This is a genomic window from Candidatus Odyssella thessalonicensis L13 (assembly GCF_000190415.1).
Lineage (GTDB): Bacteria > Pseudomonadota > Alphaproteobacteria > Paracaedibacterales > Paracaedibacteraceae > Paracaedibacter > Paracaedibacter thessalonicensis.
Genome location: NZ_AEWF01000004.1, coordinates 1 through 57,671 on the forward strand (window position 1 = coordinate 1; position 57,671 = coordinate 57,671).

Sequence of the window (57,671 nt, forward strand, 5' to 3'; positions counted from 1 at the left end):
CACTTTTAGTGGCGCTGGAAAGTTCACCAAGAATGGGGGCGGCAAAGTGCGGATCACCAACCCTGCTCATCCCACATTCTCTGGACAGATGGAAATTAACGACGGTGAAGTCAACCTTAATGGTAATATGACCAATGCGCCTGTTGTTGTTAACAGTGGTGCAAAATTTACTGGAAATAGCACTGTTGCCCACCTGACCAACTCAGGAACCGTTAAACCTGGTAACTCGATTGGGGTGATCAATATTGCTGGCAATTTCAGTAATGCTGGCGGCGTTTATAACTGTGAAATTGATGCCACGCCAGCTTCTGATATCATCAATGTTGGGGGCACTGCGACCTTGGGCGGGACTTTAAATGTGTTGCCGCAGCCCGGTAATTATAGTACCCCCAAGACGTATACCATTTTGACGGCTGTTAATCCGATTGTGACCACCTTTGATAGCGTGACCTCGCCTTCTATTCTGCTGCAATATACACTTAACTATTTGCCGAATATGGTCCAGTTGACAGCTTCACAAGGCACCTCATTGAGTCGAATAATTACCGAAGGTAATCCAGGGATTGTCGCTCAGTATATTGATACCCTGTCCCCCACTTCGGGCTCAACCTTGGATAACTTTTTAAATGTTCTCCCCAGTCTTTCTATTGATGACATTTATAAGGCTTTAAACCAGCTCCATCCGGCGGCCAATGCTTTAATTAGTTCAGTGGTTGCCGCCAATGAGCTGAATCAAACTGACGGAATGTTCTCTTCCTTGCTGATTGAGCGGAGTCTTCGCAAAGTAAGAAAATACACCACGGTCGATGAAAAGCAGTCAGCGCAATTTGGTTTTGCAGTAGCGCAAGCCAACGCGCCGGTTGTCAACGAAGGGCTGGACAGCCTGTTCTTTACCAAGCCTCCTGCTTCTGTTGCTTCCTTATCCCCCTTACCTCAGCCCCAAGCGGCACCTCAGAACGTGCGAACTTCTTTTGGCAACGTAAATATCTGGTTCCAGCAAGCTGTCAGCAATATCAATCACCGATCCGTGAGTGACAGCAGTCCAACCATCGGGGTTCCGGGTGTTAAGGCCAACCTTAATAGCACGTCACTGGGGGCCGATACACAGATTACAGATCAGCTGCTTTTCGGGACCACGGTCGGCTATAGCAAGATCTCTTATAAGTTAAGGCAGAAGTATGGCAACGGTCATATTAGCAGTTATCGTTTCGCCTTATATGGAATGTGGACGCCTAAGAAAGAGTGGTATGTCAATGCGTCAGGATTTTATGGCCGCCATCATTTTAAAGGCAAGCGGAACTTAGTGCTCTCTTCCGGCACTTACCGTAATCGCCAGCGCCATCTCGGACATCATTATAGTGGGATTGTCGAGGTGGGCCGCGATATTGCTTTGCCTAACCAAACAACATTGACACCGTATGGAAGTGTGGGGGCGTTGGCGCTTAAAGAAGACGGTTATAAAGAAACTGAAGATGGTTTTAATCCGAGCCTGAAAGTTAAAGGACGGACCAGTGGCTTTATCCAAGCGAAAGCAGGGCTGCAGCTCTCAAGCTTATATAAGGTTAATGACATCCAGTTGTATGTCTATGCAAAGCTTGGCTATATTTACAAGAATCCGCTCAGAGAGCCTCAAAGAGTGACCGCTTCCTTTGTTGGCTATGATGGTAACTTTACGGTTTTCGCCAATACGAAGCAGCAGAACATGTTTAACCCAGGCCTAGGGGTAACGGCCCTACTCACTGACCAGCTCTCTGTTACTACCAGCTATACAGGGGAAATTTCTCCTGTGCAGCGCTTACACCAAGCTCTTATACGTCTGGATTATAAATTCTAAGAGTAAAGAAGGTTTAAGGATGTCTTAGGATCTGCTTCTCCGGTGGCAAAAGAAGTCTAAGAACTCCTCTGCATTACTCTTAAGATAGATTAGAAAATATGATCAGGATCTACGCCGGTCCCCAATAGCGGACAGGGCCTGTATCAACATGGACAAACTGAGGGTATCGCCCCACACCGCCGGCACTAAATGATTTAGCAATCTTCTGGATCTGTTTCATGCTCCGTCCGGGAATCATAATGTCAGCAGCTTTCCCAGTGAGATGGAGACTGTTTTTGGCGACACCACAGCTTTTCTGACGCAGCGTGGCATTGGATTTAGGGGAACGATAGCCGGAAATTAAATGAATCATTTCTGAAGATTCAGTGCGTTGCCAAATGTCATGAATTAAGTGCATCAGCTGCGGATCCATTTTAAATTCTTGGTTGGTGCGATGATCTCGAAATAGGCGATTGATGTCTTTTAAAGCGTCAGGGTTGAATTTGCCATTCGCCCAGAATATACATTTTTTTAAGCTTTCGCCGGTATGCGTGTTATAGACCGTAAGCGACTTCTCAGACAAAGCTGCGGTAGACCAGACGGGTAAACTTAACAGTGGCTGGGCGAGAGTCAAAAGGCCAAGCTTACTTAAATTTTGGATTAATTGGCGCCGATTTAATGGGGATTCCATCATGTTTGCTTCTGCATGCTCAATAAAACTTGTCACCAATCATTCCTAGGTTCTTCTCAACTGTATTGTTATTTATAAAGAAATGGTTAAGGATGTCAATATGCCAGCCTAATTTAATTTGCCAAATATAAACTTAATTAACTTTGACAGGTAATATTTATAAGTTTTAAACTTATATTAAGGTAATTTTATCATAAATTGGTAAAAAAAGATGTCACCTTTTGCTGCATTAATATGGTGCTTTACAGGGGCCTATGGACAAGAAGCAGAGATAAATTCCTCAAATCAAGCTCTGCCTTTAAAGCAGATGGAGGACTCCATCCCCGAGCATCCCCAGCAAATTGATCAGGATGATTTATTGGCCGCCAAGTTAATGCTGAGTGTTTTCCATTTTTACTATCAATGGAATCAAGGCGATAAGACACTCGATCTTACTAAATCGGTTACTTATGATTATATTGTATTAAGGCATACCCTTTCTTTTTACTTTGCGCCAGTAGACCTATTTGCTGGCTGGCAATTTTGGCCTATTGAGGGGCATCTAGGGTTTTATGCGGCCCTTAAATTTTTCGGGCGTCCGCACAAAGAGTTATTTGGTGTTGTGGGCTATCACCCTGCCAGTCATACAGTTGCCATCATCTTTCGGGGAAGTCTTAGTATTTCAGATTATTTTTTTAGCAACTTTAATATGGGGGTTAAATTTCCTCTGAACCAGAGAGTAGGAAATTCGGTACGCGATTGGGGAATATTTGAAGGATGGCACAATTTAAGTTTCGAAGGGCCTGTGCATGCGGGTTACTATAATCGAATATTAACTTGTCAAGACTCTCTATATTCAACGCTAGGAGCTATTGTGAACCAGAGGGATCCAGAAAGATCTGCTCCAAGATTGCTTATTACAGGGCACAGTATGGGCGGCGCTTCAGCGGCGCTTTTAGCAGGCGCTGTGGCCTCTGAAGAGCGGGATGTTCCAGACGCCCCCCTGATTACAGAAAACAAGCTGCGTCAGCTCAAATCTTGCTTTTCTGAAATCAAATTAGTATCTTTTGGGGCGCCAAGGGTCAGCGATGAAACTTATGGGCAGTGGTTGCAGCAGCTAGGCATTGCTATTCGCAGTTATGAGATGGAAGGAGACTTAATTACGACGCTGCCACCTTATCAATTACATGAAAAGTTGACTTTGTCTGCCTATGCTCCCCTGGTATCACCTATCAAGCTTGATTCTTTTGGAATTTCCCATCCTTTAGCTGTCCACGATCCCCGTCTGTACTGGCAGGCTCTGGCAAAAAGATTAAACATTAATCCACAACTATACCCGCTTTTTAAGCTTTCTATCAACTCAGCTGTCGCTTATTGTTGGTCGGGCCTTGAGGCAGTGGAGGCAGCTTTAAAAGTAGACACTGCACCTTAGCCGTGCTGAGCAAGACCGAACTCGGTTATCCTTTTCTCCAAGATAATCACATATTAATATTTAAAATCTTATCTGAAGCCGGTGGATAGAGATCAGAGGCGTCTATTTGCTTTTGAAGATAAGTATTAAATGCTTTAGCAAAGTTATTACTTGGATCCGGCTTAATTTTAACGGAGGCCGTGATACTGATCCCGGTATTAGTGATCTTGTCAACGCCGCCTATATGCATTGGCTCTAAAATCATTTTGCCAAAGGCGGGATCATTGTTGATATCTGTAAAGGTCCGCTCTAACACTGCATAGGCTTGCTGTAGGTCAGTTTTATGAGCAATTGATAAACTGACTGAAAAGCTAGCGTAATCCCGAGACTTGTTGATGATATTCGACACTTCAGAAAAAGGGATGGTCTGCAAGGCCCCATTACCATGACGTAACACAAGACTGCGCAATGATAAAGATTCAACGGTTCCGGTATTGGCTCCAATTGTGACCACTTCACCAACAGCGATGTTTCCCTCCATTAAAGTCAGAATACCATTAATGATGTCTTTGACAAGGCTTTGAGCACCCAATGAAATGGCGATACCGATGACTCCTAAACTGTAGAGCATCGGCCTGACATCTTGACCCAGCTCAATAAGGATTAAGATGATGGCCATAAAACCAAGGGCCCAATGGGCGACACTCTTAAGGATCGGGGTGACTGTTTTAACAAATTGAGACGATTCGACCAACTTCTTGCCGACCAGACGACCTTTTAAATGCGAACGAGCTATATGATCCGCCCATCCCCAAAGCGTTCGAGTAATAATCAAAATAATCAGTACCGAGATTATCTTTGATATAATCGGTTGCACTTCAGGGGAAGCGGCCATTTCTAACGGGCTGGCTCCCCATACTTCGCTTACTCCGAGAATGAGCAGTAAATGCCACACTGACTGCACAATATTCATCGTGGAGCCTTCTAAGTAATTGAGCCCCATGACGGTAGAGGGTCCCTTTTCTGATTTCAGCTTGTCTTTTGTTTTAGAAATATACTGTGTTAACCAATTGCGGCCTAGAATAAAGATAGTTGAGATAGCGCCAGTAAAAACTAATGCTTTGGCAATGAAAAAGGCTACCAGATTCAGTTTTAGAGTCCAAAAGATTAAGGCGGCAATACATAAAGAGCTAACTATTATATGCGCTTTACGGAAAATAAATTCGACAATCTTGGCAATAAATAAAGCAATGCCACTGAGATTTTCTTCGTCGGCATGAAATGCCATTTGAATAGCAGCTTTATTCTTAATCATGGCGACGACCAAGAGACTGGTAACCCCAAATCCAATAATTTTAAACCATATGGTAACTGCAAGATCGCCCATACCCAACAGTGAGCCGGCTTGGGCAAAAATAACACCGATGATGATCGTCTGGATGCCAGCAACAATAAATTGCAAACTCATGTTTTGAGCGGGTACGGGTGAGTTCTTATCGTTGCTAGAAGGGGTGCTGAATAAGACTTTGAGCAATAACCACATGGAGCGGATCATAATGACGAGATTCATCACTATAAAACCGTGATAAGTTATGGAATTCCATTCAGGCTGCGAAAGATAAATAATAAGGTAACCAACCAGCCCATAGAGGATAATCGGCGTAATATTCGTGATAATGTGACTGTGAATACGGTTAAGTTCTGGCGTTATAGCTGCAGGCTTTTCAATAATTTGAAGATGAACTTTTTGAGGTGTCCGTTGATCAGTTCTGTTGCCGCGTAACCACTGCATGGACTTGCGGACTAAAAACTCAACAATGCCTGCTCCTATCAAGGCCGTTAATAATGTCATTAATAAAGTATACGTATTATGGCGATAGCCTTCATCAACCTTAAGCTGAGAGAGTTGCTCCTTTAACACCTTTGGAATATGCTGTAGCAACTTTAAACTATTAATCAGGGCTTCAGAAGTTATCTCTATGGTTTCAGTAATCTTTGAAGATATGCTTTCAATAATTCCTTGCTCTTCCAGCGCTTGCTGGTTAAGCAAGGCCAAGGCGGAAAGGGCCTTTATTACCTTTTTGCGGTCTTCTTTATCTTCAAGGATTTTGACAGCTTCTTGTAGGTCCTCGATTTTAACTTTTATTGATGTCTTTTTTTCTTCATTTTTATCGTTTTTACCCACCAGTGTGGATAGCGTTTCAAAAATTTCATCTTTTTGCAGGGATAATTCAGTTACTTTAACATCATTATCAGTATCATGGGCATAAACAGGGGGAACACATAATAACAGAAGGCTAAGAACGAGATGAATTAACTGCATGTCTATCTCCCATTGTTTGCGATATATGACTAATTTAGTATCTGTCTACGCATCAGAATACAAGGTGAAAATAAAAAGGGGGGATACCCCCCCTTATAATAGCTAATTCAAGCTTAACTTTTAAGATCATCCTCAATGCGGGTAGTAATGTACACCATATCTCCACCACGGCTAATTAAGAAGGTGATATGCTTGCGTTTTAGACGCTTGGCTTCTTCCACCGCTTTTACCAGCTCTTCAGGGGATTTGATATCAGATTGGTTAACTTCTGTAATCACATCACCCGGCCTTAAAGCAGAAGCTGCAGGACTATCACCATTGACGCCGACTACAACAGCACCGGTCATATCCTCTTTAATCTTATATTGCTGTGAAAGTGAGCCTGTGATCTTAGAAACTTTTAGGCCTAACACTTCGGTAATATCGATATTAGAGGAGGTATCTTTCTTATCTTTAGATTCAATTACAACGCCATCACTGGAAGTTTCAAACTCACCCAACGCTACCTCAACGATGACTTCTTTGCCTTTACGCCATAATTTGACTTTAACTTTTTTACCGACCTCAGTTTCGCCCACCACGCGTGATAGGCGTGTTTTCTCATTTATTTCTTTGCCATCGAATTCTAGGATAATGTCACCCGCTTCAATACCTGCAACAGCGGCCGGACCTTTAGGCGTTACAGCCCCGACAATGGCACCGCGGGCCTTACCAAAACCTAAACTTTCAGCCATCTCATCCGTTACGCTCTGGATGCGGACACCGAGCCAACCACGCCGCGTACGACCAAACTCAATAAGTTGGTCAACAGTCTCTTTGACAAGATTGGAAGGAATAGCAAAGCCAATGCCTACATTGCCGCCACTAGGGGAAAAGATAGCGGTGTTGACGCCAATAATCTTTCCTTCTAAATCAAACAGAGGACCACCAGAGTTGCCCATGTTAATGGAGGCATCGTGTTGCATAAAATCATCAACATATTCACTTAATCGGCTTTTTGCATTGCCTCTGACGCCGATATTCCGGGATCGATTCGAGATTATCCCCGAAGTTACCGTGCTGCCTAACCCAAAAGGATTGCCAATAGCCACACACCAGTCACCGACATTAACTCTATTGGAATCTCCCCATTCTACGGGCTTAAGATTGCGCTTCTCAGGAGCCAGGGTGCCTAATTTAACCTTAAGCATAGCTAGATCAGTGCGCTCGTCGACGGCTTGAACAACCGCTTCAAGTTCACTGCCTTCATGGAGTACAATTGTAATCTTTTTAGCCTCAGAAACTACGTGGAAATTAGTTACCACATAGGCATAGGGGTCATCACCTTTTGAGTGAACTTTAACAATAAAACCTGAACCTAGGGACTGAACACGCTTTGGCTTATCCATTTGTTCAAAGAAATCTCTAAACAGATCCTCAAAAGGGGATCCGGGGGGAAGTTGGGGAAGATTTCTTTCTCGTCCTTCAATAATTTGGGTGGTTGAAACGTTCACAACTGACGGAATCGTTTTTTCAGCAACACCCGAAAATCCTTTGGTAACGTCATAACGAGCATTACAAGGGGGTTCTTGCTTGTGGTCAGTGGCTTTGACCTCTTCTTTGACTTTTAACGTTTCAGAGGCAGATTTTTCATTAGATTTTTTATTAGATGACGTGGATGAGCTTATTCCTGTTTCTGATTTCTGCTCGACTTTTGCGGATAAAGCATAAGTCCACGAAGTCAAAACCATAGATGAAGCAAGAAAAGATGTTATTAACAATAATCTTATTTTAGACATATTTTCCCTATTCCTTTAATGTGAGTTACGTAATGCGCGCTCAGGATGGCTAAAGTATTTAAATAGATCACTATCAGAAGACAGGATTAGCGTCGTATCTTCCCCGATAATGGTATCATATACTTCCATTGACTTATAAAAGCCATAAAATTCTGGATCCTTACCCATGGCTTCAGTAATAGTAGCAATGGCTTTAGCATCCCCTTCACCACGAAGTATTTGCGCGTCTCTGCTTGCTTCGGCTAGTAAAGTTGTGCGTTCCTTTTCTGCGGTTGACCGGATTTCTTGAGCCTTTTCATCACCATTAGCCCGGTTTTGTTTCGCATAACGCTGGAGATCTGCATTCATTCTATTAAAAACCGCTGGCCTATTTTCAGGCGGCAATTCGGTTCTTACAATTCTCAGATCAATGATATCCAGGCCTAAACCTTTGGTTAAAGCTTTAACCTCTGAATTGATTTGATGCATAATCTTTGACCTGTTCTCGGACAATAATTCCCGAAGGTCCGCTTTGCCGAGTACGTTTCTTACGGTGGATCCGACCAAAGCTTCCAATCGCCGTGCTGTTCCAAATTCATTGGCAGGTTTGACCGATTTAAAGAATTGAACAGGATCACTAATCCGGTAGCGAGTATAGGTATCGACGCGCACCCGCTTTTGATCTCCTAAGGTAATATCAGTTGCAGGCAAGTCAAAATCTAAAACACGTTTTTCATATACATTGACTTCCTGAATGAAAGGGATCTTGAATTTTAATCCAGGGTCCTGGATAACACGGCGTAATTCTCCAAACTGCAAAACAATCGCTTGTTGTGTCTGGCCGACAATAAATACTGAACTGCTTAAACCTACTAAGCTCAGAAATAAGACAGCAAAAAATCCAATGGCGCGATTTGGCATTATTTATTTCCCTCCGGCTTTTTGGATTTAGCAATTTCATTGACAGGAAGATACGGCAGCACCCCTTGGGCAGCTTTCGGATCAAAAATATAGGTTTTTGCTTTACCTAAATTACGCTGCATATTTTCTAAGAAGAAACGTTTTATGGCTACCACTTTATTTTTATCATAAGAGACTAAAACTTGCTTAAAACGTGAAGCTTCACCATCGGCTTCGGCAATTTTGGCGTTCCGATAGGCTTCGGCATCTTGCAGAATCTGAGTCGCTTGGCCGCGGGCGCGCGGGAGAATATCATTACGATAGCCTTGAGCTTCTGCTTGGGCTCGTTCCGCATCGGTCATGGAAGCTTGCAGATCGCTAAAAGAAGCAATGACTTCATTCGGGGGAGCGACCCGTTGCAGCTGAACGTTAATAATGTTAACCCCAAGTTTGTACTGGTCCATGAGCTTTTGGACCAACTCTTTTGTTTGAGCACCAATTTCTTCACGTTTTTTCGTTAATGCATCCCTGGCATTTAGCTGGCCAATAATCTCACGCAGCACACTTTCTGTCGCAATTTTAATAGTATTATCAGGGGTGCGGGCGGTGAAAAGATATTCAGGAAGATCTTTAATATTCCAAAAAACCGTGAAATTGGTATGGACCACATTTTCATCACCTGTCAGGATTAAGGATTCTTCTGAATCGCTACTGCTGCGGCCATGAATGGAGCCATCAATTGTATTTTGAGCACTAACACTTTTAACAATATGTTGCTCAATGGGGGTAGGAAGATGAAAGTTAAGGCCTGGCTGTCCCATCCGGACCATTTGGCCAAATCTTAATACCACCGCTTCATCGCCTTCTTGCACGAAATAAAAGCCAGTAGATAACCATAAACCTGCGAGTATAAGCGCGGCTCCTACAATAAATTTTTTGGGACTGCCGTTGGGCGGGGTAAAGCCGCCACCATTGCCGCCAAAAGAATCTTTTAAACGTTGGCGAATTTGATCAATTGTTTCATCAATATCAATTGCCCCCTCACGGGATCTATCTTTTCTATCAGAAGATGACTGTTGACCTTGGGGGGGTTCCCAAGGATTACGGGGACGTTCACTAAATAACCAGGCCATGATTTTATCTTGAATATAATCCTCTGTATTGACTATATAACAATCATAGCTCCATAACAATGGCACCGGCGATGACGTTAAAGACAGATGACTGGCGTGACTTTTTGACAACACTTGTTCACCCCGCAACCGGACAAAAAATTGTAGATCATATCACCTCTATCAAATTAGAGAAGGATACGTTACACGTTATTTTTGAAGCGGCTCCGGATCAGCTGCAGAAGGTAGAGCTCTTACGCTCTTACGCTGAGGAACAATTGCGTCAGCGATTTCCAGATCAAAGAATTTTATGTGCCCTCGTGGCCCCTAAAACAGTTAACAAGATAGTTAAGGTACCGCCTCAGGTTCAGCATATTATTGCGATCGCCTCAGGTAAGGGAGGGGTGGGCAAGTCCACAACGACTGTTAACCTTGCCCTTGCTTTAAAACAGCTGGGCTACAAAGTCGGAATTTTGGATGCTGATATTTATGGACCATCACTGCCAACCTTAATAGGATTAAAAGATAAGCCAGAAGTTTCATCTGATAAGAAGCTGCTTCCTCTTCAGGCTTTTGGCATTGCTTGTATGTCCATCGGCTTTCTAATTCCCTCCGATACGCCTATGATTTGGCGCGGTCCCATGGTCCAAGGCGCGCTTATGCAACTTTTAAAAGATGTCAACTGGGGGAGTCTAGATTTTCTTTTCATTGATATGCCTCCCGGAACGGGAGATGTGCAACTCTCCTTAGCCCAGCAAGCGAGTTTATCAGGGACAGTCATCGTCTCCACCCCCCAAGATATTGCTTTAATCGATGCTCGAAAAGCGATCGCCATGTTTCAAAAGGTCGCTGTGCCAGTGCTAGGGATTATTGAAAATATGAGCGTATTCAATTGTCCAAACTGCGGGCATGAAAGCCATATTTTTAGCCATGGTGGAGCGAGAACGACTGCAGCCACGCTAAATGTGCCTTTCTTAGGAGAAGTGCCTTTGGAATTGAGCATTCGGCACGGAGCAGATGCCGGCTTACCTGACGCTGTTACTGTTCCGGAAGGACGGGTCTCTGGTATATATCAAGCAATCGCCCTTAATATGCTTGAGACGCTGGCTGTTGATCACCTGAATCTACCCAATATTAGCGCTGTAGATTAATTTTTTATTGTTTATCGATAAAAAATTGTTGTTAAGTATTCTTCTGGGGTATATGTTTACCTAAACACAACTTAACAGGAGAACCTTATTGTGGACCGTATAGGAAAATTAAGCCGCCATATTTTACTGATAACCAGGATGGCCTTTTACGGTATCCCGAGTGTCTTGCTAGGCATTTGGTGTCTTATGGATACCAACCTTATCAGAGAGCTAATAGGGCAAGGGGTATTATTTGATCCTGTTTCAACGCCGGAAGGGATGGTTAATCTGGCAAATGTAAAATGGACACTTACTGCCAAACTGACAGCAATTGCCGGGGAGATCATCGGTTTTATGCCGCTCTATTTAAGTTTATTTCTTCTTAAAAAGATCTTTTTAAACTACTCTAAAGGTCAGATCTTTCTTAAGGAGAACGCCACTTTCTACAAACGCTTAGGATTGCTATGCATTGTCGATGCTATGCTAGCAAAGCCATTGAATAGTATGCTGATGATCTTAGCTGTGACACTTTCCAATGCGCCTGGTCATCGCTATCTTTCTATAAGCTTTGGCACCCTTAATCTCGGAAAGCTGTATGGGGGACTAATTATCATGGTTATCTCTTGGGTAATGTATCAAGCCTGCCAAATTGAAGAAGACCAACGACATACCATTTAAGGGCAAATAATGGCTATTATTATTAACTTAGACGTCATGCTGGCGAAAAGAAAAAAGAAGCTACAAGACTTAGCAGCGGTAGTCGGCATTACAGTTCAGAATCTATCAATTTTAAAGACAGGACGTGCTAAGGCTATCCGTTTCTCAACCTTAGAGAGCATTTGTCACTATTTGCAGTGCCAACCTGGCGATCTCTTAGAGTGGCAGCCCGAGGAGGACGGGGCTAAAAGTGATGAGGAGCTGCAAGGATCAGCCGATAATAATATAAATATGGGAGCTTAAAATAGGTGGAACGACAATAGGCAGTGCCGTGCAGGCTCGCTAACAGTTATTAAATGTTTTCAACAAAACAGCAATAAATTTTCCTTCAAATCAAATAAAAATATTTGCAAAAATTAATGTTGACGCAGAAGATTGCAGCTATTATTCCTCAAGAATGATCATCATAAAACAAATAAAACATAGGATTAAAATAAGAATGAAATTAGTGAAGAAATTATTGCTAACTTTATCAATATCCTGCTTTATGCCCACTTATTTATTAAGTATGGAAGCAGCAAGCGCTGGCACCCAGACTGAAGCAGCAGGCAGCCTTATTCAGCAGCAAGATAGGGACCTTGCTCAAGCTTTATTTACGGATGCGGTCATCAATAAACCTGAGTTTAAAAAACTATATAATAAGTATCAGCTTCACCTTTCTGAATTGTCGGGGTTAAAGTCCTATGAGCAAAAGCATTCCCATAATCCAGACTTGCACAAAAGAATTCAGAAGAAAACGGAGGCATTGATTGGATTATTAAGAGGACTGAAAGCGATTTATGCTGATTATGAGAAAGAGTGTTCTAGCAGATCCATTGCCCCTTCCCAGCTACCGGAAGACTATAAATTTCTGATAATGTCTGATCAGTTCTTTAATACGAAGTTAGATCTGACGATTGAGCCGGTTTTACCTACTCTGGCGCCGCATGAGTTTTCCTTAGATGTGGCTTACCGGAATATCACAAATTCTTATTTAGCACTGCCTGTACATCCCATCGAATTATTGCATGCCAATAATATTCTACTGGCAAAATATTTTGGTTATACTCGGGAGGGATTCTTTGAGGAAAATACTTCGGAAAAAATAGATCCTTTATTGCTTGCCTTCCTGCAAAAAAATAAACATATTCTACCCTTGCTCGGTGATCCAGACATAATGCAGGCATTTTTAGGTTTATTTAGGCCGTTTAGTATAGAGCTTCGAGAAATGCCTCATTTTGATCCATGGATGTTGGGTCCGCTCTGCATGTATACCAATCAGAAACTGCTAAGAGGAGTAGGGAGTTTTAAAAGAGATGAATTTACTTTTAATTTCATTGAACTATTGAATAGTATAATCTCTTTACCCACATCAAGCTATATGCCAGCACCTACTGAACAGTCTCAAAAACTAGTCGATAGAATTCTGACTCAACTAAATCAACTCTTCCTTATAAATGGTAAGCAGTTGTATAGAGTTGAGCACGATGTCAAAGCGATGGGGGAGCACTTTTCAAGCTGGCTCAATATAGCCCATCGGCTTTACCAAACTGAGCTTGCCCACTGGGAAATAAGAGGGTCTCAAATTGAAAACCTAATGAAAGACTATGACAAAGTAATGTCCATGCTGGCGATAAAGGATGGAAAACTCTATTCAGGCGTTGCATTAACCAATTCCACCATCTCCTTAATAGAGACCCGTAAGCCAGATAAAGCTGAATCTGCTAATGATCTAAGAGAGATGATTGATGACCATATGCAAGACAATCACCAGGAGATTGAGGACTATAGCAAAGTTAGAGGGATTCTTCCGACCCTACGTAAAACTTTAGCTTGGTTCAAAGAACTCGGTCACTTCTTACGAAAAGACGGGCAATTTAGCTAATCATTAAAGCAAATCAATATTAGTAAAATGGGGGAGCATTATTCGCTCTTCCGTTTTTCGTGAGCTCCGTTAAAATATGTTTGTCAATTAAAGCACGGGGATGAAGTTTTGTGCGTTACCTAAGCTCTTTCTTTTCATTAGAAGTCTTCTTTACGCTGTGGCTTTTTTCCTACCAATATAAAAAGGCTGCCAATCTCTTTCTCAATTATGATATTACGCTTTTATTAACAGCCCTACTTATTCCGTGGGGGCTGATTTTGTATTTTAAAGGTAAAGGAATAAGGAAGGGACGATTTCTAGATTATCCTGTTGCGGCTTTCTTGGTCATGAGTGGCTGGTTCTTGACGACAACTCTATGGTCTCTTTCCTATGAGTATAAGATGCAAAAGGCTTTATGTTACGCAGTTTACACCCTTCCAGGCTTTTTGATTGGCTGTTTGGTTATCTGTACGGAACAAAGACGCGTACGGCGGCTATTGATGACATTCTTTATATTTTCATTTCTGCTGTTATTGGAATGTTTAAGAACATTCTGGGGCAAAGGTTTAAGCCGTATTACTGATGTCCTAGGAAGTAATTATTTAGTAACCGGCCAAACCTTGGTCACTGGCTTATCCGTCCTTATGGCTTGGTCTTTTACGAGATTTACCATTAAGGATGATCGGCAACCGCTGAGAGCCCCTTTAAAATCTTTACAATTTAGTCAGCTCCCCGGGCTCTTAGGTCTCTTTCTAAGCGGGCTGTATGTTTATGTGCTCCTTAATTTGGGAGGAAGAGGGCCGCTCATTGCTTTCGGCTTAGCTTTAAGCTGTTTTTATCTAATTCACTGGTGGCGTTATTCTGGCATTAAACCAGCCACACACTTAGGCCTCTTTCTGGCGTTCAGTATGCTTGCTTGGTTTTCCTTAAATAAGGTTTTCGACCATACAAGTTCGCATTTTATTCATCGCTTATCGCCCCTATTAATAGGCCAGGTTGATGAATCTGTTGCGGAAAGAGTAAGTTATTATCAGTCTGCCCTTGCCGCGATCTCGCAGCATCCTATCACAGGAGTCGGGCTGGGTGGATGGCCTATGGTTCAAGGAAGCGGCGATATTGCTCTCCATCCCCATAATATTTTCTTGGAGATTCTGGCGGAAACGGGGATCATAGGATCCATTTTATTTGTTGCGTTTTCTCTATTAAGCGTTCACAACGTCCTTAGAGCTTTTAGCTTCTCATCTAGCGCCCATATTGCAATTATCCTAATCACCTTAACCAGCTTTTGTAATGCACTTAAAAGTGGCGATCTGCATGATAATATTGTCTTGTTTGTTAGTTTATCTTTGTGTGCCGGCTTAAAAAAACAGGAAACCAATGATCTCAGCTGGAGCGAAACTCAAGTTGATAACCATTAAACTCTAAAAGGGTACTAATTCTGTATTCATTCTTCCCCGGACATTCTTCTTATCTCTTTCACAATTTCCTTGCACAGAAGTTTAAGCTGAAGTTTACAGGTTTCTTTTTGTTCTTTATCTGTTGCTTGTTCCATCGCTTTAAGAACATCGCTTAATTCTTGTGAAAAGCTGACCTGTTTAGACAAGGGTAATTCGCCAATTAAGCTGTTAACAGTAGTTGCTACCTCCAGTTCGTCCGCTTCACAAGCATTTTCAAAAAAAACTAACGCCTCACTATAAGCATTGGTAGACTTTGCTAACGCATGTAATTGGGCTAAAGAAGTCTCAATTAACTCTTCTGCTTTGGCTCCTCTAACAGCTAATGATTGCTCCAGATTTGAAAGAAGGCTTTCCGGATTGCGTACCGCGGACAGCCAATTAAAAGAGCCAATCACTATTAAATCTTTATCTTTAATTAGGGTGTGGGTTTGAACCTTATCTAAAATCCGTACATGGGTATAAGCAGGGTTGAGAAGTTTTCCGACCTCAGTAGCGTTGGCTTTTAGAACGGCCCAATAATGATCCAGTTTCCGATCAGTATAAATTGTAACTTTAATACCAGCCTGTTGTTTTGCTTCGATCAACTCTAAGATCTTATCTTCATTTATCGCCCAACTTGAAAGATAGGGAGAAGCAATAACAAGTCGGTCTCGCGCCTCTTTAATAGAGGTTTCAAGAAGGTGGCGGTGGGCTTCTGGCGTGGTTAAAACTTCACTATCGCTGGCTAAGAGGGTGTTGGGAGCGCTTAAGATTAAAAAGGCTGCAGCATAAAATGATAGGTTTCTTAATTTTAGTTTGAAGTGAGTCACAAAGAAATACATGGCGCCCTTCCTTATCCTAGTGTTGTTAAAGGAGATCTTAGGTGGTCATCCTTCTTAGCAAGGCTAGCCTTAATATTAAGTTGGATATTTAGCTCTGCCTCTCTTATATGACTTGACCTTAACAGGGTAACAAGCCTTCCTAAAATAACTTTATAGAAGCTACTCGCCGCCAATGCGTTGGGCTAAGGCTGCTTCTAGGTAGTCATCAAGATCGCCATCAAGGACCCCTTGAGCATTACCTTTCTCTACCCCTGTGCGCAAGTCTTTGACCATCTGATAGGGCTGCAATACATAAGAACGAATTTGATGGCCCCAGCCAATCTCCGTCTTGGACGCAGAAGCGGAAAGGGCCGCTTCTTCACGCTTGCGCAACTCAAGTTCATAAAGCCGTGCTTTTAACATCGACATGGCTTGAGCGCGGTTGCGATGTTGTGAGCGATCATTTTGGCATTGCACCGCGATATTGGTGGGTAAGTGAGTAATACGAATGGCGCTTTCCGTTTTATTAACATGTTGTCCGCCCGCCCCCGAAGCCCGATAAGTGTCAATGCGCAGATCTTTTTCTTCGACCACAATATCAATGGAGTCATCAATTTCAGGATAAACCCAGACGGAGGCAAAACTGGTATGACGGCGCGCATTGGAATCGAAGGGAGAAATGCGGACGAGACGATGCACGCCACTTTCAGTTTTTAACCAGCCGTAGGCTTGAAAGCCGGAAAATTTCATGGTAATCGATTTTAAGCCTGCTTCATCTCCAGGATTCTCATCAATTAGCTCAATTTTATATTTCTTCGACTCGGCCCAGCGGCTGTACATGCGGGCTAGCATTTGTGTCCAATCTTGGGCTTCGGTCCCTCCCGCACCAGCATTGATTTCAATAAAACAGTTATTGGCGTCAGCTTCCCCGGATAATAATGTTTCCAGCTGCAATCGGCCACATTCTTTTTGTAAATCAAATATGGCTTGTTCGGCCTCGAGGACAATACTATCATCGCCTTCAAGTTCGCCCAGCTCGATGAGACCGATATTGTCAACCAAGCGTTGCTGCAAAGCGCGAATTTTACTCACCGCATTGGTTAACGCTTCACGTTCTTTAAGAAGCTTTTGAGCCGCCGCCGGATCATCCCACAAAGTTGGCGATTCTGCTTGTTGATTTAGGGAAGCAAGTTTTTGGACAGCATTATCCCAATCCAAATGGCGTTTAATGAGGCTAAGATTTTGTTCCACCAATTTGGCGGCGCTATCAATTTCGGCGCGCATGGATGACTATCCTTCTATAATATCAATAATTTCACTGTCTGTTTTTTCTTCTTGTTTTATCTCATTTTTGATAGGTTCTGCAACCACCTCAAAATCTTGGGGATTACATTCCTCAAAAATATATGGCTCTTCTTCTGTGAGAAGGGCCGGTTCTCTTTTAATCGTGGTGATCTCAAAATGAGGTTTAGGGCGATGCGTATAGATGTGCTCGATAAAGTCTTTGAAAATCGGGACAGCAAGTCTTCCCCCTGTCTCCCCATTGCCGAGGGTTTTTGGCTGAGGAAAGCCGATAAAGACGCCGACCACTAGATCCTTGGTAAAGCCAACAAACCATGCATCATTATAATTATTGGTGGTACCGGTTTTTCCCGCGACCTCAAATCCAAGCGAGGTCAGCGACCGGGCTGTGCCATTTTGCGTCACTCCCACCAGCATCGAGGTAAGGTTAATAATACTTTCAACCGAAGCTATTCTTTCCTGGGGCTGTAAGCCATCGACAATAGTGAATAAGGTTTCTCCGTAACGGTCTTGCACCCAATCAATGGTATGGGGCGTTACTTTATAGCCGCCATTGGCGATGGCTGCATAGGCTGCAACCAAACGTACGACCGTTGTTTCGCCGGCGCCTAAGACCATAGCTAACTGTTTGGGCATATGATCGTTAATGCCGAATCTTTTTGCACAATCAATAATAGAGTTCATGCCGACTTTTTGGGCCAGACGTATGGTCATGACATTGCGCGATTGCTCGAGGCCAATTCTAAGGGGACAGAGTCCTAAATAACGGCGACTATAATTTTGGGGCGTATAAAATCCTCGCTTGCCGCCGAGGCTGATGCTGATGGGGGCATCGAGAACTTGGCTTTCAGGACTCATACCCTGCTCAAGCGCTACTAGATAAACAAAGGGTTTAAAGCAGGATCCGGGTTGTCTAAAGGCTTGGATGGCACAATTGAATTGAGTGCTTTCGAAATCATATCCGCCGGCTAAGGCTAATATTCTGCCCGTTTTGGGATCCATGGCAACCAGCGCCCCGGTCACATTGGGAACTTGTTCTAATTTAAAGTGATCATCTTCGCTTTTGCTGACCAGAATCACATCCCCTTGACGAACGATTTCTTTCATGTGCCGTGGTGGTAGTCCGACCTTTTGGCCGACAAGACAAGGGGCGGCCCAGTGGCAATCTGCTAAAGTTATCACTCCCTCAGAGCCGCTGGCAAATCCGATGCGCGCCTGATTAGGCTCTACTTTAATAACAACCGCTTGTTCCCACGGCGCAATCCCTAATGGCTTTTTCAGCTTCTTTAATTCGGCGAGCCAGGGTTGAGAGGTATCTGATTTTTCCCAATTGATCTGGGTCACTGGCCCTCGCCATCCATGCCGGCGGTCATAATCCGTAAGGCCTTGTCGCAAAGAGCGCTCAGCAGCTTTCTGAAGCTCGATGTTCATGGTGGTCCGAACTGTCATGCCGCCCTGATGCACTTGAGTATTGCCAAAGCGCTGCGTTAATTCACGGCGAACTGTATCGGTAAAATAATCAGCCTTAATAGGCAGCTCGCGATGGCGACGAAAGGATAATGGTTGAGCTTTTGCCTTTTCTGCTTCTGAGATCGTGATCATATACTCTTGCGCCATGCGCTCGATAACCCAATTGCGGCGAGCTTGGGCGCGAGAGATGTCTTCGTTCTTAGTTAGGGTGGTCGGCGCCTTAGGTAGTGCCGCTAAAAAGGCGGCCTCATCAATGGTTAACTCTTCTAACTCTTTATCAAAATAAGTCAGCGCTGCCGAAGCAATACCGTAAGTGCCGGCACCTAGGTAGATCTGATTGAGATAAAGCTCAAAAATGCGATCTTTAGGCAGCGTAAATTCCAATCGCATTGCAATAATGGCTTCCTTAATTTTGCGCCCAAAGGTTTTCTCATTACCTACCAAGAAGTTTTTTGCGACCTGCTGCGTAATGGTCGAGGCCCCCGTGGGATGATCTTTCCAAGAATTGGTGAAAGTGTTAATCAGCGCGGCGCGAAGGGTTCCTAGAAAATCAATGCCAAAATGATAATAAAAATTTCGATCTTCGGCGGCCATAAACGCATTTCTAACACGGTTCGGAATCTGATGAAAGGGCACAAACAGGCGCCGTTCAACCGCATATTCTTGGAGGAGCTGCGCATCACTGGTGTACAGGCGGCTCATCATCGGCGGCTCGTAATCTTTTAAGAAATCGTACTCTGGTAACCCCTGACCATATTTAATGAAAATAAATAAGCCTGCCGCAACAAAAGTGGCAAGGACAATGCTGATACTAGAAAGAACGCGAATAAAAGCCTTTAACAGCGGGCGATGGGACATGGTTTACTAATAATCAGAGAGATCTTTTCAAAGTATGCCAAGTTTTTGCTTTAATGGAAAGAGGTTGACATGAAAAGCAAGGTATTACCAGCTTTGTCGACCGCTGAGAAGTTTAAAGGGAGGGAAACAAGCAGTATCTCCTAAAGCAGGAAAGAAGGGATATGCCCTTTAAACTGGCGCAGAGTTTTAACCGCTGTAAGGACGATTTAAACGACAAGGAAAGCTCATAATGTTTAAGTTTTCCTTCTCGCCTCTGCTGAAAATTTCAGCCTTATTTCCCGTTCGGGGTATAAAAAGAGCATTCAAATTTCATTATGACATCAGTAGGGGCACCGTTAATTTTCGAACTCCTCTATTCAGCCTTCAATCTTCTCGCTGAGCTCCAGCCATTTTAGTTCCATCTCATCCAGTTCCGTCTTTGCTTGCTCTAAGCGGGCAGATAAGGTTGTGAACTCTTGCGGGTGTTGCTGATAGAATAAAGGGTTGTCAAGCTTGGACTCAATAATTTCGATTTCTTGCTCCAACGCCTTAATCTTTGTTGGTAACAGCTCAAATTCGCGCTTTTCATGATAGCTAAATTTTCTCTCGGAGCGCGGTTTCGAAGCGGTCGGTTCAGCTTTTTCTTTAGGAGAGTTCAATTCTAGTTTTGGTTTGCGCTTTGCCAGATAATCAGAATAACCCCCCGCATATTCGATTACTTCACCATCGCCTTCCACAGCAATAATTGAGGTCGCTAAACGATCAAGAAAGTCGCGATCATGGCTGACAATAATAAGCGTTCCCTCAAATTCACAAAGAAGTTCTTCCAGCAAATCGAGCGTATCCATGTCCAAGTCGTTGGTAGGCTCATCGAGAACCAATAAATTTCCTGGCTGAGTGAAGGCTTTGGCGAGGGCTAGGCGATTTTTCTCGCCACCAGATAAAATGGAGACAGGACTGCGGGCTTGTTTGCTATCAAACAAGAATTCTTTTAAGTAACCCATGACATGACGAGGTTTACCCTGGATCATTACATGATCGCCCCCGCCAGGGCAGAGGCTTTCCCATAAGGTCTCCTGGGGATTTAAAGTATCGCGCATCTGATCTAAATAGATGAGATCGACACTGGCGCCCATATGGCAGCGTCCTTCATCCACGGGAATCTCTTTAAGCAGCAGCTTTAATAAGGTGGTCTTGCCCGCCCCATTAGCCCCGACAATGCCAATCCGATCGCCCCGTTGGATAATGGTGGTGAAGCCTTTAACAATACATTTGTCGCCAAAGTACTTGGTTAAATTATGGCATTCGATGACTAGCTTGCTGGAGATTTCACCGGATACATTCCCCAAACTGGCCCCTTTAGGACGATTTTGCAAGCGGCTGCGCTTTTCCTCGCGCATGGCCATCACTTGACGCAGGCGGCCTTGGTTACGTTTACGCCTCGCGGTAACCCCACGGTGCACCCAATCTTCCTCTAAGCGTAACTTGGCATTCAGTTTCGCCAGTTTGCGTTCCTCGTCTAAAAGCACCGCCTCCGTCCAACGATCAAAGTCTTCATAGCCTTTATCATTGCTTAGCAATATGCCGCGATCAATCCACCAGGTGGCATTAGAAACCCGTTTTAAGAAACTGCGATCATGGCTAATTACCACAAAAGCACCGCGAAAAGATTTCAATGTGCTTTCTAACCATTCAATGGCAGGAATATCCAGATGGTTGGTGGGCTCATCCAACAACAGAATGTCTGGATTCATCACCAAGGCCCGAGCAATCAGGATGCGACGCTTTTCACCGCCGGAAATATTGGCCATTGACTGGTGAGGATTAAGGCCAACCTCACTTAGAACTGCCTCTACTTCAAAGTGCGGTTTGCCAGTGTGGACCATAATATGCTCTATAACTGTCATGTGGGCCGGTAGCGGCTCATCTTGAGGCAGGTAGGCTATAACTGTGCCCGGTTGCGTGAAATACTCCCCGGCATCGGTTTCAATGAGGCCGGCAATAACCTTGAGCAGAGTCGACTTACCGCAGCCATTACGTCCCACCAGACAAATGCGATCCCGTGGATTAATCTGTAAGGATAGTCCTGTAAATAAGGGTTTGCCTCCAAAGGAGAGAGTCATATCGCGCACTGAGTAAAGAGGGGGCTGTGTCATGGTGTTTCTTGCGGGAGCGGCCGGTTTTGAGCCGCCTCTTTCATGTTAGAGATAAATTCAATAAAATCGGAGACGTTGTTAAATTCATGATAGATACTTGCAAACCTAACGTAAGCAACGGCATCGAGATTCACCAGGGCTTCCATAACAATGGAGCCAATGGCCGCCGTGGGAATCTCAGCATCTCCACTGGTTTCTAAACGGCGCACAATACTGGAAATGACCCGCTCGATGCGCTCAGCCGGTACCGCCCGCTTATGCAGAGCCATAACAATTGATTTAGCGAGTTTATCGCGGTCAAAAGGAACGCGGTTGCCATCTTTTTTAATGACCACCAGGTCGCGAAGTTGAATGCGTTCAAAGGTGGTAAAACGGCTGCCGCATTCTTGACAAAACCGCCGCCGCCGGATGGCTGATTGATCATCTGTATTGCGAGAGTCTTTGACAGCTGTATCTGTATGACCGCAGAATGGACAACGCATTAAGTATACCTTACATCAGAATAAATAGGATAGGCAGCACACATCTCAATAACCGCCTGCTTAATGCGGGGGTTCGGCTGCTTGCCAGCCGCAAGATCTTCAAGGACCTCAGCAATCCAATGGCCGATCTGAATAAACTCTGGCTCCTTAAATCCGCGCGTGGTCGCTGCAGGAGAACCAAGGCGGATACCGGACGTGACCATGGGAGAAAGCGGATCATTAGGAACGCCATTTTTGTTACAGGTAATATTGACGTCTTCCAAAGCCTGGCAACTATCCTTACCTGTGACTTGCTTTTGACGCAAATCGACGAGCATTAAATGGGAGTCAGTGCCGCCTGAGACAAGGTTAAAGCCATGGCTTAGCAAGGTGGTGGCTAAAGCTTGAGCATTGGCGATAATTTGCTGAGCATAAACTTTAAACTCTGGCTGCAGCGCTTCTTTAAAAGCAATGGCTTTAGCGGCAATAACATGCATTAATGGGCCGCCTTGTAGGCCGGGGAAAACTGCAGAATTAATCTTCTTGGCAATATCTTCATGATTGGTAAGAATAATACCACCGCGCGGACCCCGCAGTGTTTTATGGGTCGTCGACGTTACTATATGCGCATGAGGCAAGGGGCTAGGATAGACGCCGCCGGCCACCAGGCCTGAAAAATGTGCCATATCGACCATTAAATAGGCCCCGACCTCATCAGCGATCGCTCTAAAGCGGGCAAAATCAATGGTCCGGGGATAAGCCGATCCGCCGGTAATAATTAGCTTAGGTTTATGCTCCTGGGCCAAACGTTCTACGTGATCGTAATCAATTAAATGGGTTTCAGCGTCCAGCCCATAACTAATAGGTTTAAACCATTTTCCCGATTGATTGACGGAGGCTCCATGGGTTAAATGGCCACCGGCATCCATGGACAATCCTAAGAAAGCATCACCAGGCTGAAGCAGGGCCATAAAAACTGCTTGATTAGCTTGCGCCCCTGAATGCGGTTGAACATTGGCAAAGCCACAGCCAAAAAGTTCCTTCACCCGCTCTATGGCTAGGTTTTCAGCAATGTCGACATATTCACAGCCGCCATAATAACGGCGCCCCGGATACCCTTCAGCATACTTATTGGTCATAATGCTGCCTTGTGCTTCTAAGACCGCTTTTGACACAATGTTTTCTGAGGCGATCAACTCAATCTGATGTTGTTGACGCTCAAGTTCTTGTTGAATTGCAGCGGCGATCTCAGGGTCTTTTTGAAAAATTTCACGTATCATTGTTAATCTTTGTCCTCATTATTTGCTCTGAGTATAACTTTTGAGGTTAAATATGTACACCGCTTTTGGTAAAAGCAAAGCGATCTGATATAATAAACTTAGATAGTTCTATTTTGAGACAAAAAATGGCAAAATTTTTAAAATATTGTTTTTACGGCATCACACTTATAGCCATTTCGCTGACCTGTCAGTATGCTTATCAAGGTTTTGTTGGTGATCTATCTATTCAACCGATCAATCGTTATAGTGCCCCGGATCTCGAAGCGCCTGAGCCGACCGGCCGACCGCCGGTGTTCTTGGTTACTTATGCCGCGGGTGGAGAGCAATATTTTCGCAATCAAAATGCAGTGGCTCAATATGCCCTGAATAAGGGAATTGATTTCATTTTAAATTACCGCAAGTCGCATCTGGATAAGGATTTCTTTGAAAAAAACCGCAGCATTTTCAATGAAAAAATTGGAGCAGGCATGTGGCTGTGGAAACCTTATATTATTTTAAGGACTCTGGAGAGTGCCCCAGATGGCTCAATCATTCTTTATCTGGATTCGGCCTTTAAGGTCCGCCAACCTATTCCCCGCTTTGTTGAAAACCTCGGCAATAATGATATAATGCTGTTGCAAGAACAAGATTATAAAGCCGGGGCCTTTGTCAAGGGCGACAGCTTCCAGCTTTTAGATTGCAAAGAGGAGGGCTGTCGTCAAGCGCCGCTAGTGCGCAGCGCCATTATCGTGATTAGGAATTCCTCGCGCAGCCGCGACTTTATCAAGAAGTGGTTGCAGGCGTGTGAGCAAGAAAAAGCCCTGAATGCAACATCTTATAATCTTATGCCCAACTACCCTGAGTTTAAATGGCATCGTTTCGATCAGTCTATTTTGAGCCTAATTGCCTATAAAAATCCTGAGGGCATCAAGATCGTCAAGGATGAAAACATTGATAATTATTTCCTCTTGTTTCAGCGTAAAGACGAAAAAAGCTCCTCAGCCAGGAATTGGTACTCAATTTATGGTGTTGAGCCTCTGGCTAACCGGGATAACGCTGCCAAGAAAACCTCATCCCTGAGCCTGATGAATCTGACACCGGTGGTGTGGTTGCGCCGGCAAATCGCCAAACGCTGGGATGTCGGGGGCTAAATAAAGGAGGCGTCATCGCTCTCTTTATCACGGCGCCTGGCCAAGCTTTCTAGAGTTATCAAGAATCTGCTTCTAACTCTCGCAATTGTTTGATTGTTTGCCAACGATTAGCCCGTGCTGCCACTAGAAGTTTAAAAGTCGCTTTGGAGCTATTTTTAGGGTCAAGAAAAGTTGATGATAAACCTATAGCTCTGATACCATCCTGAGCTGGATTAAAAAGATCTCCCGCCTCATCTAATGAGCAGAGCAAAGTTTGATATTTATGATTAAGTGGATTTATATAACACATATAATACTCATAATCGAAAGTCTCCCGTCCACGCATCGCAATAGTAGCCCGAGCCGCGAGACGCATCATTTTATCAATAAGATCTTTTTGATAAAGGATCACTTGTAAACGTGAAGTCAAAGTAGCTATTTTCAGCCGCTCCAAGGCACGTAACTCCCTACATTTTCCGTCAATAAATATTTGCTTTATAGTCAACTTTGCAGCCTGGCTAAGTTTTAAAAATATCTCTGCGTGTTTAAAATCTAAGAGATCGCTTGCAATTAGCCCCAAAGCATAAAGACTAAGATCACCGTCGTAAGCGTATTGAGTCGGAACCTGCTCAAATAATTCCTTCAATTTATTAAAATTGTAATCCAGTATAACTCGGTCATTCAATTGCATCGTCTCATCTTTAGCTTCGAATGCTAAAGCTTCCATATGCTCTAGGCAGCGGATTTTATAGTTTTTAGCATCCTTTAAGCAACGAATTAAAGGTAAGCTTAAATTAGTAAAAAATTGATTGGTACGGATTCTGTTTTCGATCAATCTTTTAAGGATATTTTTACCTTTTTCAAGGGCGATTATTGCATTTTCTAGAGCTTGTGAAGAAGATAGATGGGCCTTGTCCAGTTCTAAATATTGTACAAGATTTAATGGACCAGGGTAGTAGCGTGAGGTAATATGGTCTAACTTACTTATATTGGTTTTATAATAATTATTAAAATGAATTCTATAATCCGGCGTATCAGTCATTAGAGGATGGTAACTATTATTAGTTTTTATTTGCTGCATGATGGCTACTGAGGCCAACTCTACAAAATTTCCAAATTCAAAGGATAACTGTTCTAAGGGTAAGTCGAGCGCTTGTAAGTGGTGCTCGAAGTCTAAATACCTTGCTTCCTCGTAAGTAGCAGCTTCTCTTTCTCGCTCTTGTAAGGCAGAGATTGGTGGCTCCATAGTATAGGCTGCTTGGTTGGCTGAAGCCCATAGTAGGCTTAGCGTTAATTTTATTTTAATAGTATCATGAGGTCCTCCTTGAGATTTAATCATTAGTGAAAAAGGACACGGTGGAAAGACCTTAAAGTTAATATCGTTGAGCCGTAAATGCTGATGAGGGAAGCGAAGCCGCATGGTTTTAGCTGCCTCTCTTCATAACTTTTTAATACCTATGAGGGTACTCTAGGGGCAGGCTTAATTGCATGGATGTTAGTGACAATGACCGAGGGATTACCGCTGCTGCAAAGGCGTTGGGCAATGCTCAGTATCATTATGGCTGTCTGTTTATCGGTTCTCGATAGTACCATTGTCAATGTAGTTTTGCCGACCATTGCTCAAGATTTGCAGGCCAGTGCTAAGGCCTCCATATGGGTTATTAATGCTTACCAGCTAACGTTAAGCATTTGCTTGTTACCGTTGTCCTCTCTCGGGAATAAGGTTGGCTATCGTAAAATTTATTGTCTAGGGTTGGTTATTTTCTCGGTTGCCTCGCTGGCGTGCTCATTATCGACGAGTCTTATTATGCTCACCTTATCGCGGGTTCTGCAAGGGATCGGAGCGGCCGGTGTTCTAAGTATGAATGCCGCTATTGTTTATCTTATTTATACTAAGAAGGATCTGGGGCGCGGCTTAGGGTTAATAGCTTTTAGTGTGTCCGTGTCGGCCGCTTTGGGGCCCACCATTGCTTCCCTGGTGCTGTCGCTTGGCCCGTGGCAATGGTTATTTGCCCTCAATGTGCCTTTCGGTTTAGCGGCCTTATGGATGGCCAGCCAACACATTCCCGATTCCGCCACGCGCACTGATTTTGATGGCGCCAATTCTCTTTTATATGCTGTTACGATTGCTATTCTTATCATTAGCATTGACGGGATGGGCTATGAGCTCAATTTGCTGTCAATGCTGGCAGGACTATTGTGTGCCGGTGGCCTAGGGTACATTCTAGTGCGACGAGAGCTCAAGGTCAGCTCGCCGCTTTTTCCGGTGGACCTGTTTAGGATACCGATTTTTGCGGCCTCCATTGCTGCTTCTATTTGTTCCTTTATCGGGCAGATGGCGGCCTATACCAGCTTGCCGTTTTTTATCCAAACTGTCTTAAATCGCAGCGCAATTGAGACGGGGCTGTTGATTACCCCCTGGCCGATTGCAGCAGCTTTGACAGCACCAGTAGCAGGCCTGCTTTCCGATCGTTTTCCAGTGGGAATTTTAGGGGCCATCGGTCTAACCCTTTTTTCGGCAGGATTGTTTCTTCTTTCTGCCCTTACCGCCGAGGCTACAAGTTTCGAAATTATGTGGCGTATGGCCATATGTGGTGGCGGATTCGGAATTTTCCAAGCGCCCAACAATCGTGCTATTTTGAGTTCTGCTCCTCTGCATCGTAGCAGCGCGGCAGGCGGGATGCAGAGTACAGCCCGATTAATCGGCCAAACCATGGGCGCAACCATGGTCTCGTTCACTTTTAGTTTAATGTTGCCCCATCCCACACAAAAGGTTTTATATGCGGCCGGATTATTGTCGCTTATGGCAGCGGGCGTGAGTATGATTCGACTCAACCCCAGAATTAGCTCATCCGTTCAGCTTCCAAGATGACAGAAGGACCCGCTAGTGTGTTGAATGGGAATATCGAAGATGAGCTTCGCCTCAGGAAAAAAGGCAGTATCGCGAAATAGCTTTTATAAGGAGACTCCCTTCAGCCTCCTTATATCAAACGGGCTAGTAGCCACGGTTAAATAAGTTATCTCTGGGAAGAACAGCTCGCCAAATGAAAGTTTCAGCATTAGGATCGCTGTCATCAAATATGGCGTCTCCCACCACAGTTGTACCCAGCGGTGTGATGGCCCCTGCCCAAATCAATTTACAGTTGGGCGGTAAAAGATCTTGGTCACTGAGTAATTCCTGAATAGATTCCATACCTTTTCCCGGCGTCCAGCGAAAGGCTTGAGATTGATTTAAATTTGGTCCCTTTCCTGCTTCTCCCACTATTACTGAGCCATCAACGTTTGTTGCGATAGCTTGGCTTTTAGGCATTCCATTTAAGGTACCGAGTGAGACCATGCCCTCTTTGGCTGTCCAGCGAATAGCTCTTAACTCATTCTGTTGTTTTCCATCACTGGCACAGCCAATAACGATAGACCCATCATAATTTGTCGTATGAGCATAGCTAAAATTTCCGCCATTTAAGGTTCCAAGGGAGACCATGCCGTCTTGCTCCGTCCAGCGGAAGGCTCTTTTCTGTCTGTTCTCTACGGCTTCACCTACAATAATAGACCCATCATAATTTGTTGCCTGAGCATTGCTATAATTACCGCCATTTAATGTACCTAAGAAAAGTATGCCTTCTTGAGCGGTCCAACGGAAAGCAGTGCCTTCTGCTTCACCGACAATGACAGAGCCATCGAAATTTGTGCCCTTAGCAAAGGTGTAGCTAGGTAGGGTGCCCTTTGCGGTTCTTAAGGTAACCATACCCTCGTTCGCTGCCCAGCGGAAAGAACTTTTAACCAATCGGCTAGCCTCATTAACTATGTTGCTGCCGATGATAACGGTTCCATCAAAATTGGTGGCACAAGCCTGATTAGAGCTTTCCCCTAGAAATGTTATGCCTTCCTGAGCTGTCCACCGGAAGGCTTTTGTATTTTTCGATTTATCTTTATCACATGCTGTCCCGACAATGACCGATCCATCAAAGTTTGTTGCAAATACTCCAGCATCATTTCCTTTATTTAAAGAGCCCAATATGGCAAAGGCAGGAATACAATTTGCTCTCACTAATTCCTTATAATTTTTGTCGCCAGCAAGTCCTGGCAGTATTAAAAGTTGAGCTCTTCGGGCATACTCTCTCCACAGATTATTATCCTGCATTAATTGTTTCCATTTATGACAGGTGAGAGTCGGTGAAAAAATGTCCTTTAGATTAAGAAAAGAAAATATATGCATCACGATTTCGTCGGGCAAAATATCAATCTCACAAGGGCTTTCTTGCAAGGTTTGCTGAATTACTCGTTGCTCCCCGAAGCTTGCTTCGGAGGGCGCCCCTTCCATGGCAGAGAGATTTATTGTTGGCCAAGTTGCAAAGAAAGTTAAGGTAATAAGAGTTACAAGATAAGGCATTGCATTCTCCTGATCTATAATAGAACTACTGGCTAGTCTTGTTTAATAATAGAATTAATGGAAATAATTTAGTAAAATTTTACAAAAGTTAAGACTGTATATCTCTTTAACAGTCTTGAGGAATATGGTTTCTTGAAGGTAAACGGGCAGCTAATGTCTCGGTCTTAAAGCCTGCTTTAGCCTATTATTTTAAGCCTCAATCGGCTTAGTGGGGACACAATATATCTGTGCTGCCTTTTCTGAAATGAGCTCTTTTTCGGGATAACGCAGCGCCGTAAGTTTGCCGCCAAATACACAACCGGTATCAATATTAATGGTATTATTTATCCATTGCGGGTCAGGAATGGGTGTATGACCATAAACGATCAAGGTGTTGCCTTGATAATCCTGGGCCCACGGATAACGCACCGGCAGACCGTAATGATCGATCTCTCCTGTGGTCGGACCATACATACAAAACGCCCGGATAGAGGCGGACTCGCGGCCCATATAAGCTTCTTTCAAAGCGGCATGAACGATGGCAAGCTTGCCGCCATCCACAACACAATGACTGGGGAGGTGGGCCAGGAAGTTAAGCACTCTCTCTTTAAAAGCAGCCGATTCGCACGATAATTGTGTGATCGATTCCTCCAAGCCATGGGCTACTTTAACATTGTGACCCTGGAGATAGCGTTTAAGCTTGTCATCATGATTGCCGTTGACGCATATAGCGATGCCTGTTTCGACCATATCCATAACCAGACGCAGAACTTCTGGGGTTTTGGGGCCGCGATCCACTAAGTCTCCGACAAAGATAACTTTGCGCTGCTGAGGATGGGTTACCAGATAGTGGTTGCCATCGTTATGGAGACCATAGCCTAACTTGCTAAGAAGTTGATATAATTCATCAAAGCATCCATGGATATCTCCAATTATATCAAAGAGGCCTTTTTCTTGGGTCAGATTAGTCGTCATCGCGGTCCGTTCCATGCTAATACAGTCAAATGCTAGGGCGCTCAGCAGATAGACACGGCTAAACCCTTCCCTATAATAGCTACTTAATTGATCCTCTTTTAAAAGGGGATGAGGTCATGGTAATAATCTGGCGGGCCCTTGGCCCAACTGTAGTCGTCTTGAGGTTATCTGTAAATATTCTTAATTGGTCGGCGGTCTCTTAATTATGGTTGCGTGGCTTCCTTAACATTATTTTCTGGGAACAGAAGATAAAAAGTCGACCCTTCGCCGGGCTTGGAATGAAACCATATCTTGCCCCCGTACAAGGACATGATCTTCTGGCAGGCCGATAAGCCAATTCCTGACCCAGTTTTTTCCGGCTTTGTCCTTAAGCGTTTCCCGAGTTTAAAGATGTAATCTTCAGCTTCCTGAGGAATGCCAATACCGTTATCAGAGACTGCATAAACTGTGGCACCACTGAATCGTTTTGAGCGAATTCTAATGTGGGGAAATTTTTCAGTATACTTGACACTATTGGTGATAAGATTTTCAAGAATTACGGCCATATGCTGTTCTCTGATTCTGATGGGATGCAGTTTCCCTTTCTCAATTTGGCAGGTGGGATTAATAGGCGACGAATAAAGGGGGACCAGAGTCTTCTCTATAAGATTAGTAATATTTAGGCTTTGAGACGGAGCCTTTAAGGGCTTGGTTCCCATCTGCGCAAGCGTACCAATGCCTTTGATTAAATCTTCCATGCGTTCCATGGCCGCTTTAATGGAAGAAAGCATCAAATTACCTTCTTCATCAATATCCTGCAGATAATTATTTTCTAGAATCTCTGTGTAAATTTTGAAAGCCCTAAGGGGTTGAGCAAGATCATGGCAGGCAAATGTGGTAAACTCTTCCAGCATTTCATTCGTCTTCTTTAGCTCTTGGTTAACTTTAAGGAGCTCATCTTGCTGAAGTCGGGCTTGTTCTTGGGCCTCATAAAGGGGACTACTATCCACAGCTATGCCGGCAAATTTCACAATGTCGCCTTTGCCATTATAGATGGGGAAGCGATAAAAGCTGGTGTGGCGCCATGAGCCATTCTCGAGTTTGTAACGGAAATAACCCTGCCTTACCGAAGGACTTGCCTCCGGATCATAACATTTCATTAAATTTTCGAGATCATCGGGATGAATCCTATTGAGAAATAAAGAGGGATCTTTTACATAATCTTCAGGGGTAATGCCGTAATACTCTTTAAAACTGGGGCTGACATAATACAGTTCACCAGCTGTAATAGGGCTAAGCCACACGACAGCACTCATGTGTTGAATTATTTGCTCAATGATCTCTTGTCGAGGGAAACTAATTTGAGTAGCGTAAGTCTTTTGAACAAAGCCTTCTATAATTCCATTGTGATCTACAGGAGGATATAATTCAATATACAGGTTAGCCTTATGCGAATCGGTCGCCCATACACAGCCGAATTCTAAGCGTTTCAACTTGCCTTCGATAAGGGAATTAATCCGAGTCATAAAGGTCATCTCAAATTTATTTTTACCGATAAAGTCTGCAATGTTCTTGCCAATAAGGTCGGCTCTGTACTGCCCGACTAACTCTAGAAATTCGTCACTAATTGCGTTGATGAATCCATGGGCATCCACATTAATAATCCCCCCATTAAACCTTTTGGAAAGATGGCGAAGAATTGATTCTCTATAAATAGTGTCTTCTTGAGCCGACTTTGGCTTAGAGGTAGTCAGAGGGATAATATTTGAAAAAGAAGCCATTCTAAAACTCCTGTCTGTTAAACAATTACATTTGTTGCATAAAAAACCCCACAGAAAATTGTCGGGCTGGTGGGCCGAAAACATAAATCGTATAGGCGTTTATGCATTTGCAATTGCTTTCCTCTTGCTGCAGTTGAATTAGAGCAGAGAGAGTGCTTCACAGTCGGCCTTAAAAATTCTGAATATCTAAATAGATCACGCCAGATAGGATAACTTGTCATAAAGTTTGGAAAAATAGCAGAGCTACACTTGCGGTTGGGTCGTAGGGTGGGCCACTTTGAGCGTTGGTGGCCGCTAAGGCTCATCTTAAAATCTCTGTCATTTTTTCTGGCTTTCCATAACGCGCTACTTTTTTGAGCATTGATTATGACTTGCTTCGCTTGGGTGTCAGCACTCATGTTAAGCTCAAAGATAGGCATTACATTTTCCTAAAACTTCTATGATTCCTTCAGTCGTTAGATATAATAAATAATGATAGAAAAAATTTAGCAAGTTTTTTTTATTGCATCAATGGTTATCAACCTACCATTTAATCCTCTGAAAAGAAAGACTCATTGCAATATAAATTTAGGGTAACTAAAATCTAACGCCGAGTAAGATGGGATAGAAAGTGACGCGTATGAAGAGGGAGCAGTTTTATGATTAAGCTTTAAATGAAGTAAATCTTTACTTTCCAGGAAGCCTAAGGTTAGACGCTTAGGGTAGTTTAAACCGGGTTAAAATTGTCGGCAAAGAGCATTCAGGTGAAAGTGATCGTAGATGTTAATTGATAAATGAGAATTAAGTAAGGGGGCTAGCTTTTTATCTAGCCGATTATAGATAATCAGCTAGCCATCACAAACGTGTTTAAGAGAGCTTCTTCTCAAAGTGGAATTTAATCCGGTCCCACCTTACATGCTTGCTGAAGACGCGTTTCTTTCCGTCAAGGTCAATCATAACATACCGCTGTCTCGCTTTAAGCTGCTGTGAGGACTCTTCTCCATTGTTGAATAAAGTGAGTAGTTCGGTCTCTAAGGCCTCGTAATTCTGCTTCAAGGAGCCTCCAAAATCCTTGTGGTCATAGTCGGCAATAATTTCTTCTGGGTTTGGAACGTTGCATTGGGCGGCCTCAAATCCCAGGCCGGTCAAAATTTTCCAAGAGGCAACATTGGATGGGCTTGCAGTTGCATCAAGCTGCTCCAGCTCTTTGCCGCCAAAACACTGAAACGCCTGACGGATATTAGCATCTGCATCTCCATTTAACTCTTGGCCCAGCCCAAGGCGTCTAACTTCAGGGGCCCACTCATTAATAATGGCTGTGACCAAGGATTTTCCTAATGCCTGTCCCCAGAACTCAGGTAGGCTTGCATAAGCAATCTCTGATGTCCCGGGACGGTCGCCCCCACCAGCAACCATATGCATAGCGCGCTGTTCACCATTGACAAGGACCATCATTAAGCCATGGGGATGGCCTTTGCCAAAACGATTATTAATTGAATCCTCACATCTGGATTTAGTAAGATTTACATCACGTCTTTGTCCATCCGCAAATCCTTTCATAACTGTTTCATTGTCGAATAATTCTTGGTGGAAAGGGATATCTTCACTGTTAATCTCTCTTACTATCCAGCTACCACTGTTGAATGAACCCGACAACTTAACATGCAAGCCTGTGGCCTCAGCTTGGTTGTCAAAACTAAAAATTGCAGAAGCAAATTGTGATGCTTGAACGTCCTGAGGTGTTAGGGGGAGGCCGAGGAGGGTAGCCAATAAACTGGCGGGAAAAAAACTTCTTTTTATGTTTCTCATTGCTTGTGAATCTTTCTTGATAGTAAAAACAGAAACATTATTAATCGCGATCTTTAATTAAACGCTAAGTAAAAAATATTATATATTTTACGACTGTAATCTCTTTGCTTGATAATCATGTAATTTTTTCGTTTTATTCTATTAATTCTTATGAACCAGCTTCTCAAGGACTTACTACATTAAGTGACGGTGTAACCATTTAGGATAAATAATGTTAATGAAGCTATTAGTGGGTTTTTTAGGTTAAATTTTATAAAAAATTAACTTTGAAAAAAACACAAAAAATCCAAATACTTAGTAAGTAAAATGATGCGGTTTTCCTTGGGAATACCTCTGTTGAACAGCCCAGTTGTCTTGACTTTTCCCTCAGATAACAGTTAATAACATAAGATATTAATGAGGGGAAACCTTAAAAGTTAACACATAGTTGTCAGTAAAATAGGAATAAGCATATGAATCAGGTACAATTAGAAAATTGTATGTCTCAGCCTTGCCTTACGATCTTCATTATGAAGAAAACGAAGTAGGATATAAGGGTAAAGCCTAACCTATGCGCTTTACCCTTTATAACCTCTCTTTACCGCGTCCTTCTTGATCTTCCATACTTTTATCCTTAGAATGATCTTCCCTCCATAGAAGCAGGGTCGAAGGTAAAGTAAGGTAGCTTTCTTAGACGCCAGGGGGTGCCATCCTATAATCTATTTCTGATATTTAAGAAAGACAGTGGTAATTGCTGAATCATATAACGCCTGAAGGTCGGCAATATTATTAAGAGAGATGTCTAAATCACGAACAATACCATCATGCAATTTATAGATCCATCCGTGAATGGTTAAGTCTTGCTTCCTATTCCAGGCATCCTGGACGACCGTGGTATGGGCCACATTAGCGACCTGTTCAAGTACATTTAACTCGCATAAAATATCCCAACGCTGTTCAGCAGTAAATGTCTCAAAGGCATCTTTAAATTTCTGACGAATGTCTTGAACATGGCGTAGCCAATTATCAATTAGCCCCATTTTTTGGTTGGTAAGGGCTCCTAAGATGCCACCACAGCCGTAATGGCCACACACAATAATATGCTTAACCTTCAAGACATCAACTGCATATTGGATAACCGATAAGCAATTTAAATCGGAATGGACAATAACATTGGCGACATTACGATGGACGAAGACATCGCCAGGGGGCAGGTCAACAATTTGATTGGCGGGTACTCGACTATCTGAGCAACCAATCCACAGGTATTCTGGGGTTTGACGGTGAGATAGTTCCTCAAAAAAGGTGGGATTATCTCGGGTCATTTTCTCTGCCCAGCGTTTATTGTTTTCAAGTAAATTTGTTAAATTTTTCATTTTAAAATGATCACTGTCTTAACGGACGCTAATTCCATACTATATAGGCTAATCCCTGAAGATAGCAATAATAAGTATAAGCTAATCTAAGCTAAGCCTTATATAATTAAGGAAGAAGACTCGGATTAAATCTAGCCTTAAACTTCTCAAGAGCTTGAGGGCTAATTTGGAGCTTGAGGTGAATTGAGGCCTCACTATCTTCGCGTCCAATTATAGCGCCCTGTCGGTAGAGCCAGGCGAGGGCTTCGCCCGCCTGCAACGGTAGCTCAAACTCAAGGAGCTGGGTATGACGATTTAGTTGTCGGTCAATCACTTTTAAAAGTGTATCGAGACCTGCGCCAGTAGCAGCGGAGACTAAGAGTTCAGTCTTCTTGCTTCGCTCTTGCAGCAGGTTTAGGTGGGAAGGCGCCAATAAGTCAATTTTATTGAGGACATTCACCACCGTCCCATCCTCTAATTCCTTTTCCAATCCGAGTTCTGTGAGGACTTTATTGACTTCTTGGGCTTGGTAAGTGCTATCCGGATGCGAACAGTCCTGAACATGTAAGATTAAATCAGCAGCACAGACTTCCTCAAGGGTGGCGCGGAAAGCAGCAATCAGTTGGGTAGGAAGATGAGAAATGAATCCTACGGTGTCAGACAAAATAATGGTGCGGCCGCTGGGGAGCTTGATTTGTCGCATCGTCGGATCTAGGGTGGCAAAGAGCATGTCTTTGGCAAGTACTTGGGCGTGGGTCAGCTTGTTGAACAGCGTTGATTTACCGGCATTGGTGTAACCGACTAAGGCAACCACGGGATAAGGAATATCAGCACGGGCTGAGCGATGTAAACTGCGCGTGCGTTTAGTTTTTTCCAGCTCAGTTTTGATGCGAATAATGCGCTCATCAATCATGCGGCGGTCTAATTCAAGCTGCGTCTCTCCGGGGCCCCCAGTAAAGCCAAAGCCTCCGCGTTGGCGCTCTAAGTGAGTCCAGCTACGGACAAGGCGGCTGCGTTGATAAGTTAGGGCGGCTAATTCCACTTGGAGACGCCCTTCAGCCGTGCGCGCCCGTTCACCAAAGATTTCGAGAATAAGGCTGGTGCGATCAATTACCTTACAATTCCAAGCTTTTTCTAGGTTCCGTTGTTGGACGGGGGTAAGCGGACCATCAAAAACCACTAATTCTATTTGATGCTCAGAAATAACTTCCTTTAAAGCTTCGACGTTGCCTTGGCCAATCATTGTGGCAGGAGTAACTTTCTTGAGCTGAATCAGTTGAGTATACACAATATCCAGATCAATAGCTGCCGCCAAGCCCACAGCTTCTTCAAAGGCTGCTGTCAGATCATACTCATTCGTCTTTTGATGGGAAATGTGGAGTACACAGGCAATTGTTCTTGGTTCTTTCATTGGCGCTCTTCTTTTTAGGGGATTAACTTTTACCTTTGACTAAGTATAACTTAATCAGATTTTCTAACAGAACTAAAATAAAATGTATCCTCGAAAAGGAGCTACACAAAAATTAATATTTTTTTACGCTTTTTAACCCCGTTCTCATCGCAGAGAAATTAAATCTTGATTTTCCTGGAAAGATACCAATTTATATCTTAAGGATTATGAAAGGCTGATAATTATGCTTAAACTTAACTCTTTAGGGGCCTTAAGTCTTAATAGCATGACTTTGATGACAGCTAAGGTTTTAGTGTAATATCCGCTCTTTTCTAAAGTAGAGGCCGCTCACTAATTAACTCTACTGTGAAAACAGCAAGAATTAATCCCAACCTATCATGCATAAGTGGATGTAAACAATGCGACAAAAATTGAGAACATTAAGCCTTTATTTTATGGGAGCTCTAGCAGGTTCCTGCCAACAAATAGATGAGGCCCAGATCGGCGACCTTTATAACAGATTCTCACCTGGCTCTCAGCATCTTTCCCCGGTCAATGGCTTGTTAGCGCTGCGTTCCACCCTGATTGATAATATTCGCTTCCAGGGAAAATATGGGCCTTATAATCAGAGCTATTTATGCCATTATCAGATCACAAATCCGCCTGCTGGCATTGAACCGTCGACTGATCGGGACTGTCCTCAAGACGCCACCACTGCAGTTATCCAACAATTGTTCCCAAGTGCCGCAGGCGGCCGTTTAGTGTTGCCCACCCGTAAGCATGACTTCTTTAATGCTCTTCCTTTGACTAAAATAGGGGAGCTGTTAGAATTGTATACTCAGCTCAAGCAAGATAAAACAAGTCAGGACGAGGCTTACAACAGTTTGAAAAGGCTCTTTAGAGCCTGGATACTTTCGTCACAGAGTAAAAACTCATCACAAAGTTTTCTCAACTCCCATAAACGCAATGAACTAAAGAAGTTATGGGCCAGTCAATTTGATAATTTAGAGGCTTTGGCGGATTCCTATGCAGCAATTTTTGCGGGCTCGCTGCAAGAAGCGCAGGACTATCCTCACCATATTATTGAATCTGCCTTACTCGCCTTTGTCTGCAAGAAGTCTGCAACCGCAGCAGATTTAGAGCCGCTGTTACAAGCTTTGGGCCGGCATTTAGTGCCGTCTCCTTTCAAAACAGAGGAATACTCTCAAGCATGGTATACGCAATGGAAACACTCTGCTGTCCACAATAATACTGTTCAGCTAGAAGGTTTTCTCGCTCTTGCGCACAATCCGGAAAACCTTATCTTTACGACGCTTGCTTACGATAAATACGAGAATCCTTATCCTAAAATGTTGGGCACGGGGCAGGCCAACCATACATACCTGGATCCTGTAACCGGGACAGTTGTGAAAGCAACTTTTTCAGATTGTGGTGAAGCAGCGCTCAGGAATTTTCTGAATATTATGCTCGCCGATCCAAAGACGCAGAGTTTTAGAATTGATCATTTAAAGGCCGTATTTCCGCATGCCTCTTCAAAGCTTGTTCAATTTTATGAAGGCAATCCGCACGCGTTTCACGCTTATAGCCAGCTCCATTATACGGATATTATTGGTCATGCAATTGATCGCTCAGCCTGGGCGGATGTGGTCTCAAGCTTAAATGAGGCGGAAGATACTTTAAAAGTCCGGTATGCTGACGCAGGTGGGCGTTGTAATCTTAGGCCCGGCATCGATAATATCTTTGTGGTGCTTGCAAAGCTTCTTAATGATGATCAGTTAACAGCTATGATCGCTCACCCGCCCAAAGAAGCCAGAAAAAACCGCGCTGATATGATGAGCTATATACTGAATAAATTGTCGCGGCGAGACGAGGTTTACTTTTCATGGCATGTTAAGTATCAACGCGAATCTATTGAAAATATTGCTGATTTAACCCTTCAGATTAACCATAGGGATCAGTATATCTGGCAGTTTCTACCCCAGCATTTCGAATTTAATAGCATCGAAAAGTCTTCTCTTAATAAGGATTGGCGCCGTAATTCCTTAGAACCGCTCCAGCAGCTTATAACGCAGTATAAAGAAACAAACCCATCTCTTCTTGGTCAATTATTAAATTTTTACCTAAATCGGCCACAGGTAAAAAAGATACTCAAAGATCTAGCTCTAAAAACTGAGATGCAACCTTTTCTGTTGGAGATTTTCTACACTTCCTCTTTGCAAGGTTTGGATCAAAAATTGAAGGCACTGGATCTCGGATTTACTCTTAGTCCTGCGCATCCACTTTTTCAGCAGGTCGCTCGTAAATGGCTGAATGAGGTCCCGGATGACGCGGCTAACAATCAAGCGCTTGTCGTTTTTATTGATCGCCACAAAGCCTCTTTTGGTGACGATGTGTTTACGCATGAAAGCTATCCGCGCCTTAAAGACCTGTATGAGAAAACTCTGCAAGAATTAAATGCTAATCCCAATAACCTCTTCAATTATATGAACTATTTCTCTCAAGACTTAATCCTCTCAAGCTTAGAAAATAAGACCGCTGAGGAAATTGCCAGCATTAAAAATAGGCGGGGTGAAACACTTTTAACTGTGGCTTGTACTAAGGGATTAGCTAAGCTTGTAAAAGGGTTGCTTCACCGCGCAGGAGAGGCGTTATTAGTGCACGTCAACCCTTCCGAAGGAAGAGACAATCCACTCCATATGAGTTCTGTCTTAAAGAACCCTAAGCTCCTGACGGCTTTTTTGAAGCATAGAGCAGCAAGGGAAATTCTCTTCAATCAGCAAAATCTTAAAGAGTATGGGAAAACATCTCTCCATATAGCCGCAGAAGTTGGAGCAGATGAAGCTATAAAATTATTGCTTAACATCGAAGAGGTTAGAAAAATTCTCCTTAGTCCAGAGAACATTAAAACAGATATGGCAAAAACGCCTCTGCATTGGGCAGCGGAGAAAGGACATGCAGCTATAGTAAAGCTACTGCTTGAAGATGTTGAAGTTTGCCGTCTCTTCTTAGATCCCGAAAACATTCGGGAATGGCAAAGCAGGACACCTTTAGAAAGTGCTATCCAAGCAGGCCATGCTCAGGTTGTCCAAGCCTTGCTCCAACATCCCCAAGCGCGAACAATTTTCCTAAGTGAGGAGAATATTAAAGATAAATACGGAGCCTCTTTGCTCCATCATGCTGCCCATTATGGAAATACAGAAGTAATACAGGTTCTTTTAGCTGATGACGAAGTTAAAGAGCTTCTTTTTAATGACAAGAATTTTAAGGATGCTGACGGGGATACGCCCATCGACTATGCCACCCGCGCCCGCAATCCTCAGGTGATTGAATTACTTAGAGAAGCTCATCAAAGCTTAGAGAAACAGTAGCTAGATGCTTAACCTAGCATCACTGTGGTATTAGCTTTCATAGAGCCGATACTTGGCAACGTTTCTTCTAGCTTTGCGGTTGTCCAGTTTTCAAGGATCTGTGACGTTTAAACAGTTGTATTTATCGGACGTATGATAGATAAATTGAGTATGAATAATCCACGCTTTGCTCAAGTGCGGCTGCTGTTGAGTGCCGGCATCGCTGTGATCCTGGGGCTTGCTGCAGCAACCTATTTCCGTCCTGTGCCGTTAAGCACTGAGGATCAGTATCTTAATGTCTACAATTGGTATGGAATGATTCCCAAAGGCGTGATTGATGAGTTTGAGGCTGAGACCGGGATATCAGTGCGCTATGACCTGTATGATAATAATGAGATTTTAGAAGCAAAACTGTTTTCCGGTAACTCAGGCTATGATGTGATCTTTCCGTCGGCTTCTCCTTATGCTGTTCGCCAGATAGAAGCAGATGTTTATCAAAAAATTGACAAAACTCTGATCCCTAACTTAAAGAATGTAGATCCAGCTATCTATGAGCAGATGCGTTTGGCCGACCCACAGTTAGAATATACGGTTCCTTTTTATTGGGGAACCTTTGGGTTTGCTTACGTGGAAGAAGAAATCACTAAGCGGCTCCCCCAGGCACCGGTAAACAGTTATAAGATGTTATTTGACCCTGAAGTGGTGGCAAAATTTGCTGACTGTGGGGTAACATTATTGGATGAGCCAGTGGATGTCTATCCAGCCGTATTGACTTATCTAGGGAAGGATCCTCGCAGTGATAGCCTGGAGGATTTAGAGGCAGCCCAGCAAGGTTTAACGCGAATACGCTCATCCGTTAAGCGATTTAGTTCGTCTCGATTTGTCAATGAATTAGTCGGCGGCGAGAGTTGCCTAGCGCAAGCATGGTCAGGGGAGGCGCAACTGGCGCAAGCACGCGCTGACGAAGCGGGTAAGAAAATTCATATTCGCTATGTGGTTCCGGACGAAGGCGGTACCTTATGGATTGACACGATGGCGATTCCGCAAGGGGCGCCCCATCCTAAAAATGCTCATAAGTTCATTGACTTTCTGCTGCGTCCCCAAATAAGTGCGCGCATTAGTAATGCGACTAAATTAGCGGTGGCGAACAAGGCAGCCTCCCCCTATATTGAAGATAAGATTAAAAGTGATGCAACTATTTATCCGAAGCCTGAAACTATGGCAAAGCTAAAGCTTGACCGGCCACAGAGTATAACCTATGAACGGTGTCGGACGCGATTGTGGACACAGTTTCGCTTAGGAAAGAATTGAGGGGACGATGCCACCTTTATCACAACCTTTACGGGCCCTTGAACCTTGGCAAGATTCAAAAGCTAAACCGTATATACATATTGATAATGTTTCTAAGTCTTTTGGCGCGGTGCAAGCGGTCAAAGGCGTATCCTTACAAATTTATAAGGGGGAACTGTTTTCGCTTTTGGGCGGCTCAGGCAGTGGTAAGACGACCCTGCTGAGAATGTTAGCAGGATTCGAGTCGCCCACAGCCGGTCGCATTTATATTGATGATACTGATGTTACCGATTGGCCTCCCTATGATCGTCCTGTCAATATGATGTTCCAGTCTTATGCTCTGTTTCCCCATATGACTGTAAGCCAGAATATTGCTTTCGGTCTAAAGCAAGAACGGATGGCGAAGAAAATTATCCAAGACAAAGTCAAATGGGCCCTGGATCTTGTGCAAATGTCGGGCTTTGGCGATCGTAAGCCGTCCCAGCTTTCAGGAGGGCAGCGTCAGCGCGTCGCCTTGGCGCGTAGCCTTGTAAAAGAACCCAAGCTTTTATTGTTGGACGAGCCGTTAGGGGCATTGGATAAACGTCTGCGCGAGCAAACTCAATTTGAGCTAGTTAATATTCAAGAGCGTGTCGGGATTACCTTTGTTATGGTTACCCATGATCAAGAAGAGGCCATGACCATGTCCACGCGCTTGGGAATTATGGAAGAAGGGCGTATCCGCCAAGTTGGCGCTCCTCATGATATCTATGAGTTTCCTAATTCCCGTTATGTTGCAGAATTTATTGGATCGATGAATATTTTCGAAGGGGTGGTGATCGAGGATGAAGATAACTTTGTCTTACTGGATTCAGAAGAGGCGGGCTGCCAGCTATATGTAACTGATTCAGCAGCTATTCCTGTTGGCAGCCATACGGCAGTTGCGATTCGTCCTGAAAAAGTCATGATTTCGTCAACACCCCCGGCTGGCAATCGTAACTCTGCTAAAGGGATTGTCCGCGAGATTGCATATCTTGGCGATATCTCAATTTATTATGTGGAATTAGAATCAGGGAAAATGGTGCAAGCAGCGCGTCCTAACCTGTTAAGGTTTTCTGAACGCGAAGTCAGCTGGGATGATGAAGTATATTTATTCTGGCGAGCAGAAAATGGGGTGATATTGACCTCATGACCCCGAAGAAGCCCTTACCCAACCATCCTCCCATTCGACGTGCCCCCTGGCGGGGCGATCGCCGCCTGGTCACGGCAGTGCCCTATGGCTGGCTAATTGTCTTCTTTATGATTCCTTTCCTGTTGGTCTTTAAAATTTCCCTGAGCGAGTCCACTTTAGCTGTTCCTCCCTACCTTCCCCTTTTAGAATGGACACAAACCGGGGTCATGAATATCCGCCTTAATATCGGCAATTATTTGCGCCTTCTGCTTGATCCCTTTTATGCCTCAGGCTTACTGGCATCTTTGTCAATTGCTTTCATTGCCACGTTGTGCTGCCTGGTACTGGGGTATAGCATTGCTTATGGCATTACGCGACTTCCGCAGAGATGGCGCTACATTTTTCTCTTGCTGATCATTTTACCCTTCTGGACATCTTTTTTAGTTCGGGTGTATGCCTGGATGGGGATTCTGTCAAAGGATGGGCTATTGAATCAATTGTTATTGTATCTTGGAATAATCGCTGAACCGAAACAGTTTCTTTATAATAACTTTTCAGTCATGGTCGGAATTGTTTACTGTTATCTACCCTTTATGATCTTGCCGATTTATTCGGTTCTGGAAAAGATTGATGATTCTTATCTAGAGGCAGCTTATGATTTGGGGTGTTCACCGTGGCGGGCGTTTTGGCGCGTGACTTTTCCGTTATCCTTACCCGGTATGTGGTCTGGGATTGCTTTAGTCTTTATTCCCGCTTTAGGGGAATTTGTCATCCCTGAATTGTTGGGGGCTCCAGATAATTTGATGATTGGGCGAATCATTTGGATTGAATTCTTTAATAACCGTGACTGGCCCATTGCCGCCACAGTCGCTGTGGTTATGCTGCTGATGTTTATTGTACCGATTATGGTATTGCAACGTCGACAGTTGCGCCGGCGAGGATAGAAATGCGTCGTTTGTCTTCATTCAATATCACAGGTTTAATTTTAGGGTATGCATTTTTATACATCCCCATCTTGACTGTGGTCATTCTTTCTTTTAACGAGTCCATGCTCGTCACTACCTGGACACGCTTTACCTTGAAGTGGTATCGATCGCTTTTAGAAAATGAGGGGCTGATTGATGCGGTGTTTGCCAGCCTCAAGATTGCCACCATGACGGCGACCTTGGCGGTGATTCTCGGGACCCTGGCCGCTGTGACTATGGTACGTTTTGGCGCCTTTAAGGGCCGGACATTGTTTAGCGGTTTGATTTCTGCGCCATTAATTATGCCCGACATCATGACGGGCCTAGCGATGTTAATGATGTTTGTGTCCACTGAACAATTGATAGGATGGCCGTCGCATCGCGGGGTGATGACCATAGCAATTGCCCATATTACCTTAGCCACAGCTTATGTTTACTTAATTATTCAAGCCCGGCTGTCAGATTTTGATCGTTCTGTCGAAGAAGCAGCTCAAGATTTAGGCGCTCGTCCTACCAAAGTGTTCCTGGTGATTACGTTGCCGATGATTGCCCCCAGTTTGATCTCAGGTTGGTTATTAGCTTTTGCTTTATCCTTAGATGATCTAGTGATTGCCAGTTTTCTTTCCGGGCCGGGGGCGACGACGCTGCCCATGCTGATTTTCTCCAGCATCCGGTTGGGGGTTAGCCCTGAAATCAATGCTTTAGCCAGTATTATCGTTTTCATCATTTCTATTGGGGTGCTGATTGCAGGCTTAATAACCTGGCGACGCCAACGGTAGGCTCATCGTCTTGAGGACCTCTTAGAGTTTGCGGCATTATTAAGTCAAGGTGCTTACTTCCGCTTTATTTCTCTCAAGTTGAGTCGCCTCAAACCGTTCGACCAGCGCCTCCGTTAATTGATGCCAGTTTTGCTGGGCTTGGAGGCGCATCATGACTGAACCAATACCTACGGCCGCCCGGTCCATAAAGACAAATTCCCGGGGCGGACGAATGCCACCGGCTTGACTCAGTTGCTCGTGAACTTTGCTGGCTGTTTCCCAGCCAATCTGGCCTTTAAGATCATTTTGGATTAAGCGTACACGATCATCTAGTAACGGCTCGTACAATAGCTTGGCCCATTCGGAAATGATCTCAATAAGCTGCTTGTTGAGATTTTTAAAGCCCCAACATTCATAAGCATGTACAGCTCTTGCTTGATCATTGGTCTGTAAAGCCCGGTATAATTCGATGACCCCTAACACAAAGCTTCCCGAGAAGCTGCGAATGCAGCCTAAGTCTAAGATATTAATGTGAGCCTCAGATGTAACTTTATAATTGCCTGGATGAGGGTCACCATGAATAAGTCCATAGTGATAGAATGGATAATACCAAGCATGATAAAGTTTGCCGCCAATACTATTACGCAATTCTTGATCAGCTTGACAGTAATCAAGGGCATTTTGGCCATCCAGCCACTGCATTGTTAAAAGCCGCCTTGTAGTGAGGTCATCATACACTTGGGGCAGATGAATGTGAGAATTATGCGCAAAGATTCTAGCAAATATCTTTAAGTTTTGGGCTTCATTTAAATAGTCGAGTTCTTCTTTTAAGCGTTCCTCAATTTCTTCGCGAATTGCTTCAGTTTTTAAAGCATTATTAAAGGATTCATAAGCAGACAAGATTAAATTAAGCTGGTTTAAGTCCGCTTCAATGACGGAGTCCATATTGGGATACTGCAGCTTGCAAGCAACCAACTCGCCATTTTTAAGTTGAGCTTTATGGACCTGACCCAGGGAAGCAGCGGCAGCTGCCGGTTGCGAGAAGTCCTGAAAATGGTCCATCCAATTTGCGCCCAACTCTCCTGCCATACGCCGCCGCACAAAGGGCCAACCCATCGCCGGGGCATTGGATTGTAACTCCAACAGCTCATTGGCATATTCGGGCGGCAGCGCCCCAGGGATAGTGGCTAAGAACTGGGCTACCTTCATCAAGGGGCCTTTTAAGCCGCCGAGAAGATTCTTCAAGCTTTCGGCATGGCGATCCCGATCAATGGATAGGCCTAAATATTTTTCACCGACCAAACGACTGGCTAGACCCGTCATGGCTGAGGTGACTTGCACATAGCGCTTAAGGCGGCTCGAAAGGGATAGATCATCCATTATAGGTTTTCCAACTGATCAATAAGGCCTGAGATCATGGTCAGTCCGCGATTCCAGAAGGCTGGGTCTTTAGCATCCAATCCAAAAGGTGCGAGCAACTCTGGATAGCGTTTACTGCCGCCAGCACGCAGGAGATCCAAATACTTTTCCGCAAACCCTGGATGACCTTGCTGATAAACAGCATACAGAGAGTTGACCAAGCAATCGCCAAACGCATAAGCATAAACGTAGAAGGGAGCATGGATAAAGTGAGAAATATAAGCCCAGTAAGGGGTAATTCGCTCATCCAAATTAACGGCATCACCTAAAGCGTCGCGCTGAGTTTGTATCCATATCTCCCCTAGATCCGTGGCCGATAATTCGCCACTGCGTCGACGCTGATGGACTTGCTTTTCAAATTCGAAGAAAGCAATTTGCCGGACAACTGTATTGAGCATATCTTCAACTTTGGCGGCGATCATGCTCCGTTTCTGGTCATTGGTCGAGCATTGCTGTAATAAGGATTGAAAGGTTAGCATTTCGCCAAACACAGATGCAGTTTCAGCAATTGTCAATGGCGTGTCAGCCAGGAGGGGGCCCTGAGTTGCTGCTAAAACTTGATGAACCCCATGGCCGAGTTCGTGGGCCAAGGTCATGACATCGCGCAATTTACCCTGGTAGTTGAGCATCAAATACGGATGCAAGCTGGGAACCGTCGGGTGCGCAAATGCTCCAGAACGTTTGCCAGGCTTGGCAGGCACATCAATCCATGGATTATCAAAGAAACGCTTACCAATTTCTGCCATCTCGGGACTAAACTTCTGATAGGCTTTGTGAACGATATCTTTAGCCTCTTCCCAATCAATCGTTCTGTCTTCTGCTTCAGGCAACGGGGCATTACGGTCCCAATATTCAATTTTGTTCTTCCCCATCCATTTGGCTTTTAAAGCATAATAACGATGGCTAAGGCTAGGATAGGCGGCGGTTACAGCGGCGGCTAAGGCTTCAACGACGTCGTCTTCAACTTGGTTGGCAAGATTGCGTGACGCTACCGGATGGGGGTACCGACGCCAGCGGTCATCAATTTCTTTATCTTTTGCCAGAACATTGGTCACGGTCGTAAAAATTGAGATATTGCTTTGAAGGCCGTCATGCATTGATCGCGCAGCTTCTGCTCTCACGGCTTCATCTTTATCACTTAGCTTATCAACCACCTCGCTAATGCCAATCTTTTCGCCTTTCCACTCGAATCTGATGGCTGCTAATGTTTCATCATATAAGCGGTTCCACGCTGACCGCCCGGTTAGCGACTTCTCGATCAACAGTTTTTCTTGCTCTTCGGGGAGCTGGTGCGGTTTATACAAGCGGGCATTATTAATCCAAGATCGATAACGATTAAGGGCGGCTAACTCTGCAAAACTTTGCTCTAAGTTAGCATCTTCCAGTTGACATAAAGCCAGATTATAGAAGACAAGATTAGAGAATAAAGCCGTTATTTGTTCTTGAATATATTGTAAGAACTGTTGAGCGCCGGTATCGTTGAGTTGAGTGGCGGAGTTTAGAAAGGCGTAACTCATAAGCTTCCCTAACAGTTCCTCAAGCCGCTCATAATCTTTAATTGACTGAAGAAGGGTTGAGGACTTTGTCAAAGGTGATGGCTCATTAGCCGGCGTTTGATAGGTGGAAGCAAACTCGTTAGCATATTGCTTGGCCAGGGCTAAATCCTGCTCAATAGCGGAATCCTGAGGGCTTCGATAGAAATCACTTAGATCCCAAGACGGTAGAGTGCTTGATACCATTATAGTCTCCTTAGAGGTTGCTTGCTCTTGTGCTGATGATAGCGAAAATAGATAGCTAATTCCTAGTAAAAATAATGTCGTATTTCTTACCATGGTCTCTCTCGGTAATAGAATTGAGGATCTTATTTATTATCGAGAATAGATGGTTAAGAATATGTCGTCAGATCACATTTATTTATAGATTTTTTGAGTAGACGGTAGGGGCGTTATGGACTATGAGTGCTCGCCTCTGGAAAAGGCTGACTGATAATTCATTTGATCTGCCCCCTTCCTGTGCTCCTGACAAGAGCGCCTTAAATGGAGGGAGCAGGGCCATCGGAAAGAAGTTACTTATCTTTATATTCTGAATCAATTTCGACCAGACGCATAATGTTGGCGCCACTTTGCTGGCCAAAGGGGACGCCGGCCAAGATAATAACATGATCGCCTTTTTTGACCACATTGTTGGCCACCAAACGGTCGCTGGCTTTCTGAACCATTTCCGCCAAGCTTGAAATTGGATCACATAGAATAGGTAATGTTCCCCAATAAAGGCACATCATCCGTGCAGTCTCAATGCGGGGAGTCAGCGCGACCACAGGAGATTTTGGTTTCTCCCGCGTTTCACTTAAGGTTGAATGGCCAGTTTCTGTAAAAATAACAATGGCTTTAATTGGAATTGTTTGTGCAACTTGGCGCGCAGCAGCGGTCATGGCGTCCTGTACGGTGGGACGGGCAGAGGGGCGATAAACCTGAATTAAATTGTGATAGAAAGGATCATTTTCAACTTGGGTAATGATTCGGCTCATCATTGAAACGGATTCCTGCGGATATTCACCGCTTGCGGACTCTGCTGACAACATCACCGCATCTGCACCGTCATAGATAGCGGTAGCAACGTCAGAAGCCTCCGCCCGCGTCGGCGCCGGACTGTGCACCATAGAATCAAGCATTTGAGTGGCAACAATCACGGGCTTGCCAGCTTCTCGTCCTTCGCGGATAATCATTTTCTGGGCAGTGGGAACTTCTTCAGGGGCCATTTCTACCCCTAAATCGCCACGGGCCACCATAACGGCGTCGGAGAGAGCAACAATCTCTGCCAGATGCTCCATTGCTTTAGGTTTCTCAATTTTGCTAATCAGTTTAGCTTTATCGCCGATTAACGCTTTGGCTTCACTAACGTCCTCTGAACGCTGAACAAAGGAAATTGCAACCCAATCCACCCCTAAACTTAAAGCAAACTCAAGGTCAGCTTTATCTTTGTCTGTGATCGATGAAATAGGAATTGTCACGCCCGGAATATTTACACCTTTGCGGTTTGATAGCTTGCCGCCAACTTTAACTCTAGTGACAATTTGATGCTCAGAAGCACGCTCGACAATTAAGCGGATTTTGCCATCGTCTAATAAAAGCTCGACGCCTGGCCGGACAGCCTTAAATAATTCGGGGTGGGGTAAATAGACCCGTCCTTGGTCGCCAGAGATATTCTGATTGTCAAGAATAAAGGTGGCATCATTTATCAGATTAATAGCACATTCTTGAAATTCGCCGATCCTGAGCTTAGGGCCTTGCAGATCTGCTAAAATGGCGATGGGGCTTTTAACAAATTCCTCAATCTTGCGAATAATTTCATAGGTGTTTCGATGTTGATCATGGGTACCATGGGAGAAATTCAGACGGAAAACGTCTGCTCCCGCTTGGTGTAAGCTTAAAATTTCTTCATAGGTTTGGCTAGAGGGACCAAGAGTAGCAACAATTTTGGCTTTGCGGGGTCTGAGCATAGAATTATAGATAAATTGGTGGGTTTTATAAATTAATTATAACTACAACCTTTTATCCTGGCTATAAGAAGTTATTCAAAAGGCGACGGACAGCAAGATTAAGGGCAAGAAGCAGAAAAGCAGATAATCTAATAAGGGGCAGATGCTGGAGTATTTACCCTTATGAAAGACGCCTAAGAGTTATGACTCGGTCATAGCAAATCGGCCTGGCAATGCACTCTCAATAAATTGAGAGGGGATTAATCAACTAACCAACCTGCCTAAAGCTAAAATGATCCTTCTCTTACGGGCTTGGTTGTCAGCTGCTGGAGGTAAAAGAAGAAGCTATTCTAATGCTGCCTCTTCCATTAATTTATCAAAGCTAGCCGAGTCTAATGGTTCTTCTGTAAAGGTAGTGCTTTCAATTTCACTTTCTCGAATAATGTCACTTTCCTCTTCTTCCTCAGCGGTAGCTGGGGAGTGAACGCCACTAATAAGTAAGGATCCACTAGGCGGATTTGCCTCAAGTACCGGCTTCATGAACAGAGCAAAGGTTTGGGCAGGAAGACGGCCCCCCGTGGAGTTTTTAATCATAGGCGCATTGTTGTCATTTCCTGTCCAGATTCCCACCACAAGATTGGTGGTAAAACCGATAAACCAGGCGTCCTTATCGCCGTTACTGCCCGTTTTACCAGCCGTTGGATAATCTGTTTTGGCCGCACGCCCCGTGCCCCCTTCAATAACTGCCATCATCATTTGATTCATCTGATTAAGATAGTGAGGCTTAATAACTTGGATCGGATCAGGCGCTTGATGCTGATAAAGGATGTCCCCCTTCTTATTACGGATTTCTAGAATGCCGTAAGGGGAGACAAAGTTTCCTTTATTAGCAAAGGACGCATAAGCTCCTGTCAGTTCTAAAAGCGTAACTTCAGTGGTTCCTAAGCAAATACTCAGGTCTGTTATCATCTCACTGGTAATACCTAAACGACGGGCGACAGAGGCAATTTTAGGGCCGCCCACTTGCGCTGCAATCCGGGCGGTCACCGTATTAACTGACTTCTTCAAAGCCTCGGCCATGGTAATCGCCCCCACCGAATGATAGGTTCTAAAGTTGCCAGGAGTCCATCCTCCATGACTAAAAGGTTCATCGGAAATTATGGTGCTAGGCGTCAGGCCGCTTTCAAGACCAGCTAAATAAACAAACGGCTTAAAGGACGATCCGGGTTGGCGTAAAGCTTGGGTAGCCCGGTTATATTGACTTTTTCCGTAATGGGTGCCGCCGATCATGGCTCGCACTGCCCCGTCAGGAGTCATTGCTACCAAGGAAATTTCACTGGTTTTGTATTTTTGGGCTAATTCATCCATTTTAGCTTTGGTGGCAACCTCAGCTTGGTGCTGCATAAAAGGATCTAACGTGGTCACGACCACTAAATCTTCATCATAAGAGCCGATTAAGCTTGGAATTTGATCATAGACCCAATCGCCAAAGAAGTTGCCACTCTTAATATCAATTGTCTCTTCTTGAGCTTCATCATGTTTTTGCTGCAGGGCAATTTCCACCGACTTGATGTACCCGGCTTCCTGCATTTGGTTTAAGACGACGAGCGCACGCTCATGGGAGCGGGTAGGGTTGCTTTTGGGAGAGTAGCGGGAGGGTGCTTTTAACAGCCCGGCAATAACAGCGGCTTCATAAACGGTCAAATGCTTAGCAGGTTTATGAAAATATTTTTGTGAGGCCGCTTCAATGCCAAAGGTGCCGGCGCCAAAATAGACTCGATTCAAATACATAGTCATAATTTGGTCCTTGGTGAACTTCATCTCCAGCCAAACAGCCAAAATGACTTCTTGAATTTTACGCCGCAGCGAACGGTCATGGACGCTATACTTGCCTTGATTTTGTAAAAAGTTTTTTGCCAGCTGCTGAGTAATGGTCGAGCCCCCTTGGACGACTCTGCCCGCCCGGTAGTTGGTGTACGCGGCCCGGATCAAGCCGATAACGTCCACGCCAAAATGGCCGTAAAAGCGGCGATCTTCGATTGACATTAAGGCCTGCGGCACATGGGTGGGCAGATCATTTAATTTGACCATTTCTTCAAAAAGGTCGCCATAAGTGCCAACAATCGTGCCATCCCAGGCTTGAATGGTAACGCCGGGCTTGCGAGAGCTGACCATTAGTTGATCAGTATCCGGTAAATCATAACTAAACCATAAGATTGCTAAAACGCCAAAGCTAAAAATCCATACGCCCAGCGTTAAAAAGAGCTTAAAGAGCATCCAGCGGATGGTTGTCCGACCTGAACCCTTCCTTTTAGGCTTCTTGTCGGGGGATTTCTTCCTTTTAAATAATTTCCCTAAGCTAAATTTTGGTAAAGAAAAACTCAGCCACGAAAGAAAACTTTTTGACTTTTTTGATTTAGAAGTCTTAGCGCTTGCTTTTTTGGGCGCGTAGAGTATAGGTGGGCGGTCCGCCACGGATTTTACCTAATAAACACAGTAAACATTATAGCCAGTTTATACTCTATTTGTTAATAAATCACAATAAAAAAGCCCAGTTAGGAACTTTTGCTGACTCTTATTTTTAACAGGAAGAGATGTCTTTTGCTTTGTGTTCAAAAATATTTGTGGTAGAACCATCAAAAAAGTTAAAAATTATTAAGCTTGATTATGCCTTTACTTGGTGAGCTATTAATTGAAAAGCGACTCATCCAACAGGATCATCTTGATACTGCCTTACGTGAACAAAGAAGATCGCGGCGGTTTTTAGGGGAGATCTTGTTGACTTTAGGGTTTATAAAGTCGGAAGATCTTTACCCAGTTCTGGCAGCCCAGATGGAGATCCCCTTTATCGATCTATCGGCCTGCAGTGACTGCCATTATCATCCCAATGGTTGGGTTTATATTGTTAATGATTTAGAAGATTATTTGCAAATTGCAGTATCTGATCCTCAGGACTTATTCTTGCAGCGTAAGCTAGCGCAAACTTATCCAGATCAGTCTTTAAAGCTTTACTTATGTGATCCAAAAGCCATGGATCAATTAAATTATCAGATCACCGCCACCACCCAGGCTCAGGACTATGCGCCTGACTTATTACGCGATTTAATTTCTCAAGCCTTAGAAAACCGTACAAGTGATATCCACTTTGTCCCTGCCTCCCACCATTGTCAGATTTTACTGAGAATAGATGGGGCTTTGGTTGCATTTCGCACATTACATAATGAGCAATGGCAAGCACTGCGGGCTCATATTAAAGTTCTAAGTCATTTAGATTTAGCGCAGACTCGCCGGCCCCAAGATGGGGCTTTCCGTTTCTTAAAGCGCAGTGACCCGATTGATTGCCGTGTTTCCACACTCCCAACCAAAGATGGGGAAAGTATTGTTATCCGATTGTTGGATCCGCGTTCAGTGTTGCTGGGGTTGGATCATCTGGGATTGCCGGACAATCAGTTAGCAAAGCTACAAAAGATTGCGCAGCTGCCTGACGGCTTATTTATTATTACTGGCCCGACTGGCTCAGGGAAAACAACAACCTTATATTCATTATTGCAAGAAATTATGCCATCGGGCCGTAACATAATGACCGTTGAGCAGCCCATTGAATATCGTTTGGAAGGCCTCCGACAAACAGAAATCCAAGAAAATGTGATCAGCTTTGCGGAGACATTGCGATCAATTTTAAGGCATGACCCAGATGTCATTTATATCTCCGAGATCCGAGATGAGGAAACCGCGATGACGGCTGTGCGAGCCGCCATGACCGGACATCTTGTGCTGACAACCTTGCATGTGAGCAATGTACGTTTGATTGAGCACCGTCTTAAGGATTTAGGCGTTCCCCCCAGTTATTTGGCAGGTGTCTTGAAAGGAGCTATGGCCCAGCGCTTATTGCGACTAAAATGCCCAGATTGTTTAGGGGAAGGATGCTCTTCTTGCCTTAGCACTGGATATTATGGTCGCCATGTTGTAGCTGAAGTCTTCGTAGAAGGTGATGATTTAGAGCAGCAATATCATCACCATCCTTCGGAGCGCATGACTAGTTATGCTTACAGTTTGGTGGATCATGAATTAACAGATCAGAATGAAATAACCCGAGTCTTTGGCCTGATAGGCACGGAAGGAGATCAGAATGCGGCGTAAGGTGTCTTTAAGTGAACAGATTCTTTGTTGGCAAACGCTGGCTCACTTGACTCACTCTCGAATGCCTTTGTACCAAGCGCTGGAGGTAACGAAAGATGTCATCAATTCTTCTTTTCTAAAGGGAGAATTTAATCACTTACAATCTGAACTGATTAATGGAAAACCCTTGTCCCAAAGTTTATTACAGCGCTCTGGAATTGGAAGTTGTTATAATTCACAAATGGTTGCGCTGGCAGAGAAAACTGGTGATTATGCTAAGGCTTTTAATTTAATAGCTCAGCACCTTATATGGCGGCGATCTTGGCAGCAGCTGCTGCAGCACTCTTTAAGGTATCCTATTTTCTTGGTGGGATTGTTAGGACTACTCTTCTGCATTATTATACTTTTTGTTCTGCCTGGTCTGATGGATCAATTAGCTTTGGTGGGGATTCAAGATATCCCTTTATCAACGCAGCTCTTAATTGCAGTTGGCCAACACCCGAGCGAAATTTTAGGAGGGGGCTTAATTAGTTTCTTGCTGCTGATGCTCTGGCGCCAACATCGCCACCGTAAAGGTTTGAAACCTTGGCGGTATTCACTGCCCGGTGCCGGCAAAGTTTTATATCGCTTGCAGTTTGTACAGTTTTTACACGCATTAGGCATCATGTTGACAGCACGAATAGATGTCATGGCCAGTTTGTATTATGCCTCACAAACGCCGACCTGTGCGTGGCTAAGAACAAGGCTGCAAACCAAGGAACATTGTCTGATAGCTGGCGATACTTTATCGGTGGCTCTGCAGGATCTCATTCCGGGAGATTCACCAACAGCAGCCTTGATTAAAGTGGCAGAGAGAACGGGACAATTAGGCCCATTGTTAGCTTCTTCAAGTGAGGCTGAACAGGGGCAATTACAGTTAAAATTGAAGTCCTGGCTTGATTTGCTGCAGCCGACCTTAGTCGTGGTGATGGGGATGTTAATGGTCTGGGTGGTTCTGGCTGTGCTTTTGCCGCTTTATGAGTCCATAGGGCAAATTCATGGATAAGGTTATCCTTGATCAAGACCGGTGGCTGTATTTGACAGATCAAGGCGCAGCACCAATTAATTATGCCGACTTGCCTTATCGCTTCATTCTGTTATTAAACCCTCCGCTGTATCTGTGCCATAATGGTCAGGAAAAGGTTATGTGGTCGCCTTTTCAAGAGCAAGCTTTGTCTGAGTTACAACAAAGCCAGCATCAAATTATTTCAAGCTATTATATGGGGCAGTTTGCTAACGGGCAACCTAACGGGGAGATCTTACAAATCCAGGGGGTAGGATCTATCGCCTGTGTTAAAAGGCGCTGTTCCAAGCAGCGGACTGCCATGCGCTGTCGCAAATCCAGGTCTATCTTAAAAGATTTGATATCAACTTTGCGCCCCAAATCACTTCCTTTAAAAAGTTAAAATTCACCCGAGTCCTGCAAGCTCGGTTAAGAATAATTCCCCAGCTTCAGTTGCAACATGTAAAGTGGTGGGACTTTATCAAAGTTAACACGTGTCTAACAATTATCGTGGGTGCGCTGGTTATAGGAAGTCTATTGGCGGTGTGGGACTTAGCAGCAGGCCAGCATAAGCTTGCTCAATACGCCGGTCAAGGTTCATTAACTTTTGAACAGCAAGCTCAGGCGCGTTTATACCAAAGTTATGGTGCCTTAACAGCAAATTTGCAGCAAATTGATTGGAGCAAATATAATCAGTTCGCAAAGGCTTGGCGTTCAAAAATTGTTATCACCCAATTGAGATATGATAATCAGAACTTAAGTTGCCAGTTTATTATGCACCCCGATTTTACCGAAGAAAGGGAAGGGATTCAAGAATGGTTGGACAAGCATATTTCAGAGGCTCAGTTAATGGAAGAAGGCAATGTTGAATTATGGCTACATTTTACGGCACGCTGACCGCCGTCTACTGCTCGCAGCCTTGGTCTTCGCTACTTTATGGGCAGGAGCTCGCCTATATAATACCACTGAACAGCAACTGCACTTGCTGCAGAGCCAATATCCATTGCATCAGCAATGGCAACTCGCCCAGCAGTGCCAAGATGTCGCTTGGCAGAAGGTGAAGGAGGGGGCTGCCTGGGCGCCCGGGCGATTAAAAACTATTTTCAATTATATGGTAAGCCAATTCGGAGTAAGTGTTGATCAGATAAAGGTCGAAGAAGCCACCTTCAAGGGTGAGCTAAAAGTTTATAAAATTTACAGCGTTGTTAGAGCCGCCACAGATGCCGAAATCTTAGAGTTTTTACATTATCTTGAACGGGAACTCTTTCCCTTGGTGGCAATCGAAAAATTTTCACTGCACAGGAGTAGGACTTTGGATGAATCTATGCTACAAGAAGGGCAAGGTATTCATCTAGTAGAAGGGCGTATTAATATTGCGTGGATTTCAAAATAAATTTTTCCTTTTATTTAGTATAATTTTAAGTTTTAGTTGGGCTCAAATAGAGCCATCTATGGTCAGTGAAGCAGAATTAAAAGTTTTAGGGACGCTTCCTCATAAGAAAGATAGCCTGCAAAGCCCCGTTAAAAAAGGTGAATGGCGTCTGGATGGAATTATGTTTACTAGTCATAGCGAGTGGACAGTGTGGCTGAATGGGGAACCGTTTACACCCACTCAGGCGCCTACAGGTATCCGTATTGTTCAAGTATGCAATGAATCTGTTCACTTATGCCCAGAAGCAGAGGAAGGGCCCATTAAAGTTCTGCGCCTTAATGATTGTGTGAGGTTCCATGCCTGAATTACCCGAAGTTGAAACTGTTTGCCGCGGCTTGATGAAGATGCTGCAAGGTTATCGGATCGAGCAAATTGAGCTGCATCGATTAGATCTGCGTTATCCTTTCCCACCATTAATGGCAGAATGCTTAAAGGGAGCAACAGTGATTGAGATTGAACGCCGAGCCAAATATATTTTAATGCATACAGATGTGGGATATACATGGCTAATTCATTTAGGGATGTCCGGCCGCTTATATGAACTTACGGATACCACAGCCATTGGTAAGCATGATCATGTGGTTATTCATCTGAAGGGGAAACGTCGCGTTATCTATCAGGATCCCCGGCGATTTGGATTTATGGATTTGCTGCCGCGCGCTTCAATACTACAGTGTAACCACCTTAAGAATTTATTGGAACCCCTGGATCAAACTTTAACGGCACAGGCCTTGCACCAACTGTTGGTAAAGACCAATCGCCCCATAAAGACTGTCTTATTGGATCAACGCTTGGTTGTTGGATTGGGCAATATCTATGTTTGTGAAGCCTTATGGCGATCACAGATTCATCCCTTAGAGCCGGCAGCAAATTTAACTTTAGATCAGGCTGATCTGTTATTGAAATCAGCGCAAGAGGTTCTCCGTCAAGCCATTGCTGCGGGCGGTTCTACTTTAAAAGATTATCGCCAAGTAAATGGCGAACTAGGTTACTTTCAACACACTTTCTCTGTTTATAATCAAGAGAAGGGGGCTTGCCAAAGACCGCTTTGCGACGGCACAATAGAACGGATTAGCCAAAGTGGCCGATCCACATTTTTTTGTCCAAGCTGTCAAAGGAGGCAATCGTGAGCGCAGCAATAGAAACTGAATCTGCGAAAAATGAGGAAATGATAAGCGTTGACTTTAATGACCGGGTTATGATTATTACGCTGACTCGTCCTGATGCTTTGAATGCGCTGTGTAAAAAACTTATTACTCAGCTTAACGCGGCTCTTGATCAAGCTGAGAATGATACCCGCATTGGCGCTATTGTTGTGACCGGGTCTGGTAAAGCCTTTGCCGCAGGCGCTGATATTGCCGAGATGAAAAATTTAACCTTTGCTGAGATCGCTGAGAAGGATTTTATCCAGCCCTGGGAAAGGTTGGCACGTTGCCACAAGCCAGTGATCGCGGCCGTAAATGGCTTTGCCTTAGGTGGCGGATGCGAGCTGGCGATGATGTGTGACATTATTTATGCCAGCGAAACCGCAAAGTTTGGGCAACCAGAAATTACCATTGGCACCATGCCCGGAGCTGGGGGCACGCAGCGGCTCACTGCTTTGGTCGGCAAAGCGAAAGCCATGGAATTATGCTTAACTGGGCGAATGATCACAGCACTTGAAGCTGAAGCCATGGGATTGGTAACGCGCGTGTTTAAAGCGGAAGACCTGTTAAAAGAGGCCCTAGCCACCGCCCATAAGATCGCTCAGTTTTCTGCCCCTGTGGTGAGGATGATTAAAGAAGCAATTAATGATGTGGCGGAAGTTCCTCTGATAAGCGGGATTAAAACAGAGCGGCGCATGTTCCATTCAACTTTTGCTTTAGAAGATCGCAAAGAAGGAATGTCAGCTTTCCTTGAAAAGCGTGCCGCTGTTTTTAAAAATCGTTGAGATTAGTCAACCGGCATTAGATGACGAAGATTAAGATAAGGGTATACTTTTGCTCTTTTTTTATAGGGGCACTGCAGGAAAAGAATTAACTTCTCCTGCACAAAAAGCGATGTAGAATGTATATTTACTCAAAAAACCAAGGATAAGCTTGTTTAAAGCGTGCATTTCTATAATTTTGTGTTCCTTGTAAGATTAGAATCAATTGCTGGGGCAGGCGTCTTACAAATGAAAAGTGGCTAAGAAGGGTTGTTTGCAAATCATCCATGAAAGTTATGATTCCATCATAAGTTTTTCTTAATGCTGCTGGTTTGCTGTTAACTTGTTCGAAATAAGACTTAAGCATATCTTCTACGTATTTATGCAGGTGTGGGGCTGTTTCTTTCAAAGAGGTAAGTATTAACTTGACGTCTTCAAGGGTATTATTGGTGCGAAATAACTCTAAAGCTTCTTCGTTAAAAAGGATAACCTCATCTAACTGTTCAGATAGAAGATAAGGTTTGCCCATAACAGCTTCAAAGCATTTAATGCAGCTCCAGAAATAATATTTGCCATTTAAAGAACCAACCACCAGATAGCT

The 57,671-nt window shown here is 44.1% G+C and carries 46 protein-coding genes (1 of these 46 running past the window's edge); 22 read left to right on the forward strand and 24 right to left on the reverse strand.

The genetic code is table 11. The annotated features are described in order from the left end of the window. A partial coding sequence (locus tag HMO_RS0107260) for an autotransporter family protein (protein ID WP_010300710.1) occupies window positions 1-1,834 on the forward strand: 1,834 nt, incomplete at its 5' end. 109 nt (window positions 1,835-1,943) lie between these two features. Here HMO_RS0107260 and HMO_RS0107265 read toward each other — a convergent pair. Then, window positions 1,944-2,540, reverse strand: coding sequence for a YcbK family protein (locus HMO_RS0107265; RefSeq protein WP_010300713.1), 597 nt, complete (start codon window positions 2,538-2,540; stop codon window positions 1,944-1,946). A 175-nt stretch (window positions 2,541-2,715) separates the two neighbouring features. Here HMO_RS0107265 and HMO_RS0107270 point away from each other — a divergent pair, with 175 nt between their 5' ends. Continuing rightward, window positions 2,716-3,915 (forward strand): lipase family protein, encoded by a 1,200-nt coding sequence (locus tag HMO_RS0107270; RefSeq protein ID WP_010300714.1) that lies wholly within the window; start codon window positions 2,716-2,718, stop codon window positions 3,913-3,915. Between the two features lie 46 nt (window positions 3,916-3,961). Here HMO_RS0107270 and HMO_RS0107275 read toward each other — a convergent pair whose 3' ends face one another. The 4 genes from HMO_RS0107275 to hflK all read right to left on the reverse strand — a co-directional run bounded on the left by HMO_RS0107275 (window position 3,962) and on the right by hflK (window position 10,118). Continuing rightward, window positions 3,962-6,217, reverse strand: coding sequence for a mechanosensitive ion channel domain-containing protein (locus HMO_RS0107275; RefSeq protein ID WP_010300717.1), 2,256 nt, complete (start codon window positions 6,215-6,217; stop codon window positions 3,962-3,964). 113 nt (window positions 6,218-6,330) lie between these two features. Beyond that, complete coding sequence (locus HMO_RS14200; protein ID WP_010300719.1) at window positions 6,331-7,995, reverse strand: Do family serine endopeptidase; 1,665 nt, start codon at window positions 7,993-7,995, stop codon at window positions 6,331-6,333. 15 nt (window positions 7,996-8,010) lie between these two features. Next, window positions 8,011-8,895: a protease modulator HflC gene (gene hflC / locus HMO_RS14205; RefSeq protein ID WP_010300725.1), complete on the reverse strand. Its 885-nt coding sequence runs from the start codon at window positions 8,893-8,895 to the stop codon at window positions 8,011-8,013. After that, a complete protein-coding gene (hflK, locus tag HMO_RS14210; protein WP_175282101.1) occupies window positions 8,895-10,118 on the reverse strand; it encodes an FtsH protease activity modulator HflK in 1,224 nt (407 codons plus the stop codon). Before hflK ends, hflC begins: the two co-directional genes overlap by 1 nt. On the opposite strand from hflK, the gene HMO_RS14215 reads away from it, so the two are divergent. From HMO_RS14215 to HMO_RS0107315, 5 genes are all read left to right on the forward strand, one after another. Then, window positions 10,079-11,137 (forward strand): Mrp/NBP35 family ATP-binding protein, encoded by a 1,059-nt coding sequence (locus HMO_RS14215; RefSeq protein ID WP_010300730.1) that lies wholly within the window; start codon window positions 10,079-10,081, stop codon window positions 11,135-11,137. The genes hflK and HMO_RS14215 overlap by 40 nt on opposite strands. Window positions 11,138-11,227: 90 nt before the next feature. Beyond that, the gene (locus tag HMO_RS0107300; RefSeq protein ID WP_010300732.1) at window positions 11,228-11,794 is read left to right on the forward strand and encodes a DUF2975 domain-containing protein; all 567 of its coding nucleotides are present in this window, start codon (window positions 11,228-11,230) and stop codon (window positions 11,792-11,794) included. 9 nt (window positions 11,795-11,803) lie between these two features. After that, window positions 11,804-12,076 carry a helix-turn-helix domain-containing protein gene (locus tag HMO_RS14220; protein WP_010300735.1) on the forward strand — a complete coding sequence of 91 codons (273 nt, stop codon included), beginning with the start codon at window positions 11,804-11,806 and terminating at the stop codon, window positions 12,074-12,076. A 196-nt stretch (window positions 12,077-12,272) separates the two neighbouring features. Continuing rightward, window positions 12,273-13,697: a hypothetical protein gene (locus HMO_RS0107310; protein WP_010300737.1), complete on the forward strand. Its 1,425-nt coding sequence runs from the start codon at window positions 12,273-12,275 to the stop codon at window positions 13,695-13,697. A gap of 110 nt (window positions 13,698-13,807) precedes the next feature. After that, a complete protein-coding gene (locus tag HMO_RS0107315) occupies window positions 13,808-15,094 on the forward strand; it encodes an O-antigen ligase family protein (protein WP_010300741.1) in 1,287 nt (428 codons plus the stop codon). 26 nt (window positions 15,095-15,120) lie between these two features. On the opposite strand, the gene HMO_RS0107320 is transcribed toward HMO_RS0107315, so the two are convergent. The 6 genes from HMO_RS0107320 to glyA form a co-directional block, all read right to left on the reverse strand. Continuing rightward, the gene (locus HMO_RS0107320; protein WP_010300743.1) at window positions 15,121-15,954 is read right to left on the reverse strand and encodes a phospholipase D-like domain-containing protein; all 834 of its coding nucleotides are present in this window, start codon (window positions 15,952-15,954) and stop codon (window positions 15,121-15,123) included. A 159-nt stretch (window positions 15,955-16,113) separates the two neighbouring features. Then, entirely contained in the window at window positions 16,114-17,217 is a 1,104-nt protein-coding gene (prfB, locus tag HMO_RS0107325) for a peptide chain release factor 2 (RefSeq protein WP_010300746.1), read from the reverse strand. A 6-nt stretch (window positions 17,218-17,223) separates the two neighbouring features. Further along, window positions 17,224-19,563, reverse strand: coding sequence for a penicillin-binding protein 1A (locus HMO_RS14225; RefSeq protein ID WP_010300749.1), 2,340 nt, complete (start codon window positions 19,561-19,563; stop codon window positions 17,224-17,226). A 356-nt stretch (window positions 19,564-19,919) separates the two neighbouring features. Continuing rightward, complete coding sequence (locus HMO_RS0107335; protein WP_010300750.1) at window positions 19,920-21,698, reverse strand: ABC-F family ATP-binding cassette domain-containing protein; 1,779 nt, start codon at window positions 21,696-21,698, stop codon at window positions 19,920-19,922. Next, window positions 21,695-22,180: a transcriptional regulator NrdR gene (nrdR, locus tag HMO_RS0107340; RefSeq protein ID WP_010300753.1), complete on the reverse strand. Its 486-nt coding sequence runs from the start codon at window positions 22,178-22,180 to the stop codon at window positions 21,695-21,697. The genes HMO_RS0107335 and nrdR overlap by 4 nt, the downstream gene beginning before the upstream one ends. After that, window positions 22,180-23,439: a serine hydroxymethyltransferase gene (gene glyA / locus HMO_RS0107345; protein WP_010300756.1), complete on the reverse strand. Its 1,260-nt coding sequence runs from the start codon at window positions 23,437-23,439 to the stop codon at window positions 22,180-22,182. The genes nrdR and glyA overlap by 1 nt, the downstream gene beginning before the upstream one ends. A gap of 125 nt (window positions 23,440-23,564) precedes the next feature. Here glyA and HMO_RS0107350 point away from each other — a divergent pair, with 125 nt between their 5' ends. Further along, window positions 23,565-24,569 carry a hypothetical protein gene (locus HMO_RS0107350; protein ID WP_010300759.1) on the forward strand — a complete coding sequence of 335 codons (1,005 nt, stop codon included), beginning with the start codon at window positions 23,565-23,567 and terminating at the stop codon, window positions 24,567-24,569. A 58-nt stretch (window positions 24,570-24,627) separates the two neighbouring features. Here the strand turns inward: HMO_RS0107350 and HMO_RS0107355 are convergent, their stop codons facing one another. Further along, window positions 24,628-25,968: a hypothetical protein gene (locus tag HMO_RS0107355; protein WP_010300762.1), complete on the reverse strand. Its 1,341-nt coding sequence runs from the start codon at window positions 25,966-25,968 to the stop codon at window positions 24,628-24,630. 84 nt (window positions 25,969-26,052) lie between these two features. On the opposite strand from HMO_RS0107355, the gene HMO_RS0107360 reads away from it, so the two are divergent. Then, window positions 26,053-27,420, forward strand: coding sequence for an MFS transporter (locus tag HMO_RS0107360; protein WP_217490996.1), 1,368 nt, complete (start codon window positions 26,053-26,055; stop codon window positions 27,418-27,420). A gap of 123 nt (window positions 27,421-27,543) precedes the next feature. On the opposite strand, the gene HMO_RS15575 is transcribed toward HMO_RS0107360, so the two are convergent. The 7 genes from HMO_RS15575 to hflX form a co-directional block, all read right to left on the reverse strand. Further along, window positions 27,544-28,938 (reverse strand): HAF repeat-containing protein, encoded by a 1,395-nt coding sequence (locus tag HMO_RS15575; protein ID WP_010300768.1) that lies wholly within the window; start codon window positions 28,936-28,938, stop codon window positions 27,544-27,546. A 189-nt stretch (window positions 28,939-29,127) separates the two neighbouring features. Further along, window positions 29,128-29,892, reverse strand: coding sequence for a metallophosphoesterase (locus HMO_RS0107370; protein ID WP_010300771.1), 765 nt, complete (start codon window positions 29,890-29,892; stop codon window positions 29,128-29,130). A 203-nt stretch (window positions 29,893-30,095) separates the two neighbouring features. After that, window positions 30,096-31,652, reverse strand: a complete 1,557-nt coding sequence (locus HMO_RS0107375) for a PAS domain-containing sensor histidine kinase (protein WP_010300774.1) — start codon at window positions 31,650-31,652, stop codon at window positions 30,096-30,098. 17 nt (window positions 31,653-31,669) lie between these two features. Further along, window positions 31,670-32,071: a hypothetical protein gene (locus tag HMO_RS0107380; RefSeq protein ID WP_010300776.1), complete on the reverse strand. Its 402-nt coding sequence runs from the start codon at window positions 32,069-32,071 to the stop codon at window positions 31,670-31,672. A gap of 427 nt (window positions 32,072-32,498) precedes the next feature. After that, window positions 32,499-33,440, reverse strand: a complete 942-nt coding sequence (locus HMO_RS0107385) for a GNAT family N-acetyltransferase (RefSeq protein WP_010300779.1) — start codon at window positions 33,438-33,440, stop codon at window positions 32,499-32,501. Between the two features lie 698 nt (window positions 33,441-34,138). Next, window positions 34,139-34,795 (reverse strand): carbonate dehydratase, encoded by a 657-nt coding sequence (gene can / locus HMO_RS0107390; RefSeq protein WP_010300782.1) that lies wholly within the window; start codon window positions 34,793-34,795, stop codon window positions 34,139-34,141. Between the two features lie 106 nt (window positions 34,796-34,901). Beyond that, window positions 34,902-36,185 carry a GTPase HflX gene (gene hflX, locus HMO_RS0107395; protein WP_010300785.1) on the reverse strand — a complete coding sequence of 428 codons (1,284 nt, stop codon included), beginning with the start codon at window positions 36,183-36,185 and terminating at the stop codon, window positions 34,902-34,904. 398 nt (window positions 36,186-36,583) lie between these two features. On the opposite strand from hflX, the gene HMO_RS0107400 reads away from it, so the two are divergent. From HMO_RS0107400 to HMO_RS0107420, 5 genes are all read left to right on the forward strand, one after another. Further along, window positions 36,584-39,532, forward strand: a complete 2,949-nt coding sequence (locus HMO_RS0107400) for an ankyrin repeat domain-containing protein (RefSeq protein WP_010300788.1) — start codon at window positions 36,584-36,586, stop codon at window positions 39,530-39,532. A 150-nt stretch (window positions 39,533-39,682) separates the two neighbouring features. Beyond that, entirely contained in the window at window positions 39,683-40,822 is a 1,140-nt protein-coding gene (locus HMO_RS0107405; RefSeq protein WP_010300790.1) for an extracellular solute-binding protein, read from the forward strand. Window positions 40,823-40,829: 7 nt separating this feature from the next. Further along, window positions 40,830-41,972, forward strand: coding sequence for an ABC transporter ATP-binding protein (locus HMO_RS0107410; RefSeq protein WP_010300793.1), 1,143 nt, complete (start codon window positions 40,830-40,832; stop codon window positions 41,970-41,972). Beyond that, on the forward strand, window positions 41,969-42,895 hold the full coding sequence (locus tag HMO_RS0107415; protein ID WP_010300795.1) for an ABC transporter permease subunit: 927 nt from the start codon (window positions 41,969-41,971) through the stop codon (window positions 42,893-42,895). Before HMO_RS0107410 ends, HMO_RS0107415 begins: the two co-directional genes overlap by 4 nt. 2 nt (window positions 42,896-42,897) lie before the next feature. Beyond that, a complete protein-coding gene (locus HMO_RS0107420; protein ID WP_010300798.1) occupies window positions 42,898-43,695 on the forward strand; it encodes an ABC transporter permease subunit in 798 nt (265 codons plus the stop codon). A 39-nt stretch (window positions 43,696-43,734) separates the two neighbouring features. Here HMO_RS0107420 and HMO_RS0107425 read toward each other — a convergent pair whose 3' ends face one another. The 4 genes from HMO_RS0107425 to HMO_RS14235 all read right to left on the reverse strand — a co-directional run bounded on the left by HMO_RS0107425 (window position 43,735) and on the right by HMO_RS14235 (window position 51,046). Further along, on the reverse strand, window positions 43,735-45,054 hold the full coding sequence (locus HMO_RS0107425) for an ABC1 kinase family protein (RefSeq protein ID WP_010300800.1): 1,320 nt from the start codon (window positions 45,052-45,054) through the stop codon (window positions 43,735-43,737). After that, window positions 45,054-46,832 carry a M3 family oligoendopeptidase gene (locus tag HMO_RS0107430; protein WP_010300803.1) on the reverse strand — a complete coding sequence of 593 codons (1,779 nt, stop codon included), beginning with the start codon at window positions 46,830-46,832 and terminating at the stop codon, window positions 45,054-45,056. The genes HMO_RS0107425 and HMO_RS0107430 overlap by 1 nt, the downstream gene beginning before the upstream one ends. A gap of 326 nt (window positions 46,833-47,158) precedes the next feature. Then, window positions 47,159-48,592 carry a pyruvate kinase gene (pyk, locus tag HMO_RS0107435; RefSeq protein WP_010300806.1) on the reverse strand — a complete coding sequence of 478 codons (1,434 nt, stop codon included), beginning with the start codon at window positions 48,590-48,592 and terminating at the stop codon, window positions 47,159-47,161. A gap of 324 nt (window positions 48,593-48,916) precedes the next feature. Then, complete coding sequence (locus tag HMO_RS14235) at window positions 48,917-51,046, reverse strand: transglycosylase domain-containing protein (RefSeq protein WP_139016850.1); 2,130 nt, start codon at window positions 51,044-51,046, stop codon at window positions 48,917-48,919. Between the two features lie 192 nt (window positions 51,047-51,238). On the opposite strand from HMO_RS14235, the gene HMO_RS0107445 reads away from it, so the two are divergent. The 8 genes from HMO_RS0107445 to HMO_RS0107480 all read left to right on the forward strand — a co-directional run bounded on the left by HMO_RS0107445 (window position 51,239) and on the right by HMO_RS0107480 (window position 57,094). Next, window positions 51,239-52,711 carry a GspE/PulE family protein gene (locus HMO_RS0107445; RefSeq protein ID WP_010300812.1) on the forward strand — a complete coding sequence of 491 codons (1,473 nt, stop codon included), beginning with the start codon at window positions 51,239-51,241 and terminating at the stop codon, window positions 52,709-52,711. Continuing rightward, window positions 52,701-53,735 (forward strand): type II secretion system F family protein, encoded by a 1,035-nt coding sequence (locus tag HMO_RS0107450; protein ID WP_010300815.1) that lies wholly within the window; start codon window positions 52,701-52,703, stop codon window positions 53,733-53,735. The genes HMO_RS0107445 and HMO_RS0107450 overlap by 11 nt, the downstream gene beginning before the upstream one ends. Then, window positions 53,728-54,135 carry a hypothetical protein gene (locus HMO_RS0107455; RefSeq protein WP_010300817.1) on the forward strand — a complete coding sequence of 136 codons (408 nt, stop codon included), beginning with the start codon at window positions 53,728-53,730 and terminating at the stop codon, window positions 54,133-54,135. The genes HMO_RS0107450 and HMO_RS0107455 overlap by 8 nt, the downstream gene beginning before the upstream one ends. Before the next feature lie 134 nt (window positions 54,136-54,269). Next, entirely contained in the window at window positions 54,270-54,629 is a 360-nt protein-coding gene (locus tag HMO_RS0107460) for a hypothetical protein (protein ID WP_029448642.1), read from the forward strand. Continuing rightward, window positions 54,595-55,125 carry a hypothetical protein gene (locus tag HMO_RS0107465; protein WP_139016851.1) on the forward strand — a complete coding sequence of 177 codons (531 nt, stop codon included), beginning with the start codon at window positions 54,595-54,597 and terminating at the stop codon, window positions 55,123-55,125. The genes HMO_RS0107460 and HMO_RS0107465 overlap by 35 nt, the downstream gene beginning before the upstream one ends. Window positions 55,126-55,183: 58 nt before the next feature. Then, on the forward strand, window positions 55,184-55,468 hold the full coding sequence (locus tag HMO_RS0107470; protein ID WP_139016852.1) for a hypothetical protein: 285 nt from the start codon (window positions 55,184-55,186) through the stop codon (window positions 55,466-55,468). Then, the gene (mutM, locus tag HMO_RS0107475; protein WP_010300830.1) at window positions 55,461-56,294 is read left to right on the forward strand and encodes a bifunctional DNA-formamidopyrimidine glycosylase/DNA-(apurinic or apyrimidinic site) lyase; all 834 of its coding nucleotides are present in this window, start codon (window positions 55,461-55,463) and stop codon (window positions 56,292-56,294) included. Before HMO_RS0107470 ends, mutM begins: the two co-directional genes overlap by 8 nt. Before the next feature lie 38 nt (window positions 56,295-56,332). Further along, window positions 56,333-57,094, forward strand: coding sequence for an enoyl-CoA hydratase-related protein (locus HMO_RS0107480; RefSeq protein WP_029448644.1), 762 nt, complete (start codon window positions 56,333-56,335; stop codon window positions 57,092-57,094). A gap of 124 nt (window positions 57,095-57,218) precedes the next feature. On the opposite strand, the gene HMO_RS15580 is transcribed toward HMO_RS0107480, so the two are convergent. After that, window positions 57,219-57,671: the 3' end of a tetratricopeptide repeat protein gene (locus tag HMO_RS15580; protein ID WP_010300837.1), read on the reverse strand. It continues 1,434 nt past the right edge of the window; only the last 453 of its 1,887 coding nucleotides appear in the window; its start codon lies off the right edge, out of view; the stop codon is at window positions 57,219-57,221.

What these genes read in the sequence shown, in the direction of transcription:
- HMO_RS0107320 (WP_010300743.1), bottom strand. Translation starts at nt 15,954, where the DNA reads ATGTATTTCTTTGTGACTCACTTCAAACTAAAATTAAGAAACCTATCA.
- HMO_RS0107385 (WP_010300779.1), bottom strand. Translation starts at nt 33,440, where the DNA reads ATGAGAAACATAAAAAGAAGTTTTTTTCCCGCCAGTTTATTGGCTACC.
- HMO_RS0107380 (WP_010300776.1), bottom strand. Translation starts at nt 32,071, where the DNA reads ATGCCTATCTTTGAGCTTAACATGAGTGCTGACACCCAAGCGAAGCAA.
- HMO_RS14225 (WP_010300749.1), bottom strand. Translation starts at nt 19,563, where the DNA reads ATGTCCCATCGCCCGCTGTTAAAGGCTTTTATTCGCGTTCTTTCTAGT.
- HMO_RS0107420 (WP_010300798.1), top strand. Translation starts at nt 42,898, where the DNA reads ATGCGTCGTTTGTCTTCATTCAATATCACAGGTTTAATTTTAGGGTAT.
- HMO_RS0107335 (WP_010300750.1), bottom strand. Translation starts at nt 21,698, where the DNA reads ATGACACAGCCCCCTCTTTACTCAGTGCGCGATATGACTCTCTCCTTT.
- HMO_RS0107270 (WP_010300714.1), top strand. Translation starts at nt 2,716, where the DNA reads ATGTCACCTTTTGCTGCATTAATATGGTGCTTTACAGGGGCCTATGGA.
- HMO_RS0107465 (WP_139016851.1), top strand. Translation starts at nt 54,595, where the DNA reads ATGTTGAATTATGGCTACATTTTACGGCACGCTGACCGCCGTCTACTG.
- HMO_RS0107370 (WP_010300771.1), bottom strand. Translation starts at nt 29,892, where the DNA reads ATGACGACTAATCTGACCCAAGAAAAAGGCCTCTTTGATATAATTGGA.
- HMO_RS0107405 (WP_010300790.1), top strand. Translation starts at nt 39,683, where the DNA reads ATGAATAATCCACGCTTTGCTCAAGTGCGGCTGCTGTTGAGTGCCGGC.
- hflC (WP_010300725.1), bottom strand. Translation starts at nt 8,895, where the DNA reads ATGCCAAATCGCGCCATTGGATTTTTTGCTGTCTTATTTCTGAGCTTA.
- HMO_RS0107400 (WP_010300788.1), top strand. Translation starts at nt 36,584, where the DNA reads ATGCGACAAAAATTGAGAACATTAAGCCTTTATTTTATGGGAGCTCTA.
- HMO_RS0107310 (WP_010300737.1), top strand. Translation starts at nt 12,273, where the DNA reads ATGAAATTAGTGAAGAAATTATTGCTAACTTTATCAATATCCTGCTTT.
- mutM (WP_010300830.1), top strand. Translation starts at nt 55,461, where the DNA reads ATGCCTGAATTACCCGAAGTTGAAACTGTTTGCCGCGGCTTGATGAAG.
- hflX (WP_010300785.1), bottom strand. Translation starts at nt 36,185, where the DNA reads ATGAAAGAACCAAGAACAATTGCCTGTGTACTCCACATTTCCCATCAA.
- HMO_RS14200 (WP_010300719.1), bottom strand. Translation starts at nt 7,995, where the DNA reads ATGTCTAAAATAAGATTATTGTTAATAACATCTTTTCTTGCTTCATCT.
- HMO_RS0107375 (WP_010300774.1), bottom strand. Translation starts at nt 31,652, where the DNA reads ATGGCTTCTTTTTCAAATATTATCCCTCTGACTACCTCTAAGCCAAAG.
- HMO_RS0107350 (WP_010300759.1), top strand. Translation starts at nt 23,565, where the DNA reads ATGGCAAAATTTTTAAAATATTGTTTTTACGGCATCACACTTATAGCC.
- HMO_RS14215 (WP_010300730.1), top strand. Translation starts at nt 10,079, where the DNA reads ATGACGTTAAAGACAGATGACTGGCGTGACTTTTTGACAACACTTGTT.
- HMO_RS0107470 (WP_139016852.1), top strand. Translation starts at nt 55,184, where the DNA reads ATGGTCAGTGAAGCAGAATTAAAAGTTTTAGGGACGCTTCCTCATAAG.
- HMO_RS0107445 (WP_010300812.1), top strand. Translation starts at nt 51,239, where the DNA reads ATGCCTTTACTTGGTGAGCTATTAATTGAAAAGCGACTCATCCAACAG.
- can (WP_010300782.1), bottom strand. Translation starts at nt 34,795, where the DNA reads ATGAAAAATTTAACAAATTTACTTGAAAACAATAAACGCTGGGCAGAG.
- HMO_RS0107360 (WP_217490996.1), top strand. Translation starts at nt 26,053, where the DNA reads ATGACCGAGGGATTACCGCTGCTGCAAAGGCGTTGGGCAATGCTCAGT.
- glyA (WP_010300756.1), bottom strand. Translation starts at nt 23,439, where the DNA reads ATGATACGTGAAATTTTTCAAAAAGACCCTGAGATCGCCGCTGCAATT.
- HMO_RS0107355 (WP_010300762.1), bottom strand. Translation starts at nt 25,968, where the DNA reads ATGCGGCTTCGCTTCCCTCATCAGCATTTACGGCTCAACGATATTAAC.
- HMO_RS0107450 (WP_010300815.1), top strand. Translation starts at nt 52,701, where the DNA reads ATGCGGCGTAAGGTGTCTTTAAGTGAACAGATTCTTTGTTGGCAAACG.
- HMO_RS0107415 (WP_010300795.1), top strand. Translation starts at nt 41,969, where the DNA reads ATGACCCCGAAGAAGCCCTTACCCAACCATCCTCCCATTCGACGTGCC.
- nrdR (WP_010300753.1), bottom strand. Translation starts at nt 22,180, where the DNA reads ATGCGTTGTCCATTCTGCGGTCATACAGATACAGCTGTCAAAGACTCT.
- HMO_RS0107275 (WP_010300717.1), bottom strand. Translation starts at nt 6,217, where the DNA reads ATGCAGTTAATTCATCTCGTTCTTAGCCTTCTGTTATTATGTGTTCCC.
- pyk (WP_010300806.1), bottom strand. Translation starts at nt 48,592, where the DNA reads ATGCTCAGACCCCGCAAAGCCAAAATTGTTGCTACTCTTGGTCCCTCT.
- prfB (WP_010300746.1), bottom strand. Translation starts at nt 17,217, where the DNA reads ATGCGCGCCGAAATTGATAGCGCCGCCAAATTGGTGGAACAAAATCTT.
- HMO_RS14220 (WP_010300735.1), top strand. Translation starts at nt 11,804, where the DNA reads ATGGCTATTATTATTAACTTAGACGTCATGCTGGCGAAAAGAAAAAAG.
- HMO_RS0107480 (WP_029448644.1), top strand. Translation starts at nt 56,333, where the DNA reads ATGATAAGCGTTGACTTTAATGACCGGGTTATGATTATTACGCTGACT.
- HMO_RS0107430 (WP_010300803.1), bottom strand. Translation starts at nt 46,832, where the DNA reads ATGGTATCAAGCACTCTACCGTCTTGGGATCTAAGTGATTTCTATCGA.
- HMO_RS15575 (WP_010300768.1), bottom strand. Translation starts at nt 28,938, where the DNA reads ATGCCTTATCTTGTAACTCTTATTACCTTAACTTTCTTTGCAACTTGG.
- HMO_RS0107425 (WP_010300800.1), bottom strand. Translation starts at nt 45,054, where the DNA reads ATGGATGATCTATCCCTTTCGAGCCGCCTTAAGCGCTATGTGCAAGTC.
- HMO_RS0107455 (WP_010300817.1), top strand. Translation starts at nt 53,728, where the DNA reads ATGGATAAGGTTATCCTTGATCAAGACCGGTGGCTGTATTTGACAGAT.
- HMO_RS0107410 (WP_010300793.1), top strand. Translation starts at nt 40,830, where the DNA reads ATGCCACCTTTATCACAACCTTTACGGGCCCTTGAACCTTGGCAAGAT.